This is a genomic window from Chthoniobacterales bacterium (assembly GCA_035274845.1).
Classification (GTDB): domain Bacteria; phylum Verrucomicrobiota; class Verrucomicrobiia; order Chthoniobacterales; family UBA10450; genus AV80.
Genome location: DATENU010000013.1, coordinates 1 through 57,671 on the forward strand (window position 1 = coordinate 1; position 57,671 = coordinate 57,671).

50 protein-coding genes and 1 tRNA gene (1 of these 51 running past the window's edge) are annotated in these 57,671 nt (G+C 57.6%); 32 read left to right on the forward strand and 19 right to left on the reverse strand.

From position 1 onward, the window contains the following. Positions 1-300: 300 nt before the first annotated feature. From VJU77_09065 to purN, 3 genes are read left to right on the forward strand one after another with little or no spacing between them, the layout of a single operon-like run. The gene (locus tag VJU77_09065) at positions 301-1,188 is read left to right on the forward strand and encodes a diacylglycerol kinase family protein (GenBank protein HKP03494.1); all 888 of its coding nucleotides are present in this window, start codon (positions 301-303) and stop codon (positions 1,186-1,188) included. Beyond that, positions 1,185-1,673, forward strand: a complete 489-nt coding sequence (gene rfaE2 / locus VJU77_09070; protein HKP03495.1) for a D-glycero-beta-D-manno-heptose 1-phosphate adenylyltransferase — start codon at positions 1,185-1,187, stop codon at positions 1,671-1,673. The genes VJU77_09065 and rfaE2 overlap by 4 nt, the downstream gene beginning before the upstream one ends. Next, the gene (gene purN, locus VJU77_09075) at positions 1,670-2,248 is read left to right on the forward strand and encodes a phosphoribosylglycinamide formyltransferase (GenBank protein HKP03496.1); all 579 of its coding nucleotides are present in this window, start codon (positions 1,670-1,672) and stop codon (positions 2,246-2,248) included. The genes rfaE2 and purN overlap by 4 nt, the downstream gene beginning before the upstream one ends. Before the next feature lie 73 nt (positions 2,249-2,321). Here purN and VJU77_09080 read toward each other — a convergent pair whose 3' ends face one another. The 6 genes from VJU77_09080 to VJU77_09105 all read right to left on the reverse strand — a co-directional run bounded on the left by VJU77_09080 (position 2,322) and on the right by VJU77_09105 (position 8,440). Then, positions 2,322-3,323 carry an NAD(P)H-dependent glycerol-3-phosphate dehydrogenase gene (locus tag VJU77_09080; GenBank protein HKP03497.1) on the reverse strand — a complete coding sequence of 334 codons (1,002 nt, stop codon included), beginning with the start codon at positions 3,321-3,323 and terminating at the stop codon, positions 2,322-2,324. Next, positions 3,320-3,949, reverse strand: a complete 630-nt coding sequence (gene plsY, locus VJU77_09085) for a glycerol-3-phosphate 1-O-acyltransferase PlsY (GenBank protein ID HKP03498.1) — start codon at positions 3,947-3,949, stop codon at positions 3,320-3,322. The genes VJU77_09080 and plsY overlap by 4 nt, the downstream gene beginning before the upstream one ends. Positions 3,950-3,968: 19 nt before the next feature. Then, entirely contained in the window at positions 3,969-5,834 is a 1,866-nt protein-coding gene (gene mnmG / locus VJU77_09090) for a tRNA uridine-5-carboxymethylaminomethyl(34) synthesis enzyme MnmG (protein HKP03499.1), read from the reverse strand. Beyond that, positions 5,831-6,631, reverse strand: a complete 801-nt coding sequence (locus VJU77_09095) for a TVP38/TMEM64 family protein (GenBank protein HKP03500.1) — start codon at positions 6,629-6,631, stop codon at positions 5,831-5,833. The genes mnmG and VJU77_09095 overlap by 4 nt, the downstream gene beginning before the upstream one ends. Positions 6,632-6,706: 75 nt before the next feature. Then, positions 6,707-7,576, reverse strand: a complete 870-nt coding sequence (locus tag VJU77_09100) for a homocysteine S-methyltransferase family protein (protein ID HKP03501.1) — start codon at positions 7,574-7,576, stop codon at positions 6,707-6,709. Between the two features lie 36 nt (positions 7,577-7,612). Then, entirely contained in the window at positions 7,613-8,440 is an 828-nt protein-coding gene (locus VJU77_09105) for a cyclase family protein (protein HKP03502.1), read from the reverse strand. A gap of 225 nt (positions 8,441-8,665) precedes the next feature. Between VJU77_09105 and VJU77_09110 the strand changes: the two genes are divergently transcribed. From VJU77_09110 to VJU77_09135, 6 genes are read left to right on the forward strand one after another with little or no spacing between them, the layout of a single operon-like run. Next, positions 8,666-9,430: a class I SAM-dependent methyltransferase gene (locus tag VJU77_09110; GenBank protein HKP03503.1), complete on the forward strand. Its 765-nt coding sequence runs from the start codon at positions 8,666-8,668 to the stop codon at positions 9,428-9,430. Positions 9,431-9,456: 26 nt separating this feature from the next. Continuing rightward, complete coding sequence (locus tag VJU77_09115) at positions 9,457-10,239, forward strand: TIGR04282 family arsenosugar biosynthesis glycosyltransferase (protein ID HKP03504.1); 783 nt, start codon at positions 9,457-9,459, stop codon at positions 10,237-10,239. A 12-nt stretch (positions 10,240-10,251) separates the two neighbouring features. After that, positions 10,252-11,379, forward strand: coding sequence for an NAD-dependent epimerase/dehydratase family protein (locus tag VJU77_09120; GenBank protein ID HKP03505.1), 1,128 nt, complete (start codon positions 10,252-10,254; stop codon positions 11,377-11,379). A gap of 3 nt (positions 11,380-11,382) precedes the next feature. After that, positions 11,383-12,399, forward strand: a complete 1,017-nt coding sequence (locus VJU77_09125; protein ID HKP03506.1) for a magnesium transporter — start codon at positions 11,383-11,385, stop codon at positions 12,397-12,399. After that, positions 12,396-13,085 carry a glycosyltransferase family 2 protein gene (locus VJU77_09130; protein HKP03507.1) on the forward strand — a complete coding sequence of 230 codons (690 nt, stop codon included), beginning with the start codon at positions 12,396-12,398 and terminating at the stop codon, positions 13,083-13,085. The genes VJU77_09125 and VJU77_09130 overlap by 4 nt, the downstream gene beginning before the upstream one ends. 19 nt (positions 13,086-13,104) lie before the next feature. Then, the gene (locus VJU77_09135; GenBank protein HKP03508.1) at positions 13,105-14,652 is read left to right on the forward strand and encodes a molybdopterin-dependent oxidoreductase; all 1,548 of its coding nucleotides are present in this window, start codon (positions 13,105-13,107) and stop codon (positions 14,650-14,652) included. Between the two features lie 5 nt (positions 14,653-14,657). On the opposite strand, the gene VJU77_09140 is transcribed toward VJU77_09135, so the two are convergent. Continuing rightward, the gene (locus VJU77_09140) at positions 14,658-15,452 is read right to left on the reverse strand and encodes a DNA-formamidopyrimidine glycosylase family protein (protein HKP03509.1); all 795 of its coding nucleotides are present in this window, start codon (positions 15,450-15,452) and stop codon (positions 14,658-14,660) included. 223 nt (positions 15,453-15,675) lie between these two features. On the opposite strand from VJU77_09140, the gene trxB reads away from it, so the two are divergent. From trxB to VJU77_09195, 11 genes are all read left to right on the forward strand, one after another. Beyond that, a complete protein-coding gene (gene trxB, locus VJU77_09145) occupies positions 15,676-16,599 on the forward strand; it encodes a thioredoxin-disulfide reductase (GenBank protein ID HKP03510.1) in 924 nt (307 codons plus the stop codon). A gap of 46 nt (positions 16,600-16,645) precedes the next feature. After that, on the forward strand, positions 16,646-17,038 hold the full coding sequence (locus VJU77_09150) for a four helix bundle protein (GenBank protein HKP03511.1): 393 nt from the start codon (positions 16,646-16,648) through the stop codon (positions 17,036-17,038). Continuing rightward, the gene (locus VJU77_09155; GenBank protein HKP03512.1) at positions 17,035-18,207 is read left to right on the forward strand and encodes a glycosyltransferase; all 1,173 of its coding nucleotides are present in this window, start codon (positions 17,035-17,037) and stop codon (positions 18,205-18,207) included. Before VJU77_09150 ends, VJU77_09155 begins: the two co-directional genes overlap by 4 nt. Further along, a complete protein-coding gene (locus VJU77_09160; protein ID HKP03513.1) occupies positions 18,204-18,893 on the forward strand; it encodes a hypothetical protein in 690 nt (229 codons plus the stop codon). Before VJU77_09155 ends, VJU77_09160 begins: the two co-directional genes overlap by 4 nt. Before the next feature lie 50 nt (positions 18,894-18,943). After that, positions 18,944-19,016: transfer RNA gene (locus VJU77_09165), tRNA-Thr, on the forward strand. A 47-nt stretch (positions 19,017-19,063) separates the two neighbouring features. Further along, positions 19,064-19,876, forward strand: coding sequence for a sulfate adenylyltransferase subunit CysD (gene cysD, locus VJU77_09170; GenBank protein HKP03514.1), 813 nt, complete (start codon positions 19,064-19,066; stop codon positions 19,874-19,876). Beyond that, the gene (gene cysC / locus VJU77_09175; GenBank protein ID HKP03515.1) at positions 19,873-21,717 is read left to right on the forward strand and encodes an adenylyl-sulfate kinase; all 1,845 of its coding nucleotides are present in this window, start codon (positions 19,873-19,875) and stop codon (positions 21,715-21,717) included. The genes cysD and cysC overlap by 4 nt, the downstream gene beginning before the upstream one ends. 84 nt (positions 21,718-21,801) lie before the next feature. Further along, positions 21,802-24,117, forward strand: coding sequence for a carbohydrate binding domain-containing protein (locus VJU77_09180; protein HKP03516.1), 2,316 nt, complete (start codon positions 21,802-21,804; stop codon positions 24,115-24,117). A 133-nt stretch (positions 24,118-24,250) separates the two neighbouring features. Beyond that, positions 24,251-25,735: a hypothetical protein gene (locus VJU77_09185; GenBank protein ID HKP03517.1), complete on the forward strand. Its 1,485-nt coding sequence runs from the start codon at positions 24,251-24,253 to the stop codon at positions 25,733-25,735. Between the two features lie 159 nt (positions 25,736-25,894). Continuing rightward, on the forward strand, positions 25,895-26,620 hold the full coding sequence (locus VJU77_09190) for a transaldolase (GenBank protein ID HKP03518.1): 726 nt from the start codon (positions 25,895-25,897) through the stop codon (positions 26,618-26,620). A 210-nt stretch (positions 26,621-26,830) separates the two neighbouring features. Continuing rightward, a complete protein-coding gene (locus tag VJU77_09195) occupies positions 26,831-27,412 on the forward strand; it encodes a methyltransferase domain-containing protein (GenBank protein ID HKP03519.1) in 582 nt (193 codons plus the stop codon). 86 nt (positions 27,413-27,498) lie between these two features. Here VJU77_09195 and VJU77_09200 read toward each other — a convergent pair whose 3' ends face one another. The 6 genes from VJU77_09200 to VJU77_09225 form a co-directional block, all read right to left on the reverse strand. Next, on the reverse strand, positions 27,499-29,370 hold the full coding sequence (locus tag VJU77_09200; GenBank protein HKP03520.1) for a hypothetical protein: 1,872 nt from the start codon (positions 29,368-29,370) through the stop codon (positions 27,499-27,501). An 885-nt stretch (positions 29,371-30,255) separates the two neighbouring features. Continuing rightward, on the reverse strand, positions 30,256-31,389 hold the full coding sequence (locus tag VJU77_09205) for a hypothetical protein (protein ID HKP03521.1): 1,134 nt from the start codon (positions 31,387-31,389) through the stop codon (positions 30,256-30,258). Positions 31,390-31,394: 5 nt separating this feature from the next. After that, positions 31,395-32,807: an MBOAT family protein gene (locus tag VJU77_09210; GenBank protein HKP03522.1), complete on the reverse strand. Its 1,413-nt coding sequence runs from the start codon at positions 32,805-32,807 to the stop codon at positions 31,395-31,397. A 219-nt stretch (positions 32,808-33,026) separates the two neighbouring features. Beyond that, the gene (locus VJU77_09215) at positions 33,027-33,464 is read right to left on the reverse strand and encodes a hypothetical protein (GenBank protein HKP03523.1); all 438 of its coding nucleotides are present in this window, start codon (positions 33,462-33,464) and stop codon (positions 33,027-33,029) included. Then, complete coding sequence (locus tag VJU77_09220) at positions 33,461-36,115, reverse strand: glycosyltransferase (protein HKP03524.1); 2,655 nt, start codon at positions 36,113-36,115, stop codon at positions 33,461-33,463. Before VJU77_09220 ends, VJU77_09215 begins: the two co-directional genes overlap by 4 nt. After that, positions 36,108-37,802: a class I SAM-dependent methyltransferase gene (locus VJU77_09225; protein ID HKP03525.1), complete on the reverse strand. Its 1,695-nt coding sequence runs from the start codon at positions 37,800-37,802 to the stop codon at positions 36,108-36,110. Before VJU77_09225 ends, VJU77_09220 begins: the two co-directional genes overlap by 8 nt. A gap of 264 nt (positions 37,803-38,066) precedes the next feature. Between VJU77_09225 and VJU77_09230 the strand changes: the two genes are divergently transcribed. From VJU77_09230 to VJU77_09265, 8 genes are read left to right on the forward strand one after another with little or no spacing between them, the layout of a single operon-like run. Next, positions 38,067-39,440 carry a hypothetical protein gene (locus VJU77_09230; GenBank protein HKP03526.1) on the forward strand — a complete coding sequence of 458 codons (1,374 nt, stop codon included), beginning with the start codon at positions 38,067-38,069 and terminating at the stop codon, positions 39,438-39,440. A gap of 2 nt (positions 39,441-39,442) precedes the next feature. Beyond that, a complete protein-coding gene (locus VJU77_09235; GenBank protein ID HKP03527.1) occupies positions 39,443-41,206 on the forward strand; it encodes a hypothetical protein in 1,764 nt (587 codons plus the stop codon). Then, positions 41,203-41,736, forward strand: coding sequence for a dTDP-4-dehydrorhamnose 3,5-epimerase (gene rfbC / locus VJU77_09240; GenBank protein ID HKP03528.1), 534 nt, complete (start codon positions 41,203-41,205; stop codon positions 41,734-41,736). The genes VJU77_09235 and rfbC overlap by 4 nt, the downstream gene beginning before the upstream one ends. Further along, the gene (locus VJU77_09245) at positions 41,733-42,542 is read left to right on the forward strand and encodes a methyltransferase domain-containing protein (protein ID HKP03529.1); all 810 of its coding nucleotides are present in this window, start codon (positions 41,733-41,735) and stop codon (positions 42,540-42,542) included. The genes rfbC and VJU77_09245 overlap by 4 nt, the downstream gene beginning before the upstream one ends. After that, the gene (locus tag VJU77_09250; protein ID HKP03530.1) at positions 42,539-43,369 is read left to right on the forward strand and encodes an SDR family oxidoreductase; all 831 of its coding nucleotides are present in this window, start codon (positions 42,539-42,541) and stop codon (positions 43,367-43,369) included. Before VJU77_09245 ends, VJU77_09250 begins: the two co-directional genes overlap by 4 nt. A 27-nt stretch (positions 43,370-43,396) precedes the next feature. Beyond that, positions 43,397-45,025 carry a carbamoyltransferase C-terminal domain-containing protein gene (locus VJU77_09255; GenBank protein HKP03531.1) on the forward strand — a complete coding sequence of 543 codons (1,629 nt, stop codon included), beginning with the start codon at positions 43,397-43,399 and terminating at the stop codon, positions 45,023-45,025. Beyond that, complete coding sequence (locus VJU77_09260; GenBank protein HKP03532.1) at positions 45,022-45,807, forward strand: CmcI family methyltransferase; 786 nt, start codon at positions 45,022-45,024, stop codon at positions 45,805-45,807. The genes VJU77_09255 and VJU77_09260 overlap by 4 nt, the downstream gene beginning before the upstream one ends. Beyond that, positions 45,804-46,520: an FkbM family methyltransferase gene (locus VJU77_09265; protein ID HKP03533.1), complete on the forward strand. Its 717-nt coding sequence runs from the start codon at positions 45,804-45,806 to the stop codon at positions 46,518-46,520. The genes VJU77_09260 and VJU77_09265 overlap by 4 nt, the downstream gene beginning before the upstream one ends. Here the strand turns inward: VJU77_09265 and VJU77_09270 are convergent. Beyond that, entirely contained in the window at positions 46,513-47,739 is a 1,227-nt protein-coding gene (locus VJU77_09270) for a class I SAM-dependent methyltransferase (protein HKP03534.1), read from the reverse strand. The genes VJU77_09265 and VJU77_09270 overlap by 8 nt on opposite strands. 2 nt (positions 47,740-47,741) lie before the next feature. Beyond that, the gene (gene rfbG / locus VJU77_09275) at positions 47,742-48,815 is read right to left on the reverse strand and encodes a CDP-glucose 4,6-dehydratase (GenBank protein HKP03535.1); all 1,074 of its coding nucleotides are present in this window, start codon (positions 48,813-48,815) and stop codon (positions 47,742-47,744) included. Between the two features lie 184 nt (positions 48,816-48,999). On the opposite strand from rfbG, the gene VJU77_09280 reads away from it, so the two are divergent. Then, a complete protein-coding gene (locus tag VJU77_09280) occupies positions 49,000-49,842 on the forward strand; it encodes a methyltransferase domain-containing protein (GenBank protein ID HKP03536.1) in 843 nt (280 codons plus the stop codon). A gap of 1 nt (position 49,843) precedes the next feature. On the opposite strand, the gene VJU77_09285 is transcribed toward VJU77_09280, so the two are convergent. The 4 genes from VJU77_09285 to VJU77_09300 all read right to left on the reverse strand — a co-directional run bounded on the left by VJU77_09285 (position 49,844) and on the right by VJU77_09300 (position 54,620). After that, entirely contained in the window at positions 49,844-51,517 is a 1,674-nt protein-coding gene (locus VJU77_09285) for a glycosyltransferase (protein HKP03537.1), read from the reverse strand. A 9-nt stretch (positions 51,518-51,526) separates the two neighbouring features. Continuing rightward, positions 51,527-52,609, reverse strand: a complete 1,083-nt coding sequence (locus VJU77_09290) for a glycosyltransferase family 4 protein (GenBank protein HKP03538.1) — start codon at positions 52,607-52,609, stop codon at positions 51,527-51,529. A 103-nt stretch (positions 52,610-52,712) separates the two neighbouring features. Continuing rightward, entirely contained in the window at positions 52,713-53,495 is a 783-nt protein-coding gene (rfbF, locus tag VJU77_09295; protein ID HKP03539.1) for a glucose-1-phosphate cytidylyltransferase, read from the reverse strand. A gap of 240 nt (positions 53,496-53,735) precedes the next feature. Next, on the reverse strand, positions 53,736-54,620 hold the full coding sequence (locus VJU77_09300) for a hypothetical protein (GenBank protein HKP03540.1): 885 nt from the start codon (positions 54,618-54,620) through the stop codon (positions 53,736-53,738). A gap of 376 nt (positions 54,621-54,996) precedes the next feature. Here VJU77_09300 and VJU77_09305 point away from each other — a divergent pair, with 376 nt between their 5' ends. The 3 genes from VJU77_09305 to VJU77_09315 form a co-directional block, all read left to right on the forward strand. Then, positions 54,997-55,431 (forward strand): class I SAM-dependent methyltransferase, encoded by a 435-nt coding sequence (locus tag VJU77_09305; protein HKP03541.1) that lies wholly within the window; start codon positions 54,997-54,999, stop codon positions 55,429-55,431. Between the two features lie 380 nt (positions 55,432-55,811). Next, positions 55,812-56,795, forward strand: a complete 984-nt coding sequence (locus VJU77_09310; protein HKP03542.1) for an NAD-dependent epimerase/dehydratase family protein — start codon at positions 55,812-55,814, stop codon at positions 56,793-56,795. Beyond that, positions 56,788-57,671: the 5' portion of a glycosyltransferase family 2 protein gene (locus tag VJU77_09315; GenBank protein HKP03543.1), read on the forward strand. 322 nt of this gene lie beyond the right edge of the window; 884 of the gene's 1,206 nt are visible here — the first part of the coding sequence; the start codon lies at positions 56,788-56,790; its stop codon lies beyond the right edge, outside the window. The genes VJU77_09310 and VJU77_09315 overlap by 8 nt, the downstream gene beginning before the upstream one ends.

The following is a 57,671-nucleotide window of genomic DNA, read 5'->3' on the forward strand; positions in this document are numbered from 1 at the left end:
TCTTCAACTACATCGAGACCTTTTATAACCGCGTTCGCCTCCACTCCAGTCTTGCTTACCGCAGTCCCATTGTCTTTGAATCCCAACTAAACCAAAAGAATTGATCCCCAATTCACTGTCCGAAAAATCAGGGCAATCCCACTCTGACCCTTTTTGGCGTTTTCATAGAACCATTTTCCATTCCTGCGGCCTTAACTCGCTAATTCTGCCGGCTGGGCTGCCGCCGTGTCGAGTCTCCATAAATCGTTGCGCCGTCAGGCGGGGTAGCCCAACCTGTTTGATTCTTCGTCTTGAACAGCAATGGCAAAAACGTGCGTTATTCTCAATCCCTCGGCTGGATCGGTGCGCGATCCGGACGAGCTCGCGAAACGGATCGGGCGGCTGCTTGACGCAGACGTTTGCCTCACCACCAAAGTTGGCTCCGAGGCCCGCCTCGCCCGCACGGCAATTCGCAAGGGCGCGGAGCAGATTGTCGCCGCGGGAGGAGACGGCACCCTCAACGGCGTGATCAATGGAATAGCGGAAAATGCCGGGGACGTGCGGGTCGGATTGCTTCCGCTTGGGACTGGCAACGATTTCGGGCGCAGCCTTGGGTTACCGACCGACGTTGAGGCGGCCATCGACGTGATTCGCGGCGGCGAGACCCGTGCGATCGATCTGGTGCGCGTCACGAGTGACGAGGTTCGCTATTTCATCAACGTTTCCGCGGGCGGCTTCAGCGGGTTGGTGAATGAGAAGCTGACAACGGAGATGAAAAAAACGTGGGGACCTCTGGCCTATTTGCGCAGCGCCGCTGCCGCCTTGCCGGAATTGCGCGCCTATCAGACGACGCTCGCTTTCGATAATACCGAATCGTTGATGCTCGACCTTTACAATGTGGTGGTGGCCAATGGCCGCTACGTGGCGGGCGGGACTTTGATCGCGCCCGAGGCCTCGGTCGATGACGGGTTGCTCGACATTATCCTGATCCAGAAACGGTCCGCGCCGGAGCTGGCCTTGCTCGCCGGCTCCGTGGCGCTGGGCACGCATCTCTCGAGCGACGCGATAGTCTTCCGCCGGGCCGCCAAGCTCACGGTGAATTCGAAGCCGGGCATGTGGTTTAATGTCGACGGCGAACTGGTCGGAAATGAGCCGGCTCGTTTTGAAATTCTGCCGCGCGCATTACGTTTCGCAGTCCCAAAGCCATGAGCGAAAAAATCGTCAACGCGGATCAGCTGGAAGCGATCGGCGAAAAAATGCGCGCGAATGGGCGGAAGCTGGTTTTCACCAATGGCTGTTTCGATTTGTTGCACACCGGCCACGTTCGTTATCTCCAGGCGGCCCGGGCCCTGGGCGATGCGCTGGCCGTGGCGATCAATGGCGATGAATCGGTCCGCGCGTTGAAGGGAGACGGCCGGCCGCTGAATAGCGCGGCGGACCGGGCTGAAGTGGTGGCTGCGCTCGCCTGTGTAGATCACGTCACCATCTTTGCCGAGACCCGCGCGACCCACCTGCTCGCGAAAGTGCGCCCTTCGATTTATGTCAAAGGCGGCGACTACACGCGAGAGACGTTGGACGCCGACGAGCGGGCCGCTCTGGAACGGGCTGGCGCCGAGATTCGCATCCTGCCGTTCGAGAAAGGTTATTCCACTTCGAGCTTGCTGGAGAAGATCACGAAGGCCGGCGCGCCATGAAGAAGCTTGCGCTCGGAATCCTCGGCTCGGGCAAAGGCAGCAATTGCCGCGCGATCCTCGAACAAATCCGCGCGGGCAAGCTGGCGGCTGAAGCGCACCTGGTGGTGTCGGATGTCTTCGATGCCGGCATCCTCGATATCGCGCGCGAATTCGGGGTTCCGAACGCTTACCTGCCGCCGGGAAAATTCCGGACCCGTCTCGAGCCTACGGTGGAAATGGAACTGGTGAAGTTACTCGAAGACGCCGGTGTCGAGCTGGTGGTCCTGGCCGGTTTCATGCGGGTGTTGAAAGAACCGATGCTCGCCGCATTCCCCCGCCGCATCATCAATATCCATCCCTCGTTGCTCCCAAAATTTCCGGGGATCGAATCGTGGAAACAGGCTCTCGCCGCCGGCGAAAACATGACCGGTTGCTCGGTCCATTACGTGGACGCTGGAATCGACAGCGGCGAAATCGTTGCGCAACGCAAAGTGCCCATCGTGCCCGGCGACACCGCGGAGTCGTTGCATGCACGCATTCAAATCGCAGAGCGCGCTCTTTATCCGGAAGTGATCGCGCGGTTCGCCGAAGCTTAGAGTGAATAGTGATCAGTGACTGGTGAATAGAATCCATTCACCGATCACCTATCACCATTCACAGTCTCAACGCCTACCGGCGTTCTGCTTTTTGATCGCGAGCGAGCAGCTCCTGCAGCGCCTGGTCAGGCCTCTTCCCTTCGTGCAGGATGGAATAAATCTGATCGATGATCGGCGTTTCGATGTTCAGTTTGCGCGCGCATTCGTAAGCGCTTCTCGCGGTCGGAACGCCTTCCGCCACCATGTGGGTGCCGGCTGCTATTTGCGCCAACGTTTCGCCGCGGCCGATGCGTTCTCCGAGTCGACGATTCCGGCTATGCTGGCTGAAACAGGTCGCGATCAAATCTCCCGCGCCGCTCAAGCCGTAGAACGTTCTCGGATTTCCTCCCATCGCAGTCCCCAGCCGAAGCAACTCGGCTAGCGCGCGAGTCACCAGCGCCGCTTTCGAGTTATCGCCGAGCCTAAACCCGTCACTCACACCCGCCGCGATCGCGAACACATTCTTCAAAGCCCCGCCGAGCTCGATCCCGATCGTTTCGTCGCTCGAATAAATCCGGAAACGTTCGCTGCCCAGATAAGATTGCAGCTCCTCCGCGCAGTCCGGATTGCGGCAACCGAGAACGGCTGCGGTCGGCAAATCCCGCGCGATTTCAGCGGCGAGGTTCGGACCGGAAAGGACCGCAATCGTGTTGTCGGGAAAGATCGTATTCAGGATCTCGCTCATCCGCAATCCGCTGCCGTGTTCGATCCCCTTGGTTCCGCTGAGGAGGATCGGTTTCGAATTCGAGAGCGCGTCGCGCAGCCTCGCCCCGACGGCGCGCAAGGCAGTGGATGGCGTGACGAAAACAATCAGGTCGGCGCCGGCGCACTCGGCGATGTCGCTCGTGACTTGCACCGAGTCGGGAAGCTTCACCCCCGGCAGGTAGTCGGCGTTTTCGCGGGACGCGCGCAACTTCGCGGCCCGGTCGGGGTCGTTGCCCCAGAGGATCACATCGTTGCCGCGCTTCGCCCAAAGAATGGCCAGGGCGGTGCCCCAGCCGCCTGCCCCGACGATTGCCGTGCGTTGAATGCTCACTTCCGGGTGAAACGTTGTTCGGTCCCGTTAAGAAGACGAGAAAAATTCGAGCGATGCCGCCACAGCACCATCAGCGCGATCAGCGTGGAGAAATAAAGGAGCGCGGGGCCTTCAATAAAGTTCCAATGGAGAAAGAGGCCGACAACAACCGGCAACGAAATCGCGGCGACGATCGAAGCGACGGAAACATAGCGCGTCGTCTCGAAAACGATGATCCAAATCAGGAAGACGATCGGCACGGCCGCGGGCAGCAGGCCGAAGAGGACCCCGGCGGACGTTGCCACGCCTTTGCCGCCTTTGAATCGCAGCCAGACCGGAAAATTATGTCCGATGATGCACATGACGCCGGTAAGGATCGTCAGCTGAACACTGAACGGCTTGGCTTCCGGCCAAAATTGGATCAGGAGAAGGGCGAGGCGAACGGCCGCAAAACCTTTCAGCGCGTCGATAAAGAAAACCGCGTAGCCCCATTTTTTTCCAAGGACGCGGAGAACATTTGTCGCGCCAATGTTCCCGCTTCCGACGGTCCGAATATCAATGCCGGCGAGACGACCGGCCACGTATCCGGCGGGGAACGAGCCGAACAGGTAACCGAGCAGGGAAAGGATGAGAACGATCGACCACACAGTTTTGTTCGCCGGTGCGCTAACCGCTCTTAGAATGCGTTAATTTCCGTTTCTGGAGCCAGATCGAAATGATTGAGACATCGGCTGGCGTGATCCCGCTCACCTGGGCTGCGTGGCCGAGCGACGGCGGCCGGATCGCTGATAATTTTTGGCGGGTCTCGCGCCGTAATCCGGAAATCATTTCGTAATCGATGTCGGGAGGGATTGGCCGCATCCGGTCTCGCTCGAGCTTGGCGTTTTGGGCGGCCTGGCGTTGCACATATCCTGCATACTTGAGATCGGTTTCCACCAAGTCCCATACTTCTCGAGTGGCGAGTTGCTGGATGTCTGCAGGCAGAGAATCGAAATCGAAGCCGGGCATTCTCAACAATGAACTGACCAGTTTGCCGTCGATCCGGACTTCATCGGTCGCTTGCCGCAACTTTTGCAGCTCCTCCATTTTCCCGCGGAAGGCGGCGTGGCGTGTCTGGTCGACCAATCCGGTCTCGAACCCTTTTGTGGTCAGGCGCTGGTCGGCATTGTCCTGGCGCAGCGAAAGTCGGTCTTCGGCTCGGCTGGTGAACATGCGATACGGCTCGTCGGTCCCGTTCGTGGTCAGGTCGTCGATCATGACGCCGATATAAGCTTCGCTCCGTGACAGGGTGAACGGTACCTTGTGCTGAAGCTTCAAGGCTGCATTTGTGCCAGATATAAGTCCTTGAGCGGCAGCCTCTTCATACCCGGAAGTGCCATTTACCTGACCCGCAAAATAGAGGCCTTCTACCCGCTTTGTTTCGAGCGTGGCGTTAAGCTGGGTCGGCGGGAAATAATCGTACTCGACGGCGTAACCGGGGCGCATGATCTCAGCCTTTTCGAGGCCGGGAATAGAGCGAATGAACTCAACCTGCACCTCGTACGGAAGACTTGTCGACATTCCATTCACATAGAATTCGTCGGTATGCCGGCCCTCCGGCTCCAGGAAAACTTGGTGGCCAGTTTTGTCGGCAAACTTAACCACCTTGTCCTCGATCGAGGGGCAATAGCGCGGCCCGGTGCCTTCAATCCGGCCGGAATAGAGGGCCGAACGATGAAGGTTTTTTCGGATAATGTCGTGCGTCTCGGGCGTAGTGTGGGTGATCCAGCAGGGTAATTGTTCCACGTGGAACCCGGCCTGATTCAGGGTAAAAACGTCGTTTGGTGCGACGGCCGAGGGACCAAGAAAGCTGAAAGGCGGGGGCGGCTCATCTCCCAGCTGTTTGTCGCACCGATCAAAATTGATGGAGCGACCGCTGATCCGACACGGCGTTCCAGTCTTGAAACGGCCTACGGTAAAACCCAACCGCCGCAAGGAATCACTCAGGCTCGAGCTCGTGTCGGCCATTCGCCCGCCCGGTTGAGAATGGGCGCCGACGTGAAGAAGGCCCCTCAAAAAAGTGCCTGAGGTAATCACGATCGCTCCAGCTGGGAATTCAATGCCGAGATCTGTTTTTACCCCGGTCACCCGTCCGTCTGGACCGGTCAGAATTTCGGAAACTGTTGCCTGGCGAACTCGCAATCCCGGCGTCCGCTCCAAGACCGCTTTCATTCGGAATTGGTACGCCTTCTTGTCGCATTGGGCTCGCGGCGCCCGAACGCTTGGCCCTTTCGTCCGGTTCAGCATCCGAAACTGGATCCCGGTGGCGTCGGCGTTAATTCCCATCGCCCCGCCGAGGGCATCGATTTCGCGAACGATATGGCCTTTGGCTAATCCCCCGATCGCTGGGTTGCAGGACATCTGAGCAATGGTGTCAAGATTTTGAGTGAGGAGAAGGGTGGGCGTGCCCAACCGGGCTGAGGCCAAGGCCGCTTCCACTCCGGCATGGCCGCTACCAATAACGACAACTTGGGGGTCCGATTGAGGGTTCATGTTCCACGTGGAACGTGCCAATTCCTAGGCTTGGCCAAAGCAGGCTCGGGTGCCATTATGGTGCTAGTTGCTTCGGGTGGCCTCTCTCGAGATGCATCCTGTTCAACTTTTTGCATTAAACGTAATGCTATTCGGCCCAATATGATAAGTACTACTGCCGCGCTGGCAAAACCGCCCAGCCAAATCCAATATTCGATCGCCCGGGGATGCGTTTTCCCCCGGGCCAGATTGAGCCCATATTGCCCCAGCGTCCCCAGATACGAATACAGGAAGAGCCCCGGCGCCTGGCCAATCGCTACCCATAACATACACGTCCGAAAACGGATCCGGGTGAGTCCGTAGAGGTAATTGAGCAGACTCGTCGGAAAGAGCGGGTGCAGCTGACTCAGCAGAATGATCTTCCACCCCTCTCTCTCCACCGCAGGCTCCAGCGCCACCAGAGTCCGATTTCGAAGCAGTTTCCGCCGCAGCCATTGCTTTCCAATCCAACGGCTTATAAAAAAGGAAATCGCGGCTCCCCCGACGTTTCCCAGCAGCGCAATCAGAAAACCCCACCAAAGCCCGAAGAAAAACCCCGCCCCAACGCTGAGGACACCGCCGGGCAGCAGAAGCACATTGCAGCAAGCATAAAGCAGCGGATACCAAATCGCGCTCCACGCTCCCCACCGCATGACGTGTTGCTGAACCTCCGCGATGAAATCCACGACCGGGAAGAGGCGGGAAAGAACAAAGAGCGTCGTTACGACAAGCGCCAGCCCGGCAATCTGCATAATAATCGCGCGGCGCATTTTGACCATCGCGCAACACTCACCGCTGCAAACGCCTCACGCAAATCCGATTCGGTCCGTTGGCCTAACGACTTGTCGCCACTTTTAGCTCGAAGAATTTTCCGCGATCGCCTTTGCCAGCGCCGAGACGTGGTCGGGAGTCGTCCCGCAACAGCCACCGAGCAAACGCGCCCCCGTGACGATCAACTCCCGCGCAGCATCCGCGAAGCAATCCGGTCCGACCTCGTAGACAAAACGGCCGGCGTTCTCCTTCGGCTGGCCGGCGCTGGGATAAACCGCGAGCCAATCTTGCGCGGGCAACCGCCGAAGCAATTCGACCATTCCCCGCGGGTCGTTCAGGCAATTCACTCCCAGCATTTTCGCGCCCTGTTCGCGAAGCTGCGCGAAAGCATCGGCCAGCAAAATCCCGTCCGACAGCCGGCCATCGGGCGCGCATGCGAACGAACAGATCTCGGGAACGCCGCCCACATCGTTCCTGGCCCGGAGCGCAATCGTCATTTCCTCGACGTTCGTGAACGTCTCGAAAAAGATAAGGTCGACCCCGCCTTCCAGGAGCGCACTGATCTGTTCGCGAAAACAACCCTGCCGATCGATCCCGCGCCGCGCCGCTTCTTCACCGGTAATACCGAGCGGTCCGACACTTCCGGCCACATACACTTCCTTGTTCCTGGCGGCTTCACTGGCGACCGCCACCGCCGCGCGGTTGATCTCCCCGACTCGCCCTTCCAATCCAAACCGCGCTAAACGCACTGCGTTCGCGCCAAAACTGTTCGTCTCGATCACCCGAGCTCCGGCGCGAATGTATTCATCGTGGATCTTTCGAATCCGGCCCCGCTCAGACACGCACAATTCCTCGAAACATCTGGTCAGCGGAACACCCGCTTCGAGCAGCATCGTGCCGATTGCCCCGTCTCCGCAGACGACCCTGGTTCCGATCTCGTCGAGCAAATTCATTCGAATCGCGACCGCTCGATTCGTCCTGTCAGTTCGTCAGCGCGGACAAATCGCAAATATGCGCGCCGGGAATCCTGAGCCGCCTTTCGGTTTCGGAAAACTCACCACCACAATCGCCCCGCTTTCGGGGACCTGGTCCAGATTCGTGAGCAACTCTATTTGATAATGATTTGTCTGCAGGACAAACGTCTCAAGGGAGTAGTCGTCCTTTGTCGTTGCGACGCCGGGATCTGTGTCTGTCGTCTCATGGCCCGAAGCGGTGATTTTGCGGTCCTCATACAAGTATTTAAGCGCCGGCAGGCTCCAACCTGGATAATGCGAAACCCCGGCCGAATCCGCATTCTCCATCGCGGCCGAATCGGGCCAGCGCTTCGACCAATCGGTTCGCATCGCGACGAAGGCGCCGGTCGGGATGCGCCCGTGGTCGGTCTCCCATTTCTTGACCCGCTCAAGGCTCAAGGTGTAGTCAGGATTTTTTGCCGCCTCCGCGTGAACATCGATCACCACGAGCGGCAGGATCATTTCCTGGAGCGTGATTTGATCCACGGTTCGCAGGCCTTTAACGAAGTGGGCCGGCGGATCCACATGCGTTCCCCACTGCCCGACGTGAGTGAATATTTCGCTGAAAAATCCTTCGCCGCGCGTGCCTCGCCCTTTCTCGTACCAATACGCGACCTCCCGCTTTTCATCGGGGAACCCTTTCCACTTCGGAATGCCCGGCTCGAAGGGATGGGTCAGATCGACCATCTTCTTCCCGGTCAAAATCTTTTGGATCTCCAAGAGCGTCGGTTCGCCCGCGAAGCTGGCGGGAATAAAACAGCCGAGGAGGAGTCCTACGAGCCCGCCAATCTTATTGATCCTCATTCCGCGTTGTTAAACGATCCCTCAACAAGAAGCCAACAAGTTCGAATAAGCCCCAATAGGTTTCGTCTGGTTTTAGCGCGAACCGATTTGTCGGGTTCCGCGCCCAGTGTTATCAACAAGGCGCGTTTCGCTCAGTTTGAGAGGCGAAATCAAGAGTCCACCAGAGTTGTTCGCGACGATAAGATTAAGAACTGGAGCGCGATTAAAATCTAAATCTTAAAGAAGGTGTTAAAAACTCTCCCGCAAACCCCGACAACGCTCTCGGAACAAGCCGTGTTCCCGATGCCTTCGGCTGCCGCCCCAGAAGCGATCGCGGCCATTCCTCATCAGGAAGAGAGCGACGTCTCGAGCGACAGTCTATTTGAGCATTTTGCGTGGCTTTACATCTTCTGCCGCGAAAGGCTTTTCCGAGACGATACCAGGAGGATGATTGAGACTCTTTGGCCGAGCCGAGAGCCGGCCACGGGAGAGAAAGTGATCGAGCTAGGTTGCGGACCGGGGTTCTATTCCTGTCGATTAGCGGAACGCTTCCCTCAGATTTCCGTGTTGGGAGTGGATCGTTCTCCCAGCCAGCTGAGCTGGGCCCGGGAAAAAAGGAACAAGCTTGGCCTGAAAAACTGCCGGTTTCACAGCGACAACGTGCTCGAGTTATCGCTGCCGGACGAAAGTTTCGACGTCTTGATCGCCTCGCGACTTTTTACGGTGCTGCCCAACCGGCGACAGGCTGTCGCGAAAATGCATCGCGTGTTGCGGCCGGGAGGGCGTTGTTTTATCGCAGAGCCGCGATGGGCGTTCTGGGCGTCGATCCCGCTGTTCATGATGTGGCTGTTGGCCGGGCTTACCCACTTTAAGAATGGATACCGGGAGCCGACACGAGCCCGAGTCTTGTCGACCCGCGAAATGAACCGGCTTTTCGCCACCCAACCATGGAGGCGGATCGAAACCTGGCGCGAGGGACGATATCAATACGCGCTCTGCGAAAAGGACTAACGGGCAGCGGCTGTTCGGAACGCCTGATGAATGCGACTCATCGCATCCTTGATCCGCGCGCTGGCACCCAGGTCCCGCCGGGAGTATGCGCCCTGGCGGTCATGACCAAGGCGCCCCAAGCCGGCCGGGTAAAAACGCGCCTGACGCCGCCGTTAACGCCAGAAGAAGCCGCGGACCTGAATGTTTGTTTCCTTCGGGACACGGCCGCGGCGATCGCGAGCGCTGACAAGAAACGTTCGCAGGTGGTGGCGGTCTATACGCCGGTGGGAGCCGAGGGAGCGTATGCCCAGATTCTACCGGACGATTTTGTCTTGATGCCGCAACGAGGCGAAGCCTTCGGGGAACGACTTGCGGCGGCAACGGAAGATTTGCTTCAACTCGGGTTCGCTTCGCTCTGCCTGATCAATTCCGACAGCCCTACAGTGCCCGCGACGGCTTTCGCGCAGGCCGTCGAATATCTGGCCGGCGCTGAAGATTGCGTGGTGTTGGGCCCCTCCCATGACGGCGGCTATTACCTGATCGGGCTGAAGAAACGTCACCACAGATTGTTCGAGCAAATCGACTGGAGCACCGAGCGCGTGCTCGAACAAACAATGGCCGCCGCGCGCGAACTCGCTTTGCCGGTTCACTTATTGCCAACGTGGTACGACGTGGATGACCGAACAACCCTCGCGCAGCTCTGCGGCGAGTTTTTTGACTCGAATGGGAGCGGCGCCGGAGGATTCGCAGCGCCGGCAACGCGTGACTTTCTGTCTGCATTACTGGAGCGCGAAGGCCGGAGCCGGATCTGGCCTGCAGGCGTGGCCTAACGAATTGAGCAAATGAAGCCTCACCCGAAACGGGCCTTGGTCACCGGTGGCGCGGGCCTGATTGGATCGCACGTTACCGATCTGTTGCGCCGCGAAGGCTGGACGGTGCGAGTCCTCGACAATCTCGAGCCGCAAACGCATCGCAAAGGCAAGCCGGCCTGGGTCAGCGCCGATGCGGAATTTGTCGAAGGCGATGTAACCGACCGTGAAACAATTTCCGCTGCGTTGCGCGACATCGACGTCGTTTTTCACCAGGCGGCCTATGGCGGCTACATGCCGGAAATCGCAAAATACGTCCGGGTTAACAGCTTCGGGACGGCCCAGATGCTCGAGGTCATTCGTGAACAGAACCTGCCGATTAAGAAGATCGTCGTCGCCTCTTCGCAGGCGGTTTACAGCGAGGGCGCCGGCACCTGCCCGGAACACGGCCTCGTTTTTCCGGACGTTCGCCCGGTTGAGCAATTGCAACGGGGCGATTGGTCGGTCCGTTGCCCAATCTGCCAGGCCGTCACGAAAAGTGCGGCGACTCCAGAGCGCGCGCCGGTCGGCGGCGAAACCGTTTATGGCCTGACCAAAGTGGACCAGGAAAAACTGGTCCTGCTCTGGGGCAAACAAATCGGGATCCCGACGGTCGCGCTCCGCTATTCCTGCACCTACGGCCCGCGCCAATCGATCTTCAATCCTTACACCGGCGTGATCGCCATTTTTTGCACCCGGCTGCTGAATGATCTGCCGCCGGTCCTATTCGAAGATGGGGAACAGACCCGCGACTTCTCGTTTGTCGAAGACATCGCGCGGGCGAACCTCCTCGCGGCCGAGAGCGACCAGCTCGATGGGCTTCCGGTCAACGTCGGGAGCGGCGCCGGCGTCAGCATTCGCAGGATCGCCGATTACATCTCGGACGCGCTTGGAATCCGGCTCGCGCCGGAAGTGAACGGCGAATTCCGTCCCGGCGAAATGCGCCACCTAACGAGCGACACGGGACGCATTCGCGCGGCCGGCTACACGCCGCAAGTTGATCTCGTCGCCGGAATCAGCCGCTATCTCGATTGGATCCGACAACAGGCCGATGTGCGCGATTACTTTGGCGAAGCGGCGGACATTCTTCGCAGCAAAGGCATCGTTCATCGCGTAAGGTAGGCGGTGAGCGAGACGGTCGGGCTCCCGGATTTCAATTCATCGGTCGCCGAGCATGCGCGGAAGGATTTTCCGCTGCTCGATGCGCGGATGACTGTGGCCGAAGCGCTCGACCGCATCCGACGCGAAGGCATTGGCGAACGCGTAATTTATTTTTTCGCGACCGACGCCGACGAAAAGCTGGTTGGTGTTTTACCGACCCGGCGTCTGCTGACCGCGCCGCTCGAGACGCGGTTGGAGGAAATCATGGTGCGAAAGGTGGTCGCTATTCCAGCGAGCGCGAGCGTCCTGGAGGCGTGCGAGTTTTTCGTGCTCTACAAATTTTTTGCCTTTCCGGTGGTGGACAGCGAGCGGCGCGTGATCGGCGTCGTGGATGTGAGTCTGTTCGCCGAAGAAATGCTTGAGGCCGGCGAGCGGGAAGAAGAGCGACGAACCGTCGCCCAGGTGGCGGACGATGTTTTCGAAGCGCTCGGCTTTCGTCTTTCCCAGGTTCGGGGCGCTTCGCCCTGGCGGGTGTTCCGTTACCGTTTCCCCTGGCTGCTTGCGACGGTTGGGGCGGGGACGGCCTGCGCTCTGCTCGCCGGCGCGTTTGAAACGACGCTCGCCGGCAGTCTCGTGATCACCTTTTTTCTTACGATGGTCCTCGGCCTCAACGAAAGCGTGAGCATGCAATCGATGACCCTGACGATCCAAGCCTTGCGCGCGAACACCCTCACGCGCCGCTGGTTTCTGCACAATCTCCGGCGCGAACTGGCGATCGCGGTTCTGCTCGGGCTGGCGCTGGGAATTGTCGTCGGCCTCATCGTTTTGGTCTGGCGGCACCACCCGAAAGGCGCCGTCGTCGTTGGCGCCAGCATCGCCGTCTCACTCGTGAGCGCGTGTTTGTTCGGCTTCAGCGTCCCATCGTTCTTGCATTGGCTGAAACTGGATCCGAAAATCGCGGCCGGCCCTGTCACGCTCGCCGTGACCGATTTTTGCGCGCTGGCGTTTTATTTTTCGCTGGCCTGGTTCCTTCTCGGATGAGGATCTCCGTAATTATTCCGGCGCTAAACGAAGAGGAGCCGATCGCCGCGGTCGTGCGGGATTGTCTGGCGACCGGGTTGCCCGACGAGGTGATCGTGGTGGACAACGGCAGCACCGATCGCACCGCCGAACGAGCGCGGGGCGCCGGGGCCAAGGTGGTGGCGGAGCCGACGCCCGGCTACGGGCGCGCCTGCGCCGCGGGCGTGAGCGCGCTCTCGCCCGACTGCGAGATCGTGGTTTTCCTGGACGGCGACGGGAGTGATTGTCCCGAGTTCATGGGGCAGCTGGTCGCGCCTGTCGTTCGGGGCGACCAAGATTTTGTGATTGGATCGCGCACCCGCGGGAATCGCGAACCGGGCAGCATGAATTTCCAGCAGGTTTTCGCGGGGCGAATCGCCGGCTTTCTTCTTCGGCTACTCTATGGCGTTCGCTATTCCGACATGTGCCCGTTCCGGGCGATCCGGCGCGGCGCGCTCGAACGCCTTGGGATGAAAGAAGAGACCTACGGATGGAATCTCGAAATGCAGATGCGGGCCGCCCGGGCGCGATTGCGAATCCTGGAGGTCCCCGTTGATCATCGGTGCCGGACGGGTGGCGAGTCCAAGGTCTCGGGGACCCTCCGAGGCACATTCGTGGCCGGCATTCGCATCATCGCCACGCTCTTTCGCGTGGCTTTCGAGCGTTGATCCTGCCAATCTCGACCCCATGACGCGGCTTCGCGCAATCGGCTCCGGCGCTCTGGCTGGATTCATTGCCGGATTGCTCATGACCGTAACGATGCTGTTGCTCGCCTGGCTCTTCGGCGTGGCGACGCCGCTGGTGATTTTCGGCGACCGCATCTCGGTCTTCATCCCGGCCGATACCTTCCTTTCGCTGATGGGTCGCGTGGGCGGTTACAACAACATGAAACAACTCGGCGTCGGGTCGGTCATGGGCGGTCAACTGCTCGTTGGGGCGCTCGGCGGAATGATCTACGGCCTGGCCATGCGACGCCGTGATCGCAATTCATTCCCCGCGTCGGTTGCGATTTTCACTCTTCTTCCGCTGGTCGCAGTTGGGATTTTCCTGTGGCCCGTGCTCGGCACCCATTACCACGGTCTGCCAATCAATCGCGGAGCTGTCGTCACCCTGGCGGGATTGCTGGCGAGCTTCGTCGTCTTCGAGAGAACGCTCGCGCTCGTCTTTCGGTATCTCACCCAGCCGCGCGTCAAGATTAACGGCGAAGAATTTAGCCCCCCGATTGGGCGTCGCGCCCTGATTACCGGCGGCCTCGCGCTCCTGGCTGCGGGCGGCGGCGCCGCGCTTCTCCGCCGGCTGTATCAGATCGCCACTTTCAGTTACGACGGAACGCAGTACAAAGGCCGGGTCGTCCGGGCGATCACGCCTAACGACCTGTTCTATTGCGTCACCAAAAATGTCGTCGACCCCAAGGTAGATCCAAATCTCTGGCGCCTCGAAATCACAGGGCTGGTGAAAACGCCCCAGACCTACCAGCTCGATCGATTGAAGGCGCTTTCAGCGGTCGAACAGGAGACGACCCTCATGTGCATCAGCAACGGACTCGACGCCGGCCTGATGAGCAATGCGAAATGGAAGGGCGTGCCAATGAGCGCGCTCCTGAACGCGGCGACAACGCTTCCCGGCGCAACAAAAGTCCGCCTCCATGGCGTCGATAATTACACCGACACTTTCCCGCTCGAGAAGGCGATGGATCCAACCACGCTTGTCGTTTACGAAATGAACGGCGAGACGTTGCCGGACCGTCACGGGTTCCCGGCGCGAGTCATTGTCCCCGGATATTTCGGCGAGAAACATGTGAAATGGATCACGCGCATCGAAGTGGCTGACGACAGCGCGGTTGGCTTTTATGAGAAACAAGGATGGGGCCCGGATTTCATCGTGCCGACGCGCTCGCGCTTCGACGAGCCGGACGCGGAATCGGTTATTCCGAGCGCGACCGCGGCGAATGGAGTCGCGGTCCGCGGGGTGGCTTTCGGCGGCGATCGTGGGATCTCGCGGGTCGAAGTCAGCTTCGACGACGCCGCGACCTGGCAGGAAGCGAAGCTCGATTATCCCGGGACGAAGTTGACCTGGGCGCTCTGGAGTTACGACTGGCGGCCCATGGCGGCCGGCAATTACGCGCTGGTCGTCCGCGCCACCGACGGCGAAGGAGAGGTCCAGGAGTTGGACGAAGATCGTCCCTTCAAATCAGGCACAACCGGATTCCACCGGATCATGGTTTATGTGACGTGACCCCGCTACTTCTGGCAGCGCGGACACCAGGCGGTGGTCCGGCCGCCGATCATCGCTTTCTCCAACGGCGTTCGGTGGCGCGGGCACACGCCGTTGCGCTTCCACTTTTGATGGATCAGCCAATCGCGCGGCGGATCGGCGAATTTTGGCGCGATGATCCGGAGCGATTCGGTCGCGACAAATCGGGTTTGGCGGAAAAGACGCGCGCGCTCGGCGGCGGATAAACTGTTAACCATTCGGCGTGGCGCGATCCTGGCCCGCCAGAGAATTTCGTCCGCCATCCAGTTTCCGATCCCGGCGAATCCGCGCTGCAAAAGAATGACGGCTTTTACAGGCGCGCGACCGTGCCGGCGAAGAAAGGTGTCGAAGAAGTTTCGATCGAACTCGGCGGACGCGATATCCGGCGCTCCGTTCCGCCACCAATCCGGCGCGGATTTGCCGTGATGAAACCGGACCCGCCCGAAGAGCCGGGCGTCGCGAAAAACCAGGGCGCGCTTGGCCTGCTGCAGCACGAGGTGGTCGTGCTTTTGCGGCCGAAACCCGGCGCGCTCGACACGCAGTTTGCCTGTCATTCCAAGATGAATCCCGATCCAGTTCCCGCCTGAGAATTCGAACAGCATTTGTTTTCCCCAAGCTTCCGAGCGCAAGAGCCGGGAGCCGGTGAGCTCGCGGACGATCGCGCGCGAATTGTTTCCCCGGAAAATCCGTTTCTGACGGTGGAGCTGGACCTTCTGGATTTTTTGTCCCAAGCCGGGGTCCCATTGCCGGCGAAAGTATTCCACTTCGGCGAGCTCAGGCATCGGAGAAAATAGCGGGAGAAACTCGAAATTCGAATTTCGAAATCCGAAACGAGCTCGAATTAGGGAAAAAAGAGGAAAAGCTCAAAACATTCCACGCCGGGCAAGTTTCGGTCATTGGGCAATTTGGATATTTGGTAATTGTTTCGAAATTCGGTTTTCGGATTTCGAGTTTTAGCGGGTTGCTTGCGCGACGCGCCCTTGCTTCCTGTGCTAGGTTTCAGCGATGGAGAAGGTGATTATCGTCGGCAGCGGTTGCGCGGGATTGACGGCTGCCATTTATGCCGCGCGCGCGAACCTCAGCCCGCTGGTCCTAGAAGGCCGGCAGCCGGGCGGCCAATTGTCTACCACCACGCTCGTGGAGAATTTCCCCGGCTTTCCCGAGGGGATTGATGGGCCGCAACTCATCATCAACATGCACGCGCAGGCCGAAAAATTCGGCGCCCGCTTTGCCTATTCTGAAGTGACCGATTTCGAGCCCCTTGCGGATCATGTTCGGATCAAAGCCGACGACGAATGGCTGGAAACCCGCGCCCTGATCGTGGCGAGCGGCGCCTCAGCCCGCTGGCTCGGACTGGAGAACGAAGAAAAACTGGTCGGCCACGGACTGACCTCATGCGCGACCTGCGACGGAGCGTTCTATCGAAATGTGCCGGTCTGCGTGATCGGCGGCGGCGATTCCGCGGCGGAGGAAGCGCTTTTCCTGACCCGGTTCGCCTCGAAAGTTTACCTCATTCATCGACGGGACCAGCTCCGCGCTTCGAAGATCATGGCGGACCGGGTCCTGGCCTGCGAACAAATCGAGCCGATCTGGAACACGGTCGTCACGCGTTACATCCCGGATGAAAAAGGGGAAATGCGCGCGGTCCTGTTGCGCAATGTCGAGACGCACGAGGAGCGCGAGCTGCCGGTCGCGTGCGTGTTTGTTGCCATCGGTCACGATCCGAACACGAAAGCGTTCCAAGGAAAGCTCGAGACCGACCCCGATGGCTACCTGATCGCGAGACATCTGGCCGAGAGCAAACACCCCGGCGTTTTCATCGCCGGCGACGTCGCCGATCGCGTTTACAAACAAGCGATCACCGCGGCCGGCTCCGGCTGCGCGGCGGCGATGGAGGCGGAGAAGTATTTGGCCGCCAGAGGCGGCTAGCGGATTTGCGAATTGCGATTTGCAATTTGCGATTGAGGAACCCCCCATGAACGAACAAGAATTGATCACGCGAACAAAGCAGTTCGCATTGCGAATTATGAAATTGGTTGGCGCGCTGCCGAAATCGATCGAAGGCCGCGCGATTGGAAATCAAATAATGCGAAGCGGCACCTCAGTGGGAGCGAATTACCGCGCAGCCTGCCGGGCACGATCCAAAGTGGAGTTCATTTCCAAACTCGGAACGGTCGAGGAAGAAGCGGACGAGACAGCATTTTGGCTTGAACTGATCATTGAAGGAAAGTTGTTGCGCGCGAAACAGACCCAACCATTGCTCACCGAGGCGATCGAACTTGTTGCCATTACCGCGGCTTCCAAGAAAACTGCCTCGAACTCGCTTGCGAAATCGCAAATCGCAAATCGCAAATTGCAAATATCTTGAAGGTCTGCGACCTGACCCAATTCTATTCTCCGCTCAGCGGCGGCGTGAAACGGTACGTTCACGAGAAGGCCAGTTACATTCGTGAGCAGACGAGCGACGAACATGTCCTGATTGTGCCTGGGGAAAAGACAGAGAGGACAAGTGACGGTCGAACTTCGGTTTATTCGATTCGGTCGCCGATAATTTCCAAGACAGCGCGTTATCGCGCGCTCCTTGATCTGCGGACGGTCGGCGAAATTTTGGAGCGCGAGCGGCCGGACATCGTCGAATCGAGCGATCCTTATCAGGTAGGGTGGAAGGCGATCTCGTTCGGCAAATCGGCAGGCGTTCCGATTGTCGCCTTTTATCATTCCCATTTTCCCGAGGCTTATTTGCGGAGTGCCTCGAAGCTGCTCGGGGCGCGCGCGGGAAAATCGCTGATGTCCGCGGCGCAACGCTACGTCCGCAAGATGTATAACCGGTTTGAGGCGACGCTTGTCCCGTCGGAACCCCTCGCGGAAACCCTGAGGGAGTGGGGTGTCACGAACACGAGACTCGTTCCGCTGGGCGTGAACACGAACAATTTTCACCCGGAACCGGACCAGGGCGCCGCGACGCCTGGAGTGGCCGTCGACTCCGGTGAAACGCTCCTTCTGTACGTCGGCCGACTGGCGCCGGAGAAGAATACCGCCACGCTTTTCGAGGCGTTCCGAATCCTGGCGAAGCGCAGGCCGGACTTTGCCTTCCTCGTCATCGGCGATGGGCCGCAACGCGAACAACTGCGTCTTCTTCAAGCGGATACGCCTCAGGTGAGCTGGCTGCAGTATTGCACCGATCCGCTGGAGCTGGCGCGCTATTATCGCGCCGCCGACCTGTTCGTTCATCCCGGAAGGCAGGAGACATTTGGATTGGTGGCCCTAGAGAGCCAGGCCTGCGGGACACCGGTAGTCGGTATCCGCGGCTCCCGGCTTGACGGAATAATTCTGCACGACCAGGAATCATGGGCGGAACAAAACGAGCCGGAAGCGTTAGCGGATGCGATCGAACGATTTAGCCACCGCGACTTGAGCGAGCTCGGGCGCGTCGCCGCGGAGAAGGCTGCGGAGCAATATGCTTGGCCGCGAGTTTTCGAGAGACTCCTTTGCATTTATCGCGAGGTCTGCTCAAACTACAAGGCGTCAACCAGATGAAGGAAGAGAGAGCATTCACGATTCGCAGCTACCGGGCGTCCGACCGCGGGGCGGTGCGGCGTTTATGCTGCCAAACGGGCTTTTTGGGCGAGCCGATCGACCCTGTTTTTCAGGACCACGAACTTTTCGCGGACTTCCTCACCACCTACTACACCGATAAGGAGCCGGAATCCTCGTTCGTCCTCGAGATCGACGGCGAAATTCGGGGCTATTTGCTCGGCTCGCGCAAGCCGCTCTGGAACCAGTTCTACGCGTTTCGCCAGAATGTCCGGCTCTTCCTGCGCGCGCTTTGGCGTTACCCGCGCTACGACGAGCGCTCCCGGCGTTTCATCCGCTGGATGATCAGCAACGGCTGGCGCGAAGTCCCGGCCGCGCCCCGGCGCACCCCGCATTTTCACATCAACCTGCTGGCGGACGCGCGCAAAATGTCGACCACGCGCGCCCTGATGAGCGCTTATCTGAGTTACCTCTACCGGTGCGGCGAAAAGCACGTTTACGGGCAGATCGTGACCTTCGAGAGCCGGCGCGGGGAGAAAATGTTCGAGCGCTACGGATTCAAGGTCATGAACCGGTCGGAGATCACGAAATACAAAGCCTACTATCCGGAATCGGTTTACCTGAGCACGGTGATCAAGACGCTCGAGACCGCCGAGCCGCTCTCGGTCGATATCCGTTCGCGGATGTAGCCGGCCCGCTTGTGGCGTCCCCTTCGCTGCGCTAAACTGCGCGCGTTATTGCCGGCATAGCTCAGTTGGTAGAGCAGCTGATTTGTAATCAGCAGGTCATCGGTTCGAGCCCGATTGCCGGCTCAGTTTTTGCAAAGCGCTCAAACCGGCGTCTCCTTTCCGCCTAACTGATGACTGCCGCCGACCATCTCGACGAGCTCGAAAACCACAGCGTTTTCATTTTGCGCGAGGCTCATCATGCCTTTCGCAATCTCGCGATGCCGTGGTCGATGGGGAAAGATTCCAATGTTCTCCTCTGGCTCTCGCTGAAAGCGTTCTTTGGCAAGGTGCCGTACCTGCTTCTCCATATCGACACGACCTACGAATTTCCCGAGATGATCGCGTTCCGCGAGTGGGCGATCAAACATTACGGCATCGATGTAATCGTGAAGGTGAACACGGAGGCGCGAGCGCGCGGCGTCGGGTACGAGACCCATGACCCCGTGACCGTGACGCATGAGTTGAAAACAGTGGCGTTGAAACAGGCGCTGGCCGAACACAAATGGGACGCGCTCATCACCGGGATTCGCCGGGACGAAGATCCGACCCGGGCCAAGGAACGCTATTTTTCTCCGCGCGATGCTGATTCGGAATGGCATTACAAACACCAGCCGCCGCAGTTCTGGGGGCAATTCGCGATCAAGAACGCGCCTGGAGAACATGTCAGGGTGCAGCCATTGCTGGATTGGACCGAGACAGATATCTGGCGGTATATCCAGCGAGAAAAAATTCCGATTCCAACCCTTTATTTTGCGCGGGACGGCAAGCGCTACCGCTCGTTGGGCTGTACGCCTATCACGCATCCGATCGAGAGCAACGCTGCGACGATCGAAGAAATCATCGCCGAACTCGAAGCCACTCGCACGAGCGAGCGGGCTGGCCGCGCCCAGGACCATTACGAACCACACGCGATGCAAAAGCTGCGCGCAAAAGGATTCATGTGAAAATCGTGTTCGTCGGCCATGTGGATCATGGCAAATCGACTTTGATTGGCCGGATCCTGGAAGAGACCGGTTCGCTGCCGGAAGGGAAACTCGAGGCACTGCGGGCCAGTTGTGTGGCCGAAGGACGTCCGTTCGAATACGCGTTTGTCCTCGATGCCCTGGCGGAAGAGCAGCAGCAGAACGTGACGATCGATACGACGCAGATTCATTTTCGTACGGCGAAACGCAGTTATGTCATCATCGACGCGCCGGGGCATGAGGAATTCCTGAAGAATATGATCACCGGCGCGGCGAGCGCCGACGCGGCGGTGATGGTGGTCGCGGCGGACGAAGGCGCCCGCGAGCAAAGTCGGCGGCACGGTCAGTTGTTGGGGCTGTTGGGAATTCGACAGGTGATCGTGGCGGTCAATAAAATGGATTTGGCGAATTATGCGGAGACGCGGTTTCGGGAGATCGAACACGAGTTTAGCGGTTTTTTGAAGAGCCTGGGGTTAAGCGCTCGCGGCTTCATTCCAATATCGGCGGGCGCAGGGGCGAACATTGCGCAGAAGCAGGATAAGCTGGCGTGGTTCCAAGGACCTACGTTGCTGGAAGCGATCGAAGGCTTTGATGAAGTTCCATCGGCGGCGCAGCAACCTCTGCGGTTTCCGGTGCAGGACGTTTACCGGATGGGAAACCAGCGGATCGTCGCCGGCCGGATCGAGTCCGGGACCCTGCGCGTGGGCGACCAACTGCTCTTCTCGCCACGACACAAAACCGCGCGGATAGCGACTATCGAACGCTGGCCCAGTTCGGCAACGGACGCGGCGGGCGCCGGAGAATCGATTGGGCTCACTTTGCGTGATCAAATCTTCATCGAGCGCGGCCATGTTGGATCGCACCCGGTCGATCCCCCCGTCGAATCCAATCGAATCCACGCGAAGGTTTTTTGGATCGGTCCGGAACCGCTTCGCGTCGGCGCCCGCTATCGATTGAAGCTCGTGACCCAGAGCGTGGATTGCGAAGTAGTCGCGATCGCGAATGTGATGGATGCGGCGACACTTGATTCGACCGCCTCGCAGTCCACGGAGATTCGCATCAACGAAGTCGGCCAGGTGACCCTGCAAACTCGCGCGCCGCTGGTATTCGACAATCACGATCGTGTGCCAGGCCTGGGCCGATTCGTCCTCGCGGACGCCGACCATCTGGCTGGCGGCGGCATTATCTCCGGCGCGCTTTATCCCGGGTCGAGCACGATCAAGAGCGACAACATTTTCTGGAGCGAAAGCGAGATCACCGCGGAGCGACGCGCTCAGCGCAACCGGCATCGCGGCGCGGTGGTCTGGCTCACCGGGCTTTCAGGCGCGGGGAAATCGACGATCGCGCGCGGCCTGGAAAAAGAGCTGTTTCAGTTATCGATGAATACTTACGTGCTCGACGGCGACAACCTGCGCCACGGGTTGAACGCCAACCTCGGGTTCGCGCCGGAAGATCGCGCGGAGAATATCCGGCGGGTCAGCGAAGTCGCCAAGCTCATGGCCGATGCCGGCACCGTCGTGATCACGTCGTTCATTTCGCCATATCGGAACGATCGGGCCCGGGCGCGCGCGATTGCGCTTCAGGCCGGGGCTGAGTTCGTGGAAATATTTGTCGACGCGCCCCTGGCGGTTTGCGAAGAACGCGATCCGAAGGGCCTTTACCAAAAGGCGCGAGCTGGACAACTGAAGGGCTTTACGGGAATCGACGCGCCTTACGAGTCGCCGAACGATCCTGAAATCGTGGTCAGGACCCATGAGCAGAGCGCCGAAGAATCTGTGGATCAGATTCTCGGTGAGCTCCTGCCCCGGCTTCGTTTAAGATAGTCCGGGCGCCCGATAAGACTGACGCGAAAAACACAGGTGCGGGCCTCTTCATCAGCCTAGAACACAGTTAAGATACTCTCCATCATGTCGAATCTGGCGGTGTTCGCTCTCTCGCGATATTTGTTGGTATTACTCTTTTGCGCAGCCGCCTATCCGATCGGCCTGGCGCTTCTTCGTCGCCTTCGATTCGACGGATTCGCTGAGCGCTTTTCCATTTGCACCAGCCTTGGGCTGGGAGTGATTTCGCACCTGGTGCTGTTGTGTGGACTGGTGGGATGGCTAACCGCGCCGGGCATAATCGCTGTCATCCTGGTGGCGACCACCTTGGGCATAGTTTTTCGTCCGACATTAAGACTCGACGGCACCGGGGTCGCTGCGCGCTCTCAGTCGCGGTCCGCACTGATCGCACTGGCGATTGGCCTTGCCCTGGCTGCCTTCGCGATGTTTCCCGTGTTATTGCTTCCGCTGTATCCTCCCACGGAGTATGACGTTACCGCCTACCATCTTGTAGCGCCCAAACAGTGGCTGCGCTTGCATTGGATGGCCCCGACGCCATTTCTCCGCTACCAGGTAGCGCCAAGCCTGGCCCATCTGCTGTTTACCGCCTTGATGTCAACCCACGATGACATCAGTCCCCAGATTTTGTCGCTTGCCGCCACAGGCCTGGTCGCGATCGCCATCTACGCCCTGGGCAAAAGGCTGCGCGGGCCCGGCGTCGGGTTGGTCGCGGCGTCCTTTTGGATGGGCAGTCCGCTGGCGCTCGAATGCTCTCACATCGCTGGTTACCATGCCCTCGCGGCCCTGTTTTGCTTCGCGGGCATCTATGCTCTGTCGGTTTACGCGATCGATCGCCAGCTCGGCTTTTTGTTCGTCGCCGGAGTTTTCACCGGATTCGCCCAGAGCACCTGGTCAGGCGCCTTTTATTTTGTGCCCATAATTGTCGCCGCGGCAGTGTTCTTCTGGCTTCGAGAACGCCGGGTTACTCCTGCCTGGATCGTGACTGCGGGACTCCTCGCAGGCTGGGGGCCAACCCTCCTGCGCTCTGTCTGGTACACGGGAAACCCGACTTATCCGTTGTTCACGCAACTGTTCGGAACCGGGCCGTGGTGGACCTCGGAAGACTTCCGCGGAATTGCGAACGACATTCAGAGCTACGGCGTTCCTCGCACTTTCAAGGACTTCGTCACGCTTCCGTATTCTCTCCTTGTCTCGCCGAATCGGTTTCAGCAGACCTGCTCTTTTTCTCCGGCCCTTGTTATCCTCGCCCCACTCATTTTGGTCCGCGCCGTCTGGGACAACGTCGTCCGCTGGCTCGCTGTCCTTGCGATCTACTATCTGCTCTGCTGGTTTTTTATCGGGCAGGTAATGCGGTATCTCGTCCCAATTGTCCCGGTGGTTTGCGTCGCCGTTGCCTTGACTGTCTGCTGGGCGGTCGATGCGCTATTTCGTGATCGGCGCGCCAGCGTTGGTAAACTTACTATTTTGCTGGCTTCGTTAGCTCTTCTGCTTCCTGGCGCCGAGTTCGCCTGGAAGGGGATACAGGCACGCGGCCGCATTCCCGTAACTAAAGAGGAAGAAGCAGACTACATCCGGGCGAGACTTCCCGAATACAACGCGGTCATGGCAACCAATGTCGTGCCAGGTCCGATGTATGCATTGCTAGCAAACAATTGTGCATACTATTCGGACAGCGATGTCATGGGAGATTGGTTCGGGCCCGGTCGATACCCTCAGGTCTTAAGCGCGATGGGCGATGCCGAAAAACTCAACTTCACCTTGCGAAGGCTCGGTGCCGATTACTTCCTGATCAATCAACCACACACCATTGACGCCCAAATCCTGGCTGGGGCCGGCTTTGATCGGTACTTCGAACCGATCTACGGAGACTCAGCAGTCGAAGTATACCGGGTCCTAAGCTCCGCCAAATCGGACCCGGTCGAACGGAAGAATCTGTTGGCCAACCCCGGCTTCGACGAATTGTCGGGGGGAATACCGACTTCCTGGTATCGTCGCGGGGCTCCGGTCGTAGGAGCGCCTGAGGGCGGCGTTTCATCCGGAACAGTCGCGGTGGAGGTAAGCGACAGCGATGGATTCCAGCAAATCGTCGAAGTAACTCCGGGTCGCACATACGAACTGGCGCTTCACGCCAAAGCGGGCCCTCGGGGTAAGACATTTCGGCTCCAGGTCACGTGGCTTGACGAGAAAAACGAAACCCGAGACCTCTGCATCCGGTTATTCGAAGCCACGAACGACTGGCGGCGCTATCTCGGGCGCTTTACTGCTCCGCCGCGTGCCACCCGGGCCCAGATATATGTCAGCGGACACCAACCGGACTGGGTTTGGATGGATAGCTTCGAGTTTAACGACATGGGCGGGCACAACCCATCTTCAAGCCCGTAGAATTTTAGCCTACGCCATTTTCAAGATGATGATTCGTCATTTCGCCCATCGAATCTGGGAAGCCACGAAAAGAAATTCGACTGCGTGGGACGGCCCTATTGACGCGCCGACCATTAGCCTCGAAGGCTAAGCGATGGAGACGCGCCAGGGCAAAATCACACCTCTGGAAAATCCGCGGCGTTCCGAAGAGCGCGGGTGGTGGCTGTTCTGTTTGGCCATATTTCTTATCAAGTTCATTCTCCTCGCCGCCGACCCGTCGCCGAAGATGTTTATGGGGGATTCGGGTAGTTACATCTGGACCGCCTTGACCGGTTGGATTCCTGACGATCGCTCTTACTTTTACGGTTATGTCATACGGTTAACCGCAGTGGTGACCGAAAGCCTAACCCCGCTTCTCTTATTTCAAGTTTGCCTCGGGGCTGCGGCCTCCATAATTGTTTCGGTAATCTGTCGATCGATTTTCCGGCTCCCGGCTGTCTATTCGTATGGTTTCGGAGTTGTATGCGCCATCGACCCACTTCACCTCGTTTGGGAGCACTATATTCTCGCGGAAACGATCAGCATTTTCCTGTATGCCCTGCTTCTGGAAAGGTCGTTCCGATATCTGCGTGACCGAAAGATTCTCGATCTCGCGATCATTCAACTGGTGGGGGTTATTTTGATTGGTTTCCGGATGAGCTACCTGCTGGCGGTGCAAATGACGGCGATAGTGTTGCCGCTTCTCGCCTTTTGGCCCGACGCCGTGGCGCTCGTCCGTCAGAAGCTGCGCGGGGTATCGCCCCAGTGGAGAGTCGCGCGGACGGGTGCTATCCACGTGTTCGTTAGTATTTTAGTGATGTTGGTCTTGCACACAGGCTACAAACGGGCGAACGGGCGCCTTTCCGAGCGAGAACCAGCTTACCTGTATGCCACCGGCCTGCATTTGCTTTGCGCCTGGGCCCCCATCCTTACTCCCGCAGACGCTTCCGATCCGCGGATGGCCGAGCTAATCGCGCGGGGCGACGAGTTCGCTCTGAAAGATCTTCTGCGCAGAGGCCACCAACGTTTTGCGGACGGCTTCCTCGTCGACCTTTTTTCCAAGATGGAACCGAACCCGGCGATCCAGGAAAGCGTGGCGAAGCAGACGGCCCTGAACGCGCTCTTCCACCGGCCCCAGGATATTCTGTGGCTATCGTTTAAAACATTCGCGGGGTATTGGGACGTGGAAGGGATAAAACATTTCGCGACGACTGACCTGGGACATGTCGATCTGCCGCCCGAGGAAGTTGACCTTCTGGCCAAAAACTTCCATTGGTCGACGCCGGCCGCGATAACAGAGTCGAAAACGCTGCTACAAAACTATTTCCTGGGCGCATGGCCCTATTATTTCGTGGCGTTGCTCGCGCCTGTTTGGTGCGCCTTGTCTGCCTTTTTTTTCCGAGGTCGTGTCAGCTATTCTTTGCTTTTATTGTTTCACAGCGGCTTGTTATTTACCACCACCGTTGCCCTGAGCGAACAACCGAGCATCAGGTATCTTCAACCATTGTCTCTTTTGACGGTCCTGTGCGCCGCCCTCTGCCTTAGTAGCGTGCTCGGTAAGCTGTCGCAACGAGAGATCGGCGTCCCGGAAAAGGCCTGACCGATGGCCTCGCTTCCAAGGTGGACGAAGCAAGCTTTGAATTGATGCTTGGCGGGATCGTGGCACCCGCGACCGCGGCCGGGTGCACGAGGGAACGAATGCGGGCGCACCGCCAAAAAGCGGCTTGCGTTCGGGCTTCAAAAGCCGCTAGTTGACGGGATGAGCACGGCTATCCTGGAAAAGCTCCCGATCAAGATTTTTGCGGACGGCGCGGATCTCGAGGGCATCATCGACCTCTATCGCAAGCCGTTCATCCAGGGGTTGACCACCAACCCCACGCTGATGAGAAAAGTAGGGGTCAGCGATTACGAAACGTTTGCCCGTTCCGTTCTGGAAAGCGTGACCGACAAGCCGATTTCGTTCGAAGTATTTTCGGATGAATTTCCCGAGATGCGCCGCCAGGCCCTCAAGATCAGGGATTGGCAGGACAATGTTTACGTCAAGATTCCAATCACCAACACGAAGGGCGAATCGGCTCTTCCCATCATCGGCGAGCTGGCGAAAGAGAACGTGAAGCTCAACGTCACGGCGATCCTCACGGAGGAGCAGGTAAAAGGGGTAGCCGGCGCGCTGCGGAAGGATCTTCCAGCGGTCGTTTCGGTATTTGCCGGGCGAATCGCCGATACCGGGGTCGATCCGATTCCGGCCATGAAGAAATCGCTCGAATTGCTGCGGGACCTCCCGCAGGCCGAGCTTCTTTGGGCGAGCGTTCGCGAAGTTCTAAATATTTTCCAGGCCGCCGATTGTGGCTGCCACATTGTGACGGTTCCGCACGATATTCTGGCCAAAGCGACGAAGTTGGGCGGAATGGACCTCGGAGAGCTTTCCCTCGACACCGTTCGGATGTTTTACGCCGATGCCGTGGCAGCGGGATTTAAGCTCTAATGGGTTTCCTGGATGGGAGAAGCCACGGATCCCAACACGTCCGGCTTCACCTGTAATATTTGTGGCGCTCAGTGTCTGGTCGCACACTCTCACCTCCAACGTGAAGTCGCTTCCTGTGCAAGTTGTGGTTCCACGCCGAGAGCACGGGCTATCATTCGGGCGCTTTCCCTGGGGCTATTTGGACAGAATATCGTCTTACCTGAATTCCCTGTGAACCGCGAAATCAGCGGATTGGGAATGAGCGATTGGGAAGGGTACGCGGCGAGGTTGGCCGACAAATTTTGGTATACTAACACATACTACCACAAGGAGCCCAGGCTCGACATCGCCAGCCGCGACATTCCGGAATCCCTTGTCCAGTCCAGCGATTTCGTTATTTCATCCGAAGTTTTCGAGCACGTTGTTCCTCCTGTTGGAAGGGCATTTGAAAATATTTTCAAGATGCTCAAACCGGGTGGACTCCTCGTTCTGACCGTGCCGTACGGGGCTCGGAAAGAGACGATCGAACATTTCCCTGACCTCTACGACTTCACCATCATCGAAGACAATGGTAGTTACCGGCTCAAGAACGTAACCCGGTCCGGCGAGGTGCAAGAGTTTGATGATTTGATTTTTCACGGTGGGGCGGGCGCAACCTTGGAAATGCGCATCTTCGGAGAGGGGGCGTTGCTTCAGCACCTTGCCGACGCGGCATTTGAAGCCATCACCGTCCATCGCACGCCCGATTTTTCGCATGGCATCTGGTGGCCAGAGCCGTGGTCTCTCCCCATTACTGCGAGGAGACCGCGGTAGAAGCGGACTTGGATGAACGACATCGCGATCGGGGCTGGCATCGCGGCCTTTCAGTGCTGTGCGGACCAGCCGGCGTCGCGCTTGGCTCAGTTAGGACTCGCCGGTGGCATGGGCGTCCCTGATGGTTTGATTGAGGCGGCGTCGGGCGAGGGCATCGTCACAATTAGTTGTGCGAGAAGCCTGTGGTCAGCGTGACTGTATAACCGAAATTCGGTGGAACCCGGCTTAATCCAGCGAGCCTCTTGGGAGCCATTAGGCGCGCTCGCGAAAAGCCTTTCGCTCCCGGAAGTGCCCGTATAGACGTCGCCTAACGTGCCGGGCCCTGCATCCCAGATGATCGTCGTTTTGCCTGTCACAGTCCCACCGGGGAGCGGATTTGGATCGGCGCGGAGGACGACCCCGGCGGACGCTGCTTCGATCAGGGCTGTCGGGGCCGAAGGCGCCTTGTCAGCATGACGGAGCCCCGGAAACTGGGTGAAGCCGCCTTTATCGAATATTGCTTGTGCGTCGCGTCGTGAGTATGAGCCCACCAATCTGGCGTCGGGACTAAAAACAAAAACGTGATCATAGGCCAGTGAAACAAGGTCAGAGCCGTGGATCACTTGCGTCGTCAGCTTGTTCGTCTTACGAAATGTGTCTGGTAGAACTACCGTCCAGTGAGTATCGGTCCCGAGAGACTTGCGAATATAGCCCGGCACCGCAAACGGCTGGAAGGGTATGCTCGGAGCAATGACTAATTCACGCTCACCCGGGCCCGCGATATTTTTCATTATAGGCCACGACTGCAGGTAGATCCGTTGGGCCTGCTCCTGTTTACGCAGCCAGCTCGCCATACCCTTCGAAATCGACGACGTATATTCCATCATCGTTGCCGCGCATACTGCAACAGCTCCAATTGCAGCCAGCACCAGTGGCACCCCGCGCTTCGGTATAACTGCGTCTACCAACAGAACGGGTGTGAAAAGGAAAAATGCTCCCAACCAGGCATATAGGTCTTCCAGGTGGTTTGGCAAGAGCGTGTGTGGAAATAGAGTGGTTACGACAAACAGCAGGGAAACAAGCCCGATCCAAAGCTCTTTCCGGCTCCTCCGCCCTACCGCTACCAAAGCGCCGATCACGAGAATAGCCGGCACAGGAAAGATGAGAAACTTTAGCAGATGGGAATAGCCAAATCCGATCGACATCGGAGACCAGTCCTGAAAATAAATATCAGTGGAAGCGTGGCGCGTATTAACGAACGGCGATCTCCCCGTGTTATAAATCAGGGAGAGCCCGCCGATGAGAACAATCGCGATAGCGAGGGCAAAAGCAGTCTTTCTCCGTTGAGGGAAGGCCAGCGCCTGGACCAGAAAGAAGATCGCGAGCGTCGCGAAATATGTTTCCTTAATGTAGCTCGAGAAAAGAGCCAGCGCGATGATACCAACAACATTCCAGCCCAAGCCTGACTGGAGATAGTTCTGCCAAAGGTGAAAAATAACCAGGACGCAGGACAGGCAGACGACGGCGAGTATGTCCTCCTTGACGCTCCAGTAACTCTGAGGATTAGCGAAAACGAGAACGAAAAAGAAAGTGATAGTGAAAACACTCACCGCGCGAGACGTAAGACGCTCGACATAACGAATCAACAAAGCCGCGTTGACTAGAGTCAGGGCAAATATCGGTACGAGCATCCCTCGGGTCCCGAGTCGCCCGATCAGATCAGTGATTATGAATCCGATCGGTCTGGGGTAATACCGAATGTAACGCATTAAGCCATACCCATCCGCGCTTTCTCCCAGGATAGAAAAATGGTCAACATGGTACGGCACAAACGGATCGAGATAACCGGGGAAGAAAAAGATCAAGAGCAGAATCCAAACAGTCGAGCCGAGTCCAAGGATCAGCAGGAAATGTCTTCTGATCGATCTGGCTTGAGGCGCACGTACGTTCGGCGCTATACTACTGAGCTCGGCGCTCATCCTTTCGGCAACCTTAGCCCGCCCAGCCGGGAACAACGTGACGTCATCATAATCGAGCCAGGGGTCGGGGGGATTATTGAGGGAGACGGTAGCGGACTGTCAAGCGGTAAACAGCTAACGCGATCCATACTCCATGAGAGCGAATCGTTAGCTGCACCTGACTCAAACAGCGCGGCTGATCTTTCGAAGACGTGGGCACTGGCGGGTTGCCAGCTGCGATGGCGCCGGCCCTCAGCGAGATCTGGCGGTTCCAGTCTTGCAGCTCCCTGCTAGACGCGATTGCACCCTTACGGGTTGGGTGATGTCGCCGGCATCGTCACATTTAACCGCGCGAGGAGTTTGTGGTCGGATTGGCTGTACAACCTAAATTCGTTAGACCCCGGTTGAATCCATGGAGCGTTTTGGGATCCCTTGGGTGAGCTCGCGAAAAGCTTCTCCTTTCCAGCGTCGAGAACATATACGTCTCCCACGGCATCACTGCCTGTGTCCCAGGTGATCATCGTTCTGCCTTTTGGATCGGTAGGGGGAACCGGGTTAGGATCGGCGGAAAACACCACGCCAGGCGCCAAAATTTCTGCCCCTGAGTTCCGGGCCGGACCGGTGGTCCCGTCGGTGGCCGCGCGGTCGCAACTCACGACGGAAAGCCCTGCGAGAATAAGACAAATTGCAAGCGCCGACCGAACCATCCTTCGTAACGATTGTCTTTTTTCTGTAGACATATCGCATTAAAGAACGCGAATTCCCGGGGGGCAAGAAAGTTCTTCGAATGATACCTCCCGTTGCACTTGCGCAAACCTCAGCGCGTTAGGCTCGGCCAAGGAGCGGTTAGTCGTGGCGGTATAGGGGCGCTACAACTCTGGTGAGTTCCCAGGGGATCGGAAACATTTACTGCCACTCGGCCTGAGCAGGCAATTCGAGTTCCCTGACCAGTCCGGTAGGCAAGCGTATTTCGATAAATTGATAGATGAAATATCGGACGTCAGAGGGCACTTGCGCCCAAACGTCACGCATCGGGAGCTGCATCCGATACACCGTATCGAAACGACCAAGTAATCCCGCTCGCAGCGTCCCATCCATGAACGAATCCCCGTAGAGCATGATTGCCGGTAATGTCTCGTTATTTTGACCTGTTTTGCGGATTATTTCTTTGAAATACGGAGCCTCGGGTTGAACAAATTCATAGCTTCCTTCAGCAGGGTTTGGATCAATAGCGAGTGCCTGCTCGGTAGGCGGATAAAAAAGCGGCAGAAACCTGGCTTCCCCTCCGCTCATCTTCAGGATCTTGATATTTAACGGATACCGCCAAAAAGGGACCTCTCTTCCCTCGAGAACGGCGACGCTATTGACTAGCGTCTCGGCTACCTCGGCGGCCGCTGGATCGTTCCAGTGCAAATCCGTTTTGTGGAAAATACGTCGCTTACTTTTCAGCGGCTCCAGTATCTTTGTCGAGTCGATGTAGGTTATCCCGCTAACCTGGCGGAGTTTGCCCTTGAAGTCCTCAAACCGGTGACGCGGGAGGTGCAACCGTGCGGCGCGCGGGAGATATTCCGGGTAGAAGCGGTCTTTCATCTCGTTTGTAAGTACGATCAACCTGACCCCCCGTGATTTTAGAAAATCCCGCAGGAGAACAAACTGCGCAATAATCTCGTCGAGCTGCTGGTCGGTCATGGCCTCCTCCGCTGGCTCTTCGTTGTCCATAATATTTCGGTGATAAAGCCATCCTTCCTTCCCGATGTAAACCTTGTCCGAAACACCAAAGACCGAGTAATCAATTTGGGTTTTTGCGCGAATCAACCAATCCCGGTAGCCGTAGTGATCCGCAAACCATTTCTGGGCCTGCGCGAGCAATGCGACTGGTTTTGTGATTTCGGAAAGATATGGTGGGCGTTCGCGGTTGCGATTCTCGTCGAGCAATGGCACTCGGGGAAAACCAGTGACCATCTGCAGGCCCGGCAGCAATAACAGGAAGAAGAAAATGGAAACAACCGCGCATTTTTCGATTTCACGGCCCCGGTTCATAGGTCTTAGAAGCGGAAATAAATAAAGGGGTTAAACCCGTTTACCGACATCACAATAATAGCAAGGACGACGACAACCAGGGAGGCCATCGCGGCCAGCGGAGGGAAAAAATACCGACTGGCTCGAAAGCCGGTGAGCGATCGGTAGGGTATGAAACAAAATGATACCGCCAGGATGAAATAGGTGACCTTATCGGCTGTCATGGTGGATACGATAAGGGGAGTCGCTATCTTCATGTCCCGAAAGGTAAACATTGCTCGAAGGTACGCCGTCGCGGCGGTAAGGCCTTCCGATCGGAAGAAGACCCAGCCCACCATGATGGCCAAAAGCGTGTAAATCCTGCCTGCCCAGGACGGGATCGCCAGTTTCACCCACGATTTAGCCAGTCTCTCCGCAACCAGTAGCCCGCCATGGTAAAGACCCCAGACGACGAACGTATAAGCCGCTCCATGCCATAATCCGCAGAGAAAAAAGACCGCGAAGAGATTGAATAATGTTCGGGCTGTCCCTCCACGGTTTCCCCCAAGTGGAATGTATACGTAGTCTTTAAACCACCGCGAAAGGGTCATGTGCCACCGGCGCCAGAACTCCGTCACGCTGTGCGAGCGATACGGCTGATCGAAGTTTTCCGGGTACCAAAAACCCAGGACGCGCCCGAGCCCTATCGCCATGTCCGAATACCCGGAAAAGTCGAAGTATATCTGCAACGTGTACGCAGCTACGCCAAGCCATGCCTCGGGAGTATCGAGGGCGTTCGGCGCGACTTTGAAAACTCTATCAGCGATAAAACCCATGTTGTCCGCAAACACGACTTTCTTCCCCAAACCAAAGCAGAACTGGCAAACACCATTATAAATGTCATCGAGCCGAATTTTGCGCAGGTGGACCTGGCTTTCGATCTCCTCGTAACGCACAATGGGACCGGCTATCAACTGAGGGAAACAGGAATGATACATCCCAAAATCAATCAAGTTCCTGGCCGGCTTCACCCGCGCCATGTATACATCCGCGATATAAGAAATTGCTTGAAAGGTGAAAAACGAAATTCCGATTGGCAGAATTGGATTCACTTCGGGTAGCGCCGCTTTTGACCCAAGAGCCGAGAAGATGTCGGCCAGGGTCGCCAGGAAAAACCTCGAATATTTATAATAGAGAAGCGGAGCGATGTTGATCGCGACACCTATCCAGAGCAAAAGAGTTCTTCGTCGCCCTGATAGTTTATTGATGCTTAGGGCGAGATAGTAATTAAATATTACCGAAAGAGCGAGGACGGCCGTGAGTTCGCCGGAAGTGGTGAAGTAAAAGAAAAGGCTGGCGAAAAAGAGGATCGCATTCTTGCTCCTGCCAGGACTGACAAAATACAAGAGGAGAAATGCGGGAAGAAAAGCAAAGACGAACTCGGGAGAATTAAACAGCACGGCTTATAGATATCGGTTCTGCGATTCGCTCGCCCTGCAGGAAAGTTCCTCTACGGAAGATGTGCCGACTGTTTTGATCCCACGCCAGGTGATTATGATTCCTTGGGAATTGAGGTCAGCCAGCGCAGAATTCGGCTAAGTATCTCCGAGAGGATTGGGTATTTAGAGAAGGGCTTCGGGTTCCTGTATCCCTGAAGGCGAAATTGAGTTGTTCAAGACTTACGGCGCCGGAGTCGAGGAAACCGTTAACTGTGGTCTGCTGACGGTTAATTCCGCCACAAGTTTGTGATCCGGCCGGGAATACATGCGAAACTCTGTCGATCCAGGTTGAATCCAGGCGGCGGGCTGGGAGATTTTTGCGCCCCGTCCAAATATTATTTCCTTGTCCCCACTCACGAGGTAAACATCGGCCTCGGCGGCACTTCCTGTATCCCAACTAATCGTCGTGGTTCCCACTCCAGTTCCAGCCGGCACAGGATTCGGGTCCGCGCGTAGAACCGCCTTAGCCCAAGTATTTGCAGGCGTGGGCGAGGATTCCTGGGTCGATGTCGCGGTGGGTCGTTCGCATCCCATGACAGCCAGGTAACAAGCTGCCAGGATGGCAAGCGGGGAAAACCGTCCCCATTTTTTTATCCGATCCATTTTTGGCCCGATCATTGGTTGGTTTCCATCTTGGGGCGAAGCACGCCCAATTCAGTGAGTAATTCTGCCAAGTTACGTCTGGCCGCCGCAAGCGAGAAGTATTGCTCGACGTTCTTTATTCCGTTTTTCGACAGCCGTTCCCAGAGTTGGGCATCGCGATGAAGCCGGACGACTTCCTTTGCAAAATCTGCCGCCGTGTCCGCCACCAGGACGTTTTCGCCATGAGTCAGGTGCATTCCTTCCACCCCGATCGTGGTTGAGACGACCGGGACTCCAAAACTCATGCTCTGATTGATCTTGCCTTTGACCCCCGCGCCCCAGCGCAACGGAGCGACCGAAAGAAGGCAGGTCTCGAAAAACGCATCCACATTCTCAACGTAGCCGTGGGCAAGAACGTCATCGCAGGCCAAGGTGCGAACCGCCTCTGGCATTTTGCTGCCCACAATGTGAAATATTGCTTGCGGCAGCTGCTTCCGTATCAGGGGCATGATTCGGCCGACGAACCAAAGCATGGCATCCACGTTGGGCGTGTGCTCGAAACCACCGATGAACAGGAAATCCCGGCGAGCATGGTAGGGCGGAATGGTTGCCTTCGTCTCATGGATATTCGAAACGATCTCGATTCGCTGCCGAGGCAGCCTTTCGGCCAGGATTTCCTTTTCATCCGGACTCACCACCAGGACGGCATCGCATTCCGCCGCGAGCTTCAACTCCATGAGCTGCGTTTCTCCTGCTACTTCATGGACTGTCTTGTCGCCCGTTAGCTCGGCTTCGCGCTGCTGGCGGACAAAATGCAGGTCAACAGTGTCGAAGATAATCGGCGTGGAAGGCGCGTAGGTTCGACAAGCCGGCATGACCTTGGCCGCGGTTTCGGCGCGGGACAAAATGATGACATCAAAGGCCTGTTTTCGTTGCGCGAAGAACGCCTCGAAGTTCACAAAGAACGGGTCGTAAAGACATTCGATGCCCAACTCCTGCATCCGCTCCGTGTAGGGCGAAAGATGCTGGGCATTATAAGGGGCGAAGGTCACGTGAAAACCGAGGTCCTGCAGGATGGTCAATAACTTGAGCATTCGCACCGAGCCGGAGTCCTGGTCCGGGCAGAGAACGCGGGCGTCCACGACAAAGGCGCGTCTAGTGACCGAGCGTTCTTTAGCATCGGCGAGATCTTCCGAATGCCCTTCGAATTGTTGCGCCAGCGCCGAAGCCCATTTCTTCCGGAATTTCTTCTGGTTGATCGGTTGATAGCTTTTTACTCCACTCTCGGTGCTCGTTCCGCTGGTCTGACCTTCGTGGTGGATGATTTTCGCCAGGGGCTGGTAATAGACCTTGCGTCCCGCGGCGCGGATCTTGAAGGCGAGATCGGTGTCCTCATAGTAGGCCGGAGCATAGATCGGATCGAAACTACCGAGCTGGTGGAAAAGGGCCTTGGGAATCAGGATGCAGGCTCCGGAGCAATAATCGACTTCGCGCAGGTAGTTGTACTCCGGCTTGTCGGCGTGATCGCCCTTTCCGTAGTTTACGCCGGAAGCATCACGCCAAATGATTCCTCCCGCTTCCTGAAGACGGCCGTCGGGATAAACGAGCTTGGCCCCGGCTAACCCGGCGTCCGGACGTCGTTCGAACACTCTTAGCAGGGCCGACAGCCATCCTGCCGTTACTTCGGTGTCGTTGTTCAGGAAGAGGAGGTATTCTCCCCGGGCAGCCGCGGCGGCTTCGTTGCAGCTGCGCAGGAACCCGCGATTTGTTTGGTGGCGGATAATGTGCACACCCTTAACGTTCTGAAGACATCGAGCGGTCAATTTCGACGAGTTATCATCGACGATTACGACCTCGTAGCTGCACTCCCCGGTTTGGGAGGTGATGGACTTGAGGCAGGCCAGAGTCACCTCGATCTGCTCGTAAACCGGGATCAAAACGGAGACCTTCGGTTTTTCGTAAGATGGAAACGCCAAAAGGGACGCACGACGTTCATCCAGGGTCCGTAGGAAGGCCGTAGCCGGCCGGTTTCTCACCGTGATTTGCTTGTCGAGCGGGTGAACGACAATGCGGCCGGATTTCAACCGCGCCTTGATTTTGAGAGGGGTCTTATCCAGCGGAATCCTGAGCTGACAATGAAAGCCGGATTGTTTGCTATTGGGCAGCTCGGGGAAAATAGCAGCCAGATCGAGGCGCGGTTTACCGTAATAGCAGGCAAAGGAATTGCCTCCTGCCTGAATAGAGAGTTGCTCGATGGCCTCCTGCGGGTGAAGGGCCCAGCCGGACACGGTGACGGGATTTTCATCAACGGTATCGCTCACGGGAAAATCGATGCGAGCAATCAAGGGCGCTATTTCGGCGCACAACGGCAGACTTGCCAGGCGGGTCCACGCTTTTCCATCAGGGCTGACTTCCAAATAGGCTTTCCGATAACCGGGTGGCATCCAGCTCTTGAGCGCGAATCCGCAATCCGCAGCCTGAGGAAAATCCGGGAATGTGGCGCCCACATCCGGGCGGGGCATCCGGGAGGTACAAAGATAGGATCGATCCTCCACTGTGAGCCGGACCAGGGGCGCAACGTTCGTCGATTCGTCGAAGCACCAGCCGGAAAAGTGAATGCCGCCGTGAGTGGCAAACAACGGATGCGGCTGATCAATGCAGACGCGGCATTTCGCTGGATCAATCATGGGCGCGGGGGACGGCCATTAATTGCTGAAGTTTTCTTTGTGATCGTCCGAAGGGAAGAATCAGCTTTCCCGCAGTGTCCCTCCGAAGCCGGTCCAACTGTTTTTGATAGAGCCGCAGTTCCTTTGTCGACTTCGTCAACTGATCTTGCGCGGACCTTAATTCTTCCAGGCTGGCTTGCCGCAATTGCTCGAGATCTCTTTGCGAAGAGAGTTCGGCCTGTTCGAGATCTCTTTGGAGGCCGACCACCATTTCGCGCAAGTGATCGCGGTCGCTTTCGGCCAGTTCCGCCCGGTTCTGTAATTCCAGAGTCTGAGAGATCGCGGGGTCGACCGAGTCGGCTTTGCGCAGGGCCGTCCCACGCAACGTCAGGGCTTCCCATTCCGCATCCAGCAAGTCCTTGGAGGCTCGTGCCAGTCGATCATCCTTCTGTTCCAGCTGGGCTTTGAGAGTATCGATGAGCCGCGCTTGTTGGTCGTTTTCGCGCTGCAACGTTGTGATCTCATGATTAAGTTGCGCAACGTGCTCTAGCCCTTTCTCGATCTGCTGAGGAAGCGCCGCCACCTCCGCCGACTTGGTCTCAATCGCGCTTTGCAACTGGGCAATCCGGTCGGCCTTTGCCTGGACCTCTCGCTTTAGGTTCGCAATTTGGCCTTCTTTGGATTCGCCCGCTTGCCGCAGCCGCGGCATGTCGGCGCCGGTGGCCGGCTGCCCCAGCAAATCGTGCCAAAGCGCGAGCGCGGCCGCGGCGTCCGCGTAGAACCGATTCATATCGCGTCTTTCGGCCTCGCCTGCGCCCATCAGTTTGCGGAGCAACGCGGGACTGCTCTCTGTCACGGGCTCTTTCTTCCAGACCCCAAGGCCGTGACCGAACTCAAACAAGAACGAATTACGTTCGCCGACGATTTCTTCCCACACCTTCCAAACGCCGAAGCCTCCGTCGCGGACCACGACGTCATGAAAAAGGATGACACCATGGGGGGATAATTTGGGGAGCCAGGATTCGAAATCCGTTTTGACATCGTTGTAGGTATGGGTGCCATCGATGTGGAGAAGATCGATGCTGCCATCAGCGAATTCGCCGAGCGCCTCGGCAAAGAGCATTACCTTCAGCTCAGAGAAACTTGAATAACGCCAGTTATACTCCGCCACCTCATGCTCGATCTCGGGATCGAGGTTTCCCGTCTGGATATCTCCCCGCCATGAATCGATGCCATAACATCGAACGCTGATCTTGTTCTCGGCGGCTGACTGGCAAAACGCGAAATACGACTCGCCCTGTTTCACGCCAAGCTCGACGAACACTTTCGGGGCAAGCTCGCGCATCAAATCGTAGGCAAACGGGAGATGCATACACCAGGAATCGCCCAGATAGCGCTCGATACGCGGTCCGAGATAGACCGGGGTAACCAGCTCCGTGAAATCCAGGGTCCGTGGTGGTTGGAGCCTGGGATGGCGCTCGGGCGAGACCAGCGGGGTCGGCGCCGGGGCGCCATTTTTTTTGAAATCCGGGCCAGTCTGCGCCTGAGCGGCGGCGTTTTGCTGCTCCGCGAAGGCGATAGCTTCAGCTTCGGTGACAAAATAGCTACGCTTCCATTTTCCATCGATTTTCCCTCGGACGAGGAATTTATACTTGGCGTTAGCGTAGGGCTTCACGCGGAACGGCGGCTTCCACATATCGCCGTTCATAGCTATTTATCGCTACAAAGCAACAGCGAATTAGCGATTCGACGCGTCCCATCCCAAGTCGAAGGCGCCCTGGCGACCCGGATCGACTGAGAACCGCCCTTTCGCCGGATGCGACTCCGCGGGTGCCAATGGGCTGGGACGCTTCCAGGTTGACCAGTTTTTGGCCGCGGCTACGCTTCGCCGACGCCGGGCTTCGTTGTGGTCGGCCAGAAAGGAAGTGTGGCCCGGTCCGCCAAAGGGCTCCTGCCTGGGACCGTAACAAACGTGAAATTTATTTTGTACTCCCAGTTCAACGAAGAGGTGATTCAAAGCCACCTCGGCGAGCCCGGATACAGCTATTACTTTATCCTAAAGGCGTTTCAGCATGTGCTGGCCGACCTTGGGACGGTTCAGGTCGTGCGGCAGCCAGAACTGGAGGTCGACGCGATTTTTGAAGATTGCCGGGCGCGCGGTGAGCCTTGCGTTTTCCTGCCCTTCGCGCCGGCCGGGAAGATACCGCTCGATCTCAAGTGCCCGACCGTGCCGGTGGTTGCCTGGGAGTTCAGCACATTCCCGGACGCTTCGCTGGATGAAGGCTCGCGCAACGAATGGCGTGTTGCGCTCGCCAAGCTGGGCCGTGCCATCGCGCTTTCGCGTTATTCGGCGCGCGTCATCGCGGAAGCAATGGATCGAGATTTCCAAATCAGCGCTGTTCCGCCGCCCCTCCCCGCTCGGAAGATTGATGACCCGACAAAGGAGTCGGCGAGTATCGGCCTGGACATTGAATCCGGAGAGACAACTCTCGACACGGCGGTGATGAATTTGCAGGCTGATCTGCTGGCCCCGGCCACGCGGCCGGCGAACGTCGCTTCGGGAGCAATCGAAGAATCGCCACTCGCCACTGGCAGGCATTTCCCTGAGTTCACGTCGGCGCGTGAGACGCGGGTGCGGCTTGACGCGGCTAGCGTGGTTTACACGGCGGTATTGAATCCAAACGATCGGACGAAGAATGTGTCCGATCTGGTGACGGGGTTTTGCTGGGCATTTCGAGAAATTCCGGACGCGACCCTGGTGCTAAAGGTGGGCCATCCCAGCTGGCAAAGCTTTTCCACCAGGCTGACTCCCATTCTTCACCAGTTGTCCCCCTTCAAATGCCGGGTCTGTGTCATTCCCGGTTTTTTGCCGGCGATCGAGTACGAGAAGCTAATTCGGGCTACCACTTACTACGTCAACACGTCGAGCGCGGAGGGGGTTTGTCTGCCGTTGATGGAATTCATGTCCTGCGGGAAGCCGGCGATTGCTCCGGCTCACACCGCGATGTCAGACTATGTCGATCACGACGTTGCCTTCCTGCTGCGCGCAAGCCGTCAAATAACGAGCTGGCCCAACGATCCGCTCGAGAGGCTCTGCACGATGTCTTTCCGGCTGGACTGGGAATCGCTTCGGGAGGCATACCGGCAAAGCTATGAGCTGGCCAGGATCAACCCGGCGGGTTATCGGGAGATGTCCGAACGGGCGCGGGAGAGAATGCGGGAATACGCTTCGCCGGCGAGTATTACCGAACAGCTTCGGCGCTTCTTTGCGCCGAACGCAGTCTCATCGGCCGGCCCTTCGCATGGCCGTCATTCCGCGACCGAACAAGTCGCGGGGCGGGGTTAGTTATGGTCATCATCGTCTATTCAGGGACGACTAGCGCGCTCATCGAACGCAATTTGGGCAAGTCGGAATACAGTTACTACTTTGTCCTGACAGCGTTTCTTCCAGTCCTGGAGCAACTGGGCCGGGTCGTCACCGTGACTGACGCGGTGAGGGAGGTCGACGCGATCCATCGGCGCGCGGTCGAGGAAGGTGAAGAGTGCATATTCTTCTCCTTCTCGCCGCCGCACCGAATCCCTCTGGACCTCGCTTGTCCGACCGTTCCGGTGATCGCCTGGGAGTACGATACGATCCCCAGCGAGACCTGGTCCGGGGAACGGCACCAGGACTGGCGTTTCGCGCTTAATAAATTCGGCCGGGCGATTACTCTTTCGAGCTTTAGCGCCAATGCCGTTCGCTCGGCGATGGGGCCTGATTTCCCGGTCGCACCCATTCCGGCTCCCGTTTTCGGCCGGCTGGATTCTCTCCGCGCAAAATCGGTGACACCCGCCGGGCCCGGTCGAAGCGACCTGCGCTTTCACACTCGCGTCGTGGACACACGAGCCGCCGCTTCGGATTCCACGAATGAAGGGGACGTTTCCAATCCGGTCTCCCTTCAGCTCGACGGTGTGATCTATAGCGCCGTTCTGAATCCCGATGACGAGCGAAAGAATTGTTTCGATTTGCTCTCCGGATTTTGCTGGACTTTTCGACAGGTCGAAGACGCCACTCTTGTTCTGAAGCTAAGCCATCACGATGCCGAGATTCCCGTGCGCAACATGATGGCATACCTTTCCCGGCTGCGCCCGTTTAAGTGCCGGGTCGTTTTGATTGGCGGATATTTGAGCGACGAGGATTACGGTAATCTCCTTTTGGCGACAACCTATGGGGTCAACACCTCCGAGGGAGAAGGGCAATGCATTCCGCTGATGGAATCAATGTCGCTCGGCAAGCCGGCCGTGGCGCCGCGCCATACTGCCATGATCGATTATCTTTCAACGGCCAACGCCTTCCTGGTAGCATCCAGCCTGGAACCGGCAGCCTGGCCGCAGGATCCTCGCGGGGCCTATCGTGCCCTCAGTCATCGCATCGATTTTGAATCGCTTTCAAACGCATTTAAGGAGAGTTACCGCGTAGCTACGCAACAACCGCAGCAATACAGAACGATGGCCGAAGAGGCGAAGAAAACCCTGGAACGGCACAATTCGGACGCGGTGACGCTGCAACGGGTTCGCTCATTTCTCGCGATGACACCGCGCCCGGTGAACCCCCGCGATGTTTACGGAATAATCCCGCCGCCGCTTAATGTTTATTCGGTGGGAGAGCTCATTGATTTTGCGGTGGAGTTTAGTGCGCGCCGCTACCTTGGTTCAGGGTGGGCCTACACGGAGCTTGGACAGGGGGTGTGGTCCAATGCGCCGAGCGTCGAATTGCATTTTCGTCTTGCACAGCGGCCCGCGGGACCGCTTCGGCTCAGGATGAATCTTACGGCGTTCGTCCTGAAGGAGCATCCGGAGATTACTGTCCACGTCAGGGCCGAAGACTTTGATATCGCAGAATGGAATTTCAGCGTCGCGCAACCGGATTTGATCCATGGCTCGTGGCGGGAGGCAGTGATCCCCGTCGAGGTGACTTGCAACAAGGCATTCTCAGTCAAACTCACGATCGACGAACCCGCCTCGCCGCGGAAATTAGGGCTGTCCGGCGACATTCGATTGCTCGGTATCATGCTGCACAGGTTTTTGATCCTAACGGAAGCAAGCACTCCGCTGGAGCCGGCTACGTTATGATCTTCAGTGAAACAAAGCTAAAAGGCGCGTTCGTCATGGAGCCGGAGAGATTCGAGGACGAGCGCGGTTTTTTCGCCCACGGTTGGTCCCCGGGCGAGTTAGCCGCGCACGGCCTGGAGGCGCCGCTGGCGGAGAGCGCCATCTCGTTCAATAAGAGGAAGGGCACGCTTCGCGGAATGCATTATCAGGCGTCGCCGCACGGCCAGATCAAAATCGTGCGCTGCACCATGGGCGCCATCTACGATGTTATCATCGATCTCCGGAAGGATTCTCCGACTTTCAAACAGTGGGTCGGAATCGAGCTATCCGCCGCGAATCGGCTCATGTTATACATTCCAAAGGAGTTTGCGCACGGCTTTCAAACTTTGGAAGATGAAGCCGAACTTTGTTATCACATGTCCCATGCCTACGCTCCGGAAGCCGCCATGGGTGTTCGCTGGAACGATCCCGCGTTTAACATCTCCTGGCCCCAGGCGGTAAGTATCATGGCCGAGAGGGACAGGTCCTATCCTGATTTGGATCTGGCATGACCTTTGCCAAAGCAGAACTCGAAGCGATGGCCCGAAGCGTTCCATCCTGGTTTCACTCCATTGATTTCGGAGAAGGAGTGGTGACCAAAGGCTGGAAATCGCTCTCTCACCTGGAACATGAAGTCGAGAGCTTCCGCCTGCCGGATCTGCGTCGCAAAACCGTGCTCGATATCAACACCTGGGACGGGTTTTTTGCTTTTGAAGCGGAACGACGAGGCGCAGCCCGGGTCGTTGCCCTGGATCATTACATGTGGGCGATGGATCCCCTCCCTCATCACAATTATTGGAAGGAATGCAGGGAGCGCGGCGTCGTGCCGCAGCCCTATCACACCATGCCCTACTACAAGCCGGATGAGATGCCCGGCAAGGCGGGGTTCGATACCGCACACCGCGCCCTGGGCAGCAAAGTCGAGGGGATGGTCGCCGATTTCATGGAAATGGACGTGGCGGGGTTAGGTACGTTCGATGTCGTTTTCTATTTTGGATCCCTCTATCATATGGAGAACCCGCTCGGCGCGATGAGACGCGTCGCTACCGTGACCAAGGAACTGGCTATTATCGAGACGGAGGCCGCCTCATTTCGAGGATTCGAACACCACGCGTTGTGCGAATTCTTTGAGTCCAATGAATTGAATGCGGATGTTTCCAATTGGTGGGCGCCCAACGAGAAGGCCCTCGCCGGCCTGTGCCGGGCGGCGGGTTTCAGGCGCGTGGAGTCTGTGGTTGGTCCGCCGGCGGCAACCGAGACAGAGACCGATCCGGGCAAGGTGGTTCGATACCGATCGGTTGTGCACGCGTGGAAATGAGCCTGATCACACTTCTGGGCGGATCTGGGTTCATTGGCTCTGCTCTTACGCGGAGGCTAGCCGAGAAGAATCTCACTTACGTCGCGCCAGACAGGGCTCAGGAACTCGCCGGCACTGATCTGGGGGACGTCATCTATTGCGTCGGATTGACGGCAGATTTCCGCTCTCAACCGCTCGCGACGGTGGAGGCCCACGTTTGCCACCTCCTGCATATCCTCAAGGACTGCGAATTTCGATCGCTCGTCTACCTCTCTTCGACGCGAGTTTATCGCAATCAGGACGGCATCGCGCGGGAAGGCGATCCGCTGATAGTCGAAAGTGCCAATTCTGACGATCTCTATGCCATCTCGAAATTGATGGGCGAAGCAGTCGCGCTGGCGTCCGGCCGGCACGTGAAGGTCGTTCGGATTTCCAACGTCTACGGACCGGACTTCGCTTCCGAGAATTTTCTCTCCTCGATCATTCGAGACGCCATGTCCAAACAACATCTTACCGTTCATTCCTCACCTGACTCGGAAAGGGATTACATCAGCATTCACGATGTGGTGGACGGCCTCCTTCGTATTGTCCTGGAGGGCAAACAGACTCTTTATAATCTGGCCAGCGGGACGAACTTTGCGAACCGGCAAGTGATCGAAAAGATCAGCGAGATAACAAACTGCCGCATTACTTTCGACCCCGCGGTTGGCAAGGTAAACTCTCCGAGGATCAGTATCGATCGGATGCGATCCGAGTTTGAGTTTCAACCTTCATCTGTGCTTCAAGATTTGCCCCAGGTTATCGAGGCCTACAAAGCCCACGCCGGAAAGACACTCCATCCGAGTTAATCCCCGCAAGTCGGCCGACCTAGAGCGATGATTATCTTAGGACTACATCGAGACCCATGGCATAACGCTGGGGTTGCAATCATCAGAGAGGATGCCGAAGGAGTTCGGTTCGCCAGTCTGAGCGAGGAGCGCGCCAATCGGGAAAAGGATTCCCGGAAGTTTCCGCACCGCTCCTTAAAAGCGTGCCTGGATGACCTCGAGATTTCTTCCCCGGAAGAGATCGATCTGGTTGTCTTGGACTACATCGTCAGGCCGGATTGGTCTAACGACTGGTATCGCGAGCCGAGCGAGGCCAACAATTTCTTAAGGGAATTCGATCCCCGGAAAATCAGGGTCATTAACCACCACCTCGCTCATGCCTATGCCGTATTTTACTCCTCCGGCTTCGAGACGGCGGCGGTGTTGATCGTTGATGGCCGCGGTTCGGAGAAAGAAACCCAAAGCCTGTTTGCGGCCACGCAAGACAAGATCGAGCTGATTGAATCAACGACGGCAATCGGGATAGGCCTTCTTTACGCCGCGGTAACCCAGGCCATTGGCTTCGGTTTACTGCAGGAGGGAAAAACGATGGGCCTCGCTCCGTACGGAGCTGCCGTGAACAAGCAGATTTTCCAATTTCCCCGGCGCTATGCCGGGGTGGCGACCGACTATAGTTCGGTCTGTGTGCAGGACAGTTATGAAATGGGCGCGCCGCATGCGCCGATCGTGACCTTCGACGACAAGGCGCGAGCCGCGTTCGAAGTGCAGGAGGAAACCGAAGCGGCTCTTCTCCATCTGGCCGAGCATGCGTTCAATCGAACGGGCGCGGATCATCTCTGTATTTCCGGTGGCGTTGCGCTGAATTCAGTCGCGAATTACAAGGTTCTCCGGTCCGGAATCTTCAAAGATATTTTCATCAATCCCGCCGCTTCCGACACGGGCATCCCGCTGGGCGCGGCTCTCTATGGGTACCACGCGATCTCGAGGAGGAATAAGAGTTACCCAGGAATCTCCCCCTATCTCGGACCGTCGTATTCTGATGAGCGGATCACCGCGGCCATCGAGGCCTATCGGGGTAGCACCTTCAACCAGGAGGCGTTCGAAGGATTTTCGCTCGCGAACCAGAACGCGCTGGAACTAGCTGTGCAGATGCTGGCAGATAACAGAATTGTCGCGCGCTTTCATGGCCGGTCGGAGACGGGGCCGAGGGCGCTCGGAAATCGCAGCATCCTCATGAGCCCGGTGGTTGCGGAGAACAAGGACATTCTTAACCGCGATGTAAAGCATCGGGAGGCATTCCGCCCGTTTGCCCCGGCGATTTTGGAAGAGTTTGCGCATGAGTACTTCGAGATCGACCGCCCGAGCCCCTATATGCTGCTTGTTCCGCCCGCCCGGGAGGGAAAGAGGGATCGCATTCCGGCCGTGATCCACGTTGATGAGACCGGCCGTCTCCAAACGGTCAGCAAAACGTCGAATCAGGATTTCTATTCCTTGATTGAGCAATTCCATCAGAAAACAGGCGTGCCCGTGCTCCTGAACACTTCGTTCAACGTAGCGAACGAGCCCATCGTTGAAACGCCTGAAGATGCGATCCGGTGCTTTCTCAGCACTGGCATTGACGCGTTGCTTATCGGCGACTACCTGCTCGTGAAGGAGAACAAGGCTGGACCGGTATGACAAGATCCTCAGGGGAGAAAATCACCGTCGACACAGGGACAGGCGAGGTGCGAGTGGAGAATGCCGCCGGCGAGGCAATCTACGCGATGGGCACGCCGGAAGCGTTCAGCGCGATTTCGAGGGCCTGGCTAAGGTCTGGCTGGGACGCGAAATATGTTTATAGCTTCACCTGGCTGGGACGGCCAGTCATCCAGCTGCCGGAAGACTTGATTCGCATTCAGGAGGTCATCTATCGCGTCAAGCCGGATGTCATTATCGAAACGGGGGTCGCTCACGGCGGCTCGCTTGTCTTTTATGCTTCGCTCCTGGCTGCGATGGGCCATGGACGCGTCATCGGCCTCGACATAGAAATTCGCCCGCAAAACCGCGCGGCTATCGAAGCCCACCCAATGAGCTCGCGAATCACGCTGATCGAAGCGGATTCAATCCGGCCCGAAACTGTCGATAGAGTGGCGAACGAAATCGGGCGGCCGGGCGCGGCTTTCGTCGTCCTCGACAGCAAGCACACGAAGGATCACGTCCTCTCCGAACTGAAACTCTACTCGCGCTTCGTGACGGTCGATTCCTACATCGTGGTGGCGGACGGGATCATGGAAGCGGTCGCCGGCGCGCCGCGCACGAGTCCTGATTGGACCTGGAATAATCCGCGGAGTGCCATCGCCGAATTTCTCGAAGAGAATCCGGATTTCGAAATCTCGGAGCCAGCCTGGTTATTTAACGAGGGAACCGTTTCCTCTCGCGTGACCTATTGGCCGGACGCGTACCTGCGGCGCATTCGGTGAGGACCTTCAGCGTCGATCACTCGCAGTTCGGCGAGTTTTCGCTTTTCCTCAAAGTCGCGCGTCCCAGGCGTCACGGGCTCATCGTTGATGTCGGGGTCTTGGGAAAGGATGGATCAAACTCCTATGATCTAATGTGGCAGCTTGGATGGCGCGGGATTTTGGTCGAGGCCAATCCGAATTCGTGGGAGGAGATCGAGCGTGATTTTTCGGGGCTGAATTCAACTCTGGTAAGATGCGCGGTTTCGGATGTTGAGGGGCCGGTGGTCTTTCACTTGGGAGTAGTCGACGGCGTATCGTCAATCATTCGCGCCATGGCCGAGGCGTGGGGTCCCTCGAGAGGTGAGGTTGAAGTGCCGGCGCGAAGACTGGGCGATATCCTGGATGAGCAGCAGGTCCCGATGAATTTTGACCTGCTCAGTCTCGATATCGAAGGCATGGATATGCCGGTATTGAACGACCTCATTGCCAATACCAATTACCGCCCACGGTGGATTTTCCTGGAAGCGTCACTTGATTTTCAAACGAAATCGCTGGCCGACCTCGATCTGTTGTCGGCTGTTCAAGACCAATACGAGATCGTGGGGCAGACGGTGCCAAACCTGTTGCTGGCTCACCGCGATGTCCTTTCCATATCCGCCAGGGCCAGGGCGAAGTTCCACCTTTGGCTGGCCAGGTGGAAGAGATCCCGGCAAGCGGGTCCCAGCCTCAAATGATTTCAAGCCGCGGAACCGGAAACACGAAGTGGCCGCCCCACTGTTTGATTCCTTCCATCGTGCGGAGGATTTCCTCTTTCAGGTTCCAGGCGAGAACGAACAGATAATCGGGTTTGGTTTCGAACACATGGACTGGGGCGTGAATGGGAAGGCGCACCCCCGGCATAAGCAATCTCTGCTTATGGGGATTCCGATCCACGACATATTCCATCGATTCTTCGCCGATGTCACAATAGTTGAGGAGTGTGCTCCCTTTCGCCGCGGCTCCGTATCCGGCCACGCGTTTTCCGGCCCGCCGGGCTTCGGTGAAGAAGTCGAGGATGTCCTGCCTGGCTGCGGCGACCGCTGGCGCGAACGCTGAATAGGTAGAGATCTGGTCAAGACCGGCGGTGAGTTCCGCCTCGCGCACCGAAGTATACCCTCCGCCGGCCGTCCGGCCCGCTTCGGTGTGCGATACAAAAAGCCTTAACGAGCCGCCATGGGTCGCGAGCGTTTCCACATCGTAAACCGCCAGATCGTGCCGCAACAGAGCCGCCTCGGCCGCGAGCAACGAGAAGTAAGAGAAATGCTCGTGATAAATCGTATCGAACTGGCGCTCGCTGATCAGCCGCGCGAGATGGGGAAATTCGATGGTGATCGTGCCGGATGGCGCGAGGAGGAGCTTGAGACCGGCGATGAAATCGTTCAGGTCGGGGACGTGGGCCAGGACGTTGTTCGCGACGATAAGATCGGCGGCAAAATCGCTCCGAATACCTCGCGCCGTCTCGCGACCGAAGAATCCGATCTCGGTAGGAATACCTTTTTCGATGGCCGTGTGAGCGACGTTGGCGGCCGGCTCTATACCCAAGACATTCAGCCCGCGTTTCCGAAAGAACTGGAGCAGCGCGCCATCGTTGCTCGCGATTTCCACGATTCGTGATTCAGGACCCAGACGCAGGAGCGGCACCATCTTGCCGACGTAGCGATCGCAATGTTCCAGCCAGGTATCGGAATATGAGGAGAAATACGGATAGTTGGAGAAGATTTTCTCGGGCGAAACGAATTCACCAAGCTGGACGAGAAAGCAGTGGTCGCAGACGTGCGCGTGCAGCGGATAACGCGGCTCCGGGACGTCCGCCTCTTCTGGGTGAATCAAATTATTCGCCAGGGGAGAGACGCCAAGATCGAGGAATGTTGTCGTCAATCCGGCCCCGCAAGAGCGGCAGGTGCGCGGTGCCATGCTTACGTTCCCGTCACCAGGTAGCGTTCGATTTGTTCGCGGCACAACGCTGAGGCGTTGGCGCCACCTTGCCAGCGCCGATACCAGTCAATTGTCCACGCGAGGGTTTCGTCGAATTCGAGCCGCGGACGCCAATCCAGGCGATCTCTCGCCTTGGCGGCATTAAGGCGTAAGATCATTGTCTCGTGAGGATTTGAAGTTTCAGCCGGCCGCCAGCTGGCGCCTTCCTGCCATAGCTCCTTCGACAGGCGGACTACTTCTTCCACGGAACGTGCCTGGTTTTCGTCAGGTCCGAAGTTCCAGGCTTCGGCGAAAAGATTCGGCTCGTTCCAGAGCCGTTCCGCCAGGGCAAGATATCCGATCAACGGCTCCAGAACATGAATCCACGCCCGGACCGCGCTGGGGTTCCGGATTTGTGCCGGAACCCCGCTTGTGAAGGCACGGACCAGATCGGGAATGAGTCGATCTTGGGCCCAGTCCCCACCCCCAACGACATTGCCGGCGCGCGCGGTTGCCAGGCCCACGGGCTGGGGTTGGCTGGTGAAAAAGGAGAGACGCCAACTCGCGACGGTCAATTCCACACAAGCCTTGCTGCTGCTATAAGGGTCATGGCCGCCGAGCTCATCAGTTTCACGATAGGCTACAGGGAGATTCACGTTTCGATACACTTTGTCGCTGGTTACGACCACGATGCCGCGGACCGAAGGCGTGGAGCGAAGGGCCTCGAGCAGGTGGGTTGTCCCCATCACGTTAGTCGAGTAAGTCTCGACCGGTTGCGCGTAGGAACGTCGGACGAGCGATTGAGCGGCGAGGTGAAACACGATCTCGGGCTCTGCCTCCCCCACTTTGCGCGCGAGCAGATCCCGCTCTCGGATATCGAGGCAGTGAGATTGCGGATGATCCGGTAATCCAAGAATGGCGGATAAGCTGGGATCAGTATCTGGCGGCAAACCAATTCCGGTCGGTTCGGCGCCCAGGGCCAGCAGGAGCTGCCAAAGCCAGGCTCCTTTGAAACCGGTGTGCCCGGTTACAAGGACGCGGCGCCCATTCCAGAACTGCGGCGAAGGGTTCACCATGTCCTGCGAAGAGTGCGCCTTCGATTCGCGGAATTCTTCACAGCCATCCTCCCGGGAAAGATATCTGTGGGCATGAGTGAGTTTGCATAATTGGCCACGAGGTAGCAATTCGCAATCAAGGCAGGGAGATGCTACACCTCAGGCACTGATTCAGAGTTTATCGGATTGAATCGAACGAACGTCGATGATGGCTGAGAAGTCAGGAGAACAAAGCGAGTTGTTTGCGCCGGAACCGCCCTGGCCGGCACCGGAGCTCGGCGATTGCTATTTTTATCACAGTCTTGATTTCCCGGACGGCACGTCGATTCAAGGGTGTTGGGACATTCGCGGTCGCTTCGACGAGTACATTGGTCGATACCCGCTCGCCGGGAAGACCGTCCTTGATGTCGGCACCGCAACCGGATTCCTGGCCTTTTCCGCGGAAGCAGCCGGCGCGCGGGTTACGGCCTTGGATGCACGCGACTCCGGGCAGTTCGAACGAATTCCTTTTAGTGATTCGCTCTATCATCGGGATCGATCCGCCTGGATCAAAGACTTTGAGGCGACGAGTCACCGGCCGCTGAGGAATGGCTTTTGGCACGCCTGGCACAGGCTCCAAAGCAAGGTGGAAGTGATATACGCGTCCGCTGGCAAGCTCCATTCCTGGGATCGCCGGTTCGACGTCGTCCTCGCTGGGGCCATTATCGAACATCTCGCTGATCCAGTTTCGGCGATTGGAAATATGGCTCGGCTGGCGAACGAGGCCGTCATTATTGCCTTTACCGACGTGCATGATTCAGAAGAATTGATCATGCGCGCCAATGGCGACTGGTCGAACCCCGCCTGCGATTATGAATGGTGGGCTCTCTCTCGCGGTCTTTACTGTCAGGTGCTCAAGAATCTTGGGTTTGAGATGGAGATCACCGCGTGCACCGCTCTTTGTAATCCCAACCCGTTTAACGACCTGAGTGCTCCGCAGGAAGTTACCCGACCGACAATTATTGCACGCAGGGTAAAAGTGAAGCCGCCAACCGGTGTCTCGCCCTGATTCAGGGGATGCTGGCTGACTGTTTATTGGATGCGACAGAAATTTCAACACGATGCAAACCGAATCCCAGTTTGCGAATATCGTCACTGAGGCCAAGCTCCACCGGGCTGTCACAATGGTCGAAGGCAAAGATGGTCCGTAGTTTTATCGATGACAATTCCGCCGGAATAGTGATCGGACCAAGTTCGAGGGCGACGGCTTCAGTTTCAATCGGAGCCTCATGCTCAAAGAGGATCAGCGAATCGTGTTCGATAAGAAGCCGCAGTCTTCTGGGTGGGTGAAATAGCTGTCCGTGGATCGAGATCCGAAGGGGACCACAAACCTCTCCGCTCAAGGGGAGGAACAGGTCCGAGCGCGGCCCGTCCGACCAGACGCCCCAACTTTCGATGTTGCTCCAGCCCAGTCCGAGGAGAATCGCACCGTTTCCCGCAGCGGAGAAATCCAGGATGGTTTGAACGGAATTATCGAGAGCAATGACTTCGATTTGGTTCGGTTCGACTAGAAAACGGGAGGAATCAATGGCCGGCTTCGGCATGAGGCGATCGAGTATCTTCGTGGCATCGAACACATTCGAGGCCGCGGCCGACTGTCCGTCCACGGTCTCCAGGATAGTGCCCAGAGCAGCTTGATGGCGACCCGGGCGCGGGCGCGCAGGCCTGGGTCCAGGCGGGACTATGTCACGCTCATCAATCGTTAGGCCGTTCCGTTTCGCAATCTCCCGGCAATGTTCCAGAACGAGGTCATACTCTTCGGGGATGTCGTTGAGAGACTGGAGGGCTGCCTGCAGCATGGCCACATAATCGAACTCGGGTTCCCCATCCGGGAACACCCTCTCTTTCACGATCAAAAACTCATTTCCGACCGCGAGCGGGAAACTATGACTGGGGACCATCGTGGGATGGATTGGAATACCACTCCCGAAGGCGCTGCTCTTGATCTTGGTTTGTAACTCTGGCTTTCCACTTCCAAAGTTATGGCCGGTGCTATGGCGGGAAACTCCGCTGATAGAGAGCGGACGGTTACAACGAAGAAATTGGCTCGAATAACAAAGATTGATTACTCCCGATACCACATCGGGCATCGATCCAATGAAGTAGCGGTCGTGCGATTGATAAACCCTTTCAATCAATCTCCGGGAGACAAAAGAGTTATAGATCATTGGTAACTCAATGTAGTAATCCCGAAAGTGATAGGTAGGATAAAGGGTTGCCCGAGAGCTCTTCAAAGTGCATTCCAACTCCGTGCCGTAGATTGCGATAATCTTGTCCCGGGCATCGGCTTCGAAAAAGTCGGGCCAAAAATACAGGGCTGGGCGCCAGGAAAGGATCCCGGCGGGTTGCTTTTCCAGAAGGTGGCGAGCAATCATGCATGCCTTCGGGAGCAAGCCGTCATCATCGCCCAGAACAAATAAATAGTCGCCTGTCGCCCGCTGAAGGGCGCGCTCCCAGTTTTCAGTCATCCGCACCGGCTCAATTGTTTTGAACGAAAGGATCCGGGGGTCGTCGAACTCGGCGAGGACCCCGGCGGTCGCCGGATCATCCCCGCTCTCGTGCACAATGATCTCCAGGTCTCGCTCTTCCTGAGCAACCACCGTTCTTAAGGCATGGCGCAGGGTATCAGGACGGGCCCGGGTGGGGATGATCACTGAAAACATCGGCCTGGATGAAAGCGACATAGCAGTTGATCAGGATAATAGAGCTCGCCATTTCGCCTGGAAAACATCGGTGGAAAAAGCCCGCGCCCGCTCTTGTCCCCGGGCGCGCATTTCCTCCAATCGCGACTCAGGCAGGGACGCCAAGTGCAAGGTCCGCTCGGTTAATTCAGCAGTTGTCTCAAACGTCCAGCCATCGTGCCCGGAAGTGACTATTTCCGACGGTCCCCCTTGGGCAAGAACCAAGGGTAGGCAGCCCGCCGCCATCGCCTCGACCACGGTGATTCCGAAATGCTCGAATTTTTCCGGTTCCGTTAGCGGGTCAGCTCCGATTCCCGCTCCGTGCCAGTAACAAAGGCATTCGGAATAGAGCCGGCCAATCTCAGCCCGCGACGCGTTCGGGTAAAATTTGACGGACAATCCCTCCGCGAGGCGGAGGCATTTGTCATACATCGCGTAACGCGTCTCGCCTTGATAAATTGCTCCAGCCAGATGGAGCGACCATCCCTGGCCGTCTAATTCTCGAAACGCCTCGATCAGTGCGTCCTGGCATTTGCTGCCCACATCGAAAAAACGGCCCACGGAGAGGATAGACTTGGGCTCTCTTTGATTCACCTCTCGCTCCGGCGAGATAAGGTCAGCGGCCGGATGGATTATCTGGATCGGTTTGGCCGGGGCGGAGAGTTCCGCCAGGCGGGCGCTCAGATGCGCTTTCGCGTATTCCGAGTAGACGACAATACTTTCGCAATGGGAAAGGTAGATGAGTCTTATCGCGAGATCGTTGAGCTGCATCGGGAAAGGGAACTGGCAGACGAAGAAATTCCGGTCCGCTATCCCAGGTACCTGGGGCAGCGGTTCGTTCCCGAACGCGACCGCGTAGTTAAAAGGTCTGCCTAGAGCGCGAGTGTGAGCGTCTTCCCAGGATGTCGGAATAATGTGATCGGCCCAGATCCCCAACTCGGGGCCTACCGCGGCAATGGCCGCAACTGGCATTGCCATAGGAGTAACAAGGTAAACTTGATAGGTATTCCGAAAAGCCTCGGCGATCCCGAGAATGTAGCGAGTTCCGCCCCCAGCGATAAGCTCGTAGGGTGTGAACAGGGCTAACGTTTTCATTGTTTGAACTGCGGATCGATCAAACCTGGATAGTCACACGGACTCGATTGTTGGACAATGGCAGGCGATCTGCCGCTCCGGGTTGGAATCCGCGATGGGCTGCCTACCAAACCTTCCACGGAGCGTTGCCTCCGTTCCAAAGGTTGTTCAGCAAAAGAAACTCCCGATAAGTATCCATCGGTTGCCAGAAGGTCTCATGCTTGTAAGCTGCCATTTGACCTTCCGCCGCGAGCTTTTGGAGCGGTTCCTCTTCCAGGATCAGGCCTGGCGGTCCTTCCAAGTATCGAAAGAGCGATGTGCTGCAAACCATGTAGCCGCCATTGATATATCCGCTCTCGGTCTGGGGCTTTTCGTTAAAGCCGCAGACCGTTGAATCGTCGTTCAAACTCAGCTCGCCAAACCTCCCCGGGGGATGCACCGCGGTTACCGTGCAAATTTTTCCCTTCTCGTGATGAAATTTGATTGATGCCGGGATGTCGATGTTTCCAACACCGTCGCCGTAAGTGAGAAGAAACGTGTCATCAGGGTCCACGTATTTCCGGATTTGAGACACCCGGTCTCCGGTCGGTGAATCCTCGCCCGTATCGGCCAGCGTAACTTGCCAGTCTTCCTCCGCATGCCTGGTGTGAAACTCCGCTTTGGGATCCTGTCCGAGATGAAGAGTCGTGTCGCACGTGTTCCAGAGATAGTTCCGGAAATACTCCTTAATCATCTCGCCCTTGTATCCGAGGCAAAGGACAAACTCGTTGAAACCGTGATGAGAGTAGGTCTTCATGATATGCCAGAGGATAGGGCGATCGCCGATGGGCAGCATCGGTTTTGGACGGAACTCCGTTTCGGTCTGGAGACGGGTTCCCTTGCCGCCGCAAAGGATAACTACTTTCATCGTCGCGTCCGTTGGTCCATGCTTGTCTGCAAATGGTGAAGCGGACCCTCCCCGGGCCCGCGGTTTGATAATAGGCCGCCCGGATCAGGCAACGCCACTGAATTTTGCCGACGTTCCTCGGCGACGAGCGACAAAACGCCTAAAAGCAAATACGGCCTGAGCGTTAGTGACGCTCAGGCCGTATCGTTAACGATCAGCGAGTTCCTCCCGGTTGGAGGCTACGCGCCCAAAATGTGCCGCCTATTTGACGGTGATGACGTTGCTGACATTTCCGTCAGTCCCGTTACCGCGGAATCGATTGTTGTTGGCCGATTCGGCCGTGCCACCGCCGATGCCGGTGGTGTTGTTGAAGAAGTCGTTGTTCGTCAGGCGAATGGTGCCGCCGGCGATATTCGCGCCGGTGCCGCAGTTGGCGAACATGCTGTCCGAGACGTTGACCTGGCAGCCGGTGTTGGCGCGAACGCCGCCGTTGGCGCCCGTCACTCCGGCGAACATGGAATTGCGAACGGTGACGAAGGCGTTGGAGGTGGTATTAACCCCGCCCGTCAGCGTGTTGAAACGGCAATTGTCGACCTGGGCGACGGCGAAACCCGCGCTGGTGGTCACCAGCATGCCGGTGCCGACGTTATCGAAAACGCAATCCTCCACCCGCAGGCTGGTTGTGGTCGCCGCCGAGCCCTGGGTAATGCCGGTGGTAGAGACGTTCTCGAATTGGCAATGCTCGATGATCAATTGCGCGGCTTTGATGTAATTGATGCACTGGGTTGCCCCGACGGTTGGGCTCTGAATCGCGCCATTGAAGGTGAGATTGCGCAGAATCACCACCGCATCGCTAACGTGAGTGCCGCCTGTGACGTTGACGACGAATCCACTCGGAGATCCAGCAGAGAGAGTATGACCCCAGCCCGACCCTGTCCCGCCATCGACCGTGATGGCTTTGGTGATGGTGAGCGTTCCGTATCCGGCTGGATCGAGGGGATCGATTTCGCCCCCTTCCGCGGTCTTCGAGATCGCGCCGGCCCATGTTTTGCAGGGAGCGGTGCGGCTGCATGGATTGACGTCGTCGCCGACGCCGGAAACCCACGTGCGAGTGGCCTGGGCAAAGGCCCCCGTTGAAAAGCCCACAACGAGTGCGAGGCCCAAAGCTAAGCGAAGTGTTCTGGGAATTCTGGAGAAGTGCATAAGTAGTTGGTGTTAAGTTTTTTTTGTTAACTGACGTTGAGCCGCCATCGTAGGGATTCTGGAGGAAAGGGTCAAGCATAAATTTGGGCGCCCGTCGTTGCCCGCGCGCCTCAGCCTGGGGAGGAATCCTCCGCGCGAAACAGTGTGAAAACGCTTCCGCCTTGCGGGATCCGTTTTTTGCCAAACCAAGCCGTTCCCGCCGTGAATCAGCGATACGAGGTTCGAGTCGCCTGGAGCGAAGCGGTGAAAAACGGCCGATCCCTTCCTTGTCGGGCAAACCGATCATTGACTCCCCTGCCTGTTGCTGAAAGACATTACCATGCCGGAGACCCTCGAAGAGATTGCGAGGCGCATCTGCGCCAATGCCGACTTTACTGCCAAGCCGGTCACGTTTTATGCAATCTACGATCGATATTTCAGCGGGTTATCTGATCGGGCGATAACGCTATTAGAGCTTGGCGTTTATACAGGAGAATCGCTCAAGGTTTGGGCTTCTTATTTCCGCCATGGGACTATCATTGGGGTCGACATCGAGGAGAGCGCAGCAGATTTTTCTGGTTACCCGAACATCGTTTTTGAGCTTGGAGATCAAGCTAACCAGGATCGCTTGAGGGAAATCCTTCGTATTCATGCGGCGGATGGGGTCGACATCATCGTCGACGACGCGTCGCACATTGGACTTAACAGCCTGGCCTCTTACGAAATCCTCTTCCCGTATTTGAAGCCGGGCGGCCTTTACATCATTGAAGACTAGGGGACAGGATATTTCGACGATTGGCCGGATGGCGGTCATTTGCAGGGTTTCCGCCCCGAGTCGGTCGATGGTCAGATTGCCAAGCGCATGCCCAGCCATGACTTCGGCATGGTTGGCTTTGTTAAGTGTCTGGTAGATCAAGTGGCTGGCGCTAACGTAAAGCCTTCCCACGCGGCCCCCCCGACCCGCTTGGGTACCATGTCGTATCTGCACTTTTACCAGGAAATGGTAATCATTGAGAAGAAGCCCCTCTCAACGGCGGCCAGCGGTTAGGTAATATTCGAAGCTGGAGACGATTATCCGCGAGAGCAATCCCGCACTGGTAGCGGGGGCACCGCGCTCAGGTTGACACTTTCGCGACTGGCAGCATTGTCGCTCTCGTGCCGGCCAATTTTAGTGAATGGAAGAGAGTCTTTGTTTCCGGCGGCGCCGGCTTCATCGGGAGCCATCTGGTTCGATCATTATTGGAACGCGATCGGACTGAACGCGTGGTTATCTTCGACAACTTTACGTCAGGCCAGCAATCGTATGTCGCGGAGGCCTGTCGGGACCCGCGGGTTGAAGTGGTTAGGGCCGACCTCAAGGAACTCGGCGCGGTGAGCGCCGCGATGGCCGGCTGTGACACGGTGTTCCATTTGGCCGCAAATCCCGATATCGCGAAGGCAGTCACCCAGCCGGACATCGATTTCTGGGAGGGAACTTATCTCACTCAGAATGTCCTCGAGGCGATGCGAACGAACCGCGTTCGCAAGATTCTGTACACGTCCGGCAGCGGTGTGTATGGCGAAAATCCGAGCGTTGCTTTCAGGGAAGATTACGGGCCGGCGATCCCGATTTCGACCTATGGCGCGAGCAAACTCGCCTGCGAAGGGCTGATCGCATCCTATTGCCATATGTTCGAGTTAACGGGAAGGGCCTTCCGTTTTGCCAATGTGGTGGGCGGGCGTCAGACCCATGGCGTCGGGTATGATTTTGTCCGCCGCTTGCAAGCCGACCCGGCGCGGCTACGCATCCTGGGCGACGGCACCCAACGAAAAAGCTACATCCATGTGGAGGACGTCCTCGCCGCTATTCGCCTCGCCGACGAGCACACGACCCGGTCATATGATGTCTTCAACGTAGCGACCGACGACTACATTACGGTCCGCGAGATCGCTGATCTCGCCGTTGAAGTCAGCGGAATTGCACCGGGGACAACGAGCTACGAATTCACGGGCGGCGATCGCGGCTGGAAGGGCGATGTTCCAGTGGTTCGCTTCGATTGCTCGAAAATCAAGAGCCTCGGATGGCAGGCCCGGCGAACCTCGGCCGAAGCAGTCACCGCGGCGATGAGAGCCATGCTCGAGGAACTGCGGCATGGCTGAAGAGATTCCGGTCATTGAGCACTGCCTCCCGGTGAATTCAGAGCCGGGGCCCGTCGAAGTGAGCATCGTCGTCCCGGCCTTGAATGAAGAGATCACGGCAGGCGAATTTGTGGACTGGTGTAAACAGGGCCTGGAACGAGCGGGCGTGAAAGGCCAGATTCTGATCGTAGATAGCTCCACCGACAAGACACCGGAGATCGTTCTTGCGCATGGAGGAGAAGTCCTCCGCACTCCAAAGCGTGGCCTGGGCCGCGCTTACATCGACGCGGCCCGCTACATTCGGGGAAAGTGGATCATTATGGGTGACGCCGACCTCACCTATGATTTCCGCGAGCTCACCCCTTTCGTGGAAGCTTTTCGGAACGGCGCCGAGTTTGTCATGGGGAGCCGGTTTCGGGGCAGCATCGAGAAAGGAGCGATGCCGGGATTACACCGGTATTTTGGCACCCCTTTCACGACCTGGATTTTGAACCGGATCTACGGGAGTCGTTATTCGGACATCCATTGCGGGATGCGGGGCTTGACGCGAGCGGCCCTGGAACGAATCGATCTGAAGTCGCAGTCGTGGGAGTACGCCAGCGAGATGGTTCTAAAAGCGGCCCGCCTGAAGCTGAGGATCGCTGAGGTCCCGGTAAAATTCTACAAGGACAGAGAAGGGCGATTCAGTCATCATCGGCGGATGGGCTGGCTTTCGCCCTGGATTGCTGGCTGGCTGAATCTCAAAGTCATGCTGGTTTACACTCCCGACTCCTTCTTGCTTAGGCCGGGCGTTGTTCTTACCCTGATCGGCGCCTTCATCGCCATCGCCTTGTCCAAGGGGCCTGTCACGGTCGGTGGCGTTGGCTTTAGTCTCTACTGGATGCTGCTGGGAGTAAC

What these genes read in the sequence shown, in the direction of transcription:
- VJU77_09120 (HKP03505.1), top strand. Translation starts at nt 10,252, where the DNA reads ATGAAGCCTCACCCGAAACGGGCCTTGGTCACCGGTGGCGCGGGCCTG.
- VJU77_09140 (HKP03509.1), bottom strand. Translation starts at nt 15,452, where the DNA reads ATGCCTGAGCTCGCCGAAGTGGAATACTTTCGCCGGCAATGGGACCCC.
- VJU77_09185 (HKP03517.1), top strand. Translation starts at nt 24,251, where the DNA reads ATGGAGACGCGCCAGGGCAAAATCACACCTCTGGAAAATCCGCGGCGT.
- VJU77_09160 (HKP03513.1), top strand. Translation starts at nt 18,204, where the DNA reads ATGAAGGAAGAGAGAGCATTCACGATTCGCAGCTACCGGGCGTCCGAC.
- VJU77_09305 (HKP03541.1), top strand. Translation starts at nt 54,997, where the DNA reads ATGCCGGAGACCCTCGAAGAGATTGCGAGGCGCATCTGCGCCAATGCC.
- rfbF (HKP03539.1), bottom strand. Translation starts at nt 53,495, where the DNA reads ATGAAAGTAGTTATCCTTTGCGGCGGCAAGGGAACCCGTCTCCAGACC.
- rfbG (HKP03535.1), bottom strand. Translation starts at nt 48,815, where the DNA reads ATGGTGAACCCTTCGCCGCAGTTCTGGAATGGGCGCCGCGTCCTTGTA.
- VJU77_09190 (HKP03518.1), top strand. Translation starts at nt 25,895, where the DNA reads ATGAGCACGGCTATCCTGGAAAAGCTCCCGATCAAGATTTTTGCGGAC.
- rfbC (HKP03528.1), top strand. Translation starts at nt 41,203, where the DNA reads ATGATCTTCAGTGAAACAAAGCTAAAAGGCGCGTTCGTCATGGAGCCG.
- purN (HKP03496.1), top strand. Translation starts at nt 1,670, where the DNA reads ATGAAGAAGCTTGCGCTCGGAATCCTCGGCTCGGGCAAAGGCAGCAAT.
- VJU77_09205 (HKP03521.1), bottom strand. Translation starts at nt 31,389, where the DNA reads ATGAACCGGGGCCGTGAAATCGAAAAATGCGCGGTTGTTTCCATTTTC.
- VJU77_09280 (HKP03536.1), top strand. Translation starts at nt 49,000, where the DNA reads ATGATGGCTGAGAAGTCAGGAGAACAAAGCGAGTTGTTTGCGCCGGAA.
- VJU77_09215 (HKP03523.1), bottom strand. Translation starts at nt 33,464, where the DNA reads ATGATCGGGCCAAAAATGGATCGGATAAAAAAATGGGGACGGTTTTCC.
- mnmG (HKP03499.1), bottom strand. Translation starts at nt 5,834, where the DNA reads ATGAACCCTCAATCGGACCCCCAAGTTGTCGTTATTGGTAGCGGCCAT.
- VJU77_09220 (HKP03524.1), bottom strand. Translation starts at nt 36,115, where the DNA reads ATGATTGATCCAGCGAAATGCCGCGTCTGCATTGATCAGCCGCATCCG.
- VJU77_09290 (HKP03538.1), bottom strand. Translation starts at nt 52,609, where the DNA reads ATGAAAACGTTAGCCCTGTTCACACCCTACGAGCTTATCGCTGGGGGC.
- VJU77_09245 (HKP03529.1), top strand. Translation starts at nt 41,733, where the DNA reads ATGACCTTTGCCAAAGCAGAACTCGAAGCGATGGCCCGAAGCGTTCCA.
- VJU77_09200 (HKP03520.1), bottom strand. Translation starts at nt 29,370, where the DNA reads ATGAGCGCCGAGCTCAGTAGTATAGCGCCGAACGTACGTGCGCCTCAA.
- VJU77_09260 (HKP03532.1), top strand. Translation starts at nt 45,022, where the DNA reads ATGACAAGATCCTCAGGGGAGAAAATCACCGTCGACACAGGGACAGGC.
- VJU77_09105 (HKP03502.1), bottom strand. Translation starts at nt 8,440, where the DNA reads ATGAGGATCAATAAGATTGGCGGGCTCGTAGGACTCCTCCTCGGCTGT.
- cysD (HKP03514.1), top strand. Translation starts at nt 19,064, where the DNA reads ATGACTGCCGCCGACCATCTCGACGAGCTCGAAAACCACAGCGTTTTC.
- rfaE2 (HKP03495.1), top strand. Translation starts at nt 1,185, where the DNA reads ATGAGCGAAAAAATCGTCAACGCGGATCAGCTGGAAGCGATCGGCGAA.
- VJU77_09115 (HKP03504.1), top strand. Translation starts at nt 9,457, where the DNA reads ATGAATGCGACTCATCGCATCCTTGATCCGCGCGCTGGCACCCAGGTC.
- VJU77_09255 (HKP03531.1), top strand. Translation starts at nt 43,397, where the DNA reads ATGATTATCTTAGGACTACATCGAGACCCATGGCATAACGCTGGGGTT.
- VJU77_09270 (HKP03534.1), bottom strand. Translation starts at nt 47,739, where the DNA reads ATGGCACCGCGCACCTGCCGCTCTTGCGGGGCCGGATTGACGACAACA.
- VJU77_09130 (HKP03507.1), top strand. Translation starts at nt 12,396, where the DNA reads ATGAGGATCTCCGTAATTATTCCGGCGCTAAACGAAGAGGAGCCGATC.
- VJU77_09225 (HKP03525.1), bottom strand. Translation starts at nt 37,802, where the DNA reads ATGAACGGCGATATGTGGAAGCCGCCGTTCCGCGTGAAGCCCTACGCT.
- VJU77_09150 (HKP03511.1), top strand. Translation starts at nt 16,646, where the DNA reads ATGAACGAACAAGAATTGATCACGCGAACAAAGCAGTTCGCATTGCGA.
- VJU77_09285 (HKP03537.1), bottom strand. Translation starts at nt 51,517, where the DNA reads ATGTCGCTTTCATCCAGGCCGATGTTTTCAGTGATCATCCCCACCCGG.
- VJU77_09250 (HKP03530.1), top strand. Translation starts at nt 42,539, where the DNA reads ATGAGCCTGATCACACTTCTGGGCGGATCTGGGTTCATTGGCTCTGCT.
- VJU77_09135 (HKP03508.1), top strand. Translation starts at nt 13,105, where the DNA reads ATGACGCGGCTTCGCGCAATCGGCTCCGGCGCTCTGGCTGGATTCATT.
- trxB (HKP03510.1), top strand. Translation starts at nt 15,676, where the DNA reads ATGGAGAAGGTGATTATCGTCGGCAGCGGTTGCGCGGGATTGACGGCT.
- VJU77_09095 (HKP03500.1), bottom strand. Translation starts at nt 6,631, where the DNA reads ATGGTCAAAATGCGCCGCGCGATTATTATGCAGATTGCCGGGCTGGCG.
- VJU77_09180 (HKP03516.1), top strand. Translation starts at nt 21,802, where the DNA reads ATGTCGAATCTGGCGGTGTTCGCTCTCTCGCGATATTTGTTGGTATTA.
- VJU77_09235 (HKP03527.1), top strand. Translation starts at nt 39,443, where the DNA reads ATGGTCATCATCGTCTATTCAGGGACGACTAGCGCGCTCATCGAACGC.
- VJU77_09100 (HKP03501.1), bottom strand. Translation starts at nt 7,576, where the DNA reads ATGAATTTGCTCGACGAGATCGGAACCAGGGTCGTCTGCGGAGACGGG.
- VJU77_09065 (HKP03494.1), top strand. Translation starts at nt 301, where the DNA reads ATGGCAAAAACGTGCGTTATTCTCAATCCCTCGGCTGGATCGGTGCGC.